We start from the raw sequence: 57,671 nt of genomic DNA, 5'->3' as shown, positions 1-57,671 counted from the left end.
GAGCGGTCGACGCGGCGGTTGTTCTCGAAGAAGAACTCGGTGACATAGGCCGGATAGTCGATGCTGTTGGCCGATATGTACGTTCCGCCCGACCCCGCACCCGCCGGCCAATTGTGCCCCAGGCCGCTGTTCTGGATCACCGACACGCGTGGCCCGTCGCCATCCGCGTACATCGTGCCCGATCCTGACGTGTTGTTGCCGGCGAAGCTGGAGAGGCTGAAGGCCGACGTGTTCGTTGCCCCGTAGATGTCAGCCATGATCTGACCGTTAAGGGTGTTGTATCCGGGCGCGACGGTCGCGTCGTTGCTGCCGTAGACGACCGAAGCCAGCTGACTGTCGAAGGAGTCGGTCGCCGAGCCCGAGAACGTTCGGCACGTCGAGACACCCTGCGCCTTCGACACGGCGACCGACGAAATCTGCCCGGAGCTCGTGCCGACGGTGGGGCCGGCGTTGATGCCGATTCCGGCGAACACGTCGGGGGCGAGGCATCCCATCACCATCGTCTGGCCGCCTCCGGACGAGAGCCCGGAGATGTACACCTGATCGGCGTCGATTCCCAGCGAAGCACGATCGGTGAGAGCGTCCGCGAGCGCGAGGAGGTTGTCATCGTGCCGCGCAGGCATCGTGCGCGAGTGGTTCGCGTCGTAGTAGTCCCAGCATCCGAAGATCACGCCACCGTTCGGCGCATCCGGGAGCGCGACGACCATCCCGTACTCGTCGGCAGCGGCGGCCCAGTTGCCCGCGCTCTGCAGATTCGACGCTGTCTGCGCGCACCCGTGGAGGTTGATCATGAGGGCGCGTCCCGGCGCAAGTGCGGGGTCGGTGTCGGGCGTGTAGAGCTTCACCGACATTCCGGCGATCGTCTCGCTCGACCATTCACCGGATCCCGCATCGTTGCCACCCCCCGAACCCGACCCGTTCGAACATCCGGGGAGCGTCTCGAACCCCGGCGGGCAGACGACCGCGGTGGCGGCAGGCGTGGCGGCAAGCATCGCGGCCACGAGTGCCGCCGCAGCGACACCGGAGCCGAGTATCGATCGAGTGCGTGAAGACATCGTCGTCATCTCCTTCGATGGGTGTCACGCCGACGGCCTCTTCGCACGTCGGCGCCCGACGCGTTCGCGTCGCCGATGGCTCCTGCGGGGGCAAGACCATCGATCGCGACACTAGCTGAAAGGTGATTCAGTTTCCAGGGTTGATGCCGTGAGGCAGCCGGTGCGCCCTGCGGGAATACGGATGCCGCGCCCGGCGTCGATACCGAGGTGACCCCGACTGCGACCTCGACCCCGGCATCCCCCTCCCTCACCGCCCGCTATGCGGCACCGCCCACCGTGCCGGCGGACGTGCTCACGGAGGTGATCGCCCAGCAGTTGCGGCATCATTCCGTGCGTCGCTTCGCGTCGACCGACGTCGGCGAGCACGAGATGACCGCGATCATCGCGGCCGCCCAGTCGGCGTCGACGAGCTCGAACATGCAGTCGTGGTCGGTGATCGAGATCCGCGACCCGCAACGCAAACATGACGCGGCGACACTGTCGGGCGACCAGGACTTCATCCGGCAGGCACCGGTGTTCCTCGTGTTCGTCGCCGACCTCGCCCGCAACCGCGCGGTGGCCGAACGAGCCGGCGGGACGACGACAGCGACCGAATACATGGAATCCACCCTCATCGGTTTCGTCGACGCGGCCCTCGCCGCACAGAACGCGGCCCTCGCGGCCGAGTCGCTCGGGCTCGGAATCACCTTCGTCGGATCGGCGCGCAACAACCCGCATGAACTGGCCGAGCTTCTGGAGTTGCCGCACGGGGTCTTTCCGGTCGCGGGCATGGCGATCGGCCACCCACACGCCGACGAGGCAGCGGGCGTCAAGCCGCGCCTGCCGCAGGCTGTGGTGCGGCACCGCGAGACCTACCGCCCCAGCACCGGAGACGACATCGCGGCGTACGACGCGACGGTCGCGGAGTATCACTCCTCGCAGGGCCGACCGAGTGACTGGGCAGACAAGATTCGCGTGCTCGTCCGGGATGCCGGAAGCCTCCGCGGTCGCGAGACGATCCGCGACGACCTCGCCCGCCGTGGGTTCCCGTCGCGCTGAGGGTCGGGTCACATGAGCTTGGTGGACTGGAGTGTGCGCTCGACCCAGTGGTTGAAGCCGATGAGCGGACGCCGCAACACCAGCCCGAGCACGAGCATCGGCAGCACGAACGCGACGAGCCATCCCATCGCGATCCAGTAGTCGGCCTCGTAGATCCCGGCGAGCGCAGCCCGGAACGCATCGATCGCGTGCGTGGCGGGCAGGAACGGGCTGATGCTCTGGAACCACTCCGGCAAGAGCGCGAGCGGATACGCCCCGCCCGCACCGGCGACCTGGATGACCAGCAGGAACACCGCGAGGGCTTTTCCGGCATCCCCGAACGACACGATGAGCGTGTAGATGATGAACGTGAAGACGAGTGATGTCGTCCAGCCGGTGAGCATGAGCAACAGGGGGTGCACGGGCTCGAGCCCGACGAGCACGATGTTGCCGAGCATCACGAGCGTGCTCTGGGCGAGTCCGAGCAGCGCGAAGATCGCGTAGCGGCCGAAGAACTGCTGGGTGAGTGTGAGCGCGGGACCCTCGGGGATCGCGCGCGAGGGTGCTTCCACACGCAGGGTGACGGCGAGAAGGAGTGCGCCGACCCACAACGACAGCACCGTGTAGAGCGGTGACATGCCGGCGCCGAAGCTCACGACGGGGTAGACCGGGATCCGCTCGACACCGATCGGCTGGGCGATAGCCGCGGCGAGCGCCGACGGGTCGGTGCCGATGATGCGTCCGAGTTCGGTGAGATCGCCCGTGCTGATGGCGGTCGAGAGCGCGTCCGACACCTGGTCGACCTCGTCGGCGGCGGCGGCGAGCGTGTCGGCGAGCTGCTGGTTGTCGGCTGCGGCGGTCTGCAGGACGGGTGCGATGCCATCGGCGGCGTCGGTCGCGGTCGCGACGTCGGCCGAGATCACCGTGAGCGCTGCGCTCACCTCACCGAGGGCCTGCCCCAGCTGCTCCAGCGTCGGTTCGAGGTCGTTCGCGTACACCGTTCCGGCGTCGGCGAACGCGGCCAGCGCCGCGGTGATCCGGTCGTCGATGTCGGTGCGGAATCCCTGCACGTCCGATACCCCCGCCGCGATGCGGTCCGCGGTGTCCTGCAGGCGTGTCTGCAGGGCTTGCTCCTGTGCGATGGCGGTGTCGAGGTCGTCGACGAGCGCGTCGAAGGCGGGGCGGTCCTCGTCCGGAATCGTGGGGGCGACGTCGTCGACGAGGCGATCTCGCAGCGCCTGCTGGTCGGAGATCAGCTCGCCGAGGTCGTCGACGACATCGCCGATCAGCCCCACGCCCGCGGTCACGTCGGTATCGAGCCCGGTGAAGATCTCGTCGATGTCGGTGGCGAACCCCTCGAGCCTCGTGGTGCTCGCGCTGATCGCCGCAGTGAGCGCCTGCGCGGCCTGGTCGATCGATCCTTCCGCCTGTTGCACGGCGCTGAGGCCTTCGCTCACCGTTCCGGTTGCGGTCTCGAACTCGGATGCCGCGGCATCGAGCAGTCCTGAGGCACCGTCGACGAGGGGGATGCTCGATTCGATGAGCGCGGTGAACATGTTCGCCGTGTCGGCTGCACCGCGCAGTTGCGTGGCGACATCGCTCACGTGGGCTTCGACGCGGGCGAGTGCAGCCTGCGACTGGCCGTCACCGAGCGAGGTCGCCAGTGACGAGACAAGACTGAGGGCGATGTTGCTCAGTTCTTTCGTGAACTCGGCGTTGATCTTCGCGGACAACTGATCGGCACCCTCCATCGTGATGAGGGGCGCGAGCGGGTTGGTCTTGTCGTTGGTGTAGTAGTCGATCTCGGTGCGTTGCGATCCGGCGGTGTAGAAGGTCAGCATCCGTTCGCTGAAGTCCGCGGGCAGCACCATGGCGGCGTAGTACTCCCCCGATGTCGTGCCGGCGACGGCATCCTCTTCGGAGGTGATGATCCAGTCGAGTTCGTCGTTGGCGCGCAGTGCCGACTCGACCATGTCGCCGACGTTGACATGGAGGGGAATGAGCGGGCTGGTGTATCCGGTGTCGGCGCTGGCGACGGCGACCTTGAGCTCGTCGGTGTTGTCGAACGGCTGCCAGCTGCCGATGACGTTGAACCACGTGAAGGCCGAGGGGATGACGACGAGGCCACACAGCACGATGAGGGCCATGACGTTGCTGGTCGCACGCCGCAGGTCGTTGCGGAACAGTTCCCACACGCCGGTCATCGCGGGGCCTCGAGACGTGACAGCTGTCGTTGCAGCTCGTCGTCGGACATCTCGCCGACCTCGGTCGACAGGCGCAGGCTGAAGCGCAGGTACTCGAGGGTGACGAGCGCGGCGAAGATGATGATGAGCCAGAGGATCCACGCCCCGACGAAGGCGATCTTGGCGTCGGGGAAGATGGCGCCGAGGGCCGGGAGGGCGAGGAGCCCGACCGCCCCGCTCACGATCAGACCGGTCCGGATCTTGCGGTAGACCCGCGCGAAGCGATGCGCACGGCGGGTGAGGCCGGCCCGATAGCCCGATCGATTCGCGAGGGCGCGCAATACGTGCCCGACGCGGTATCCCGGTCCGGCGGGCTCACCGGTTTCGGTGGTGAACAGCTCGGTCTCGGCCACCTGCTGCGTGAACAGCCGGGTGAGGTTCGCGACGTGGGGGCGGAAGACGAGACCGAGCAGGAACGACAGCGCGACGAAGACGAGCAGGATGCCGATGTACCGCCAGTATGCGAACCCGGCGAACCCGCTGATGACTTCGCGCATGGCGTCGATGCCGTAGGTGAAGGGGAACCAGGGGTAGAGCGACCGGAAGAACTCCGGCATCAGCTGGATGGGGTAGATCCCGGATGCTCCGGGGATCTGAAGGATGACGAGGATGACCGCCAGCCCTTTGCCGATGTAGCCGAACGTCACGGCGAGGACGTAGATGATGCTGAGGTAGCTGAGCCCGAGCAGGATCGACGTGCCGATGAATGCAGCGGGGTTGACGTTCTGGACGCCGATGATGAGGTTGCCGATGCTCAGGGTGATCGCCTGTGCGGCAGAGATCGTCGCGAACAGCAGCCACCGACCGAGGTAGGCCTGGCGCTCGGTGAGCCCGGGTATCCCCTCTTTGTCGACCCCCAGTTTGAAGATGACGACGAGGACGAACGCCCCGATCCACAGCGACAGGTTGATGAACAGCGCGGCCATCTGCGAGCCGTAGGTGGCGGTGGGAAAGATGGTGTGCTGGTCGACGTTCACCGGTGTCGCCATGAACTCCGCGATCTGGGCGGGGTCGAGGGTGGCGAGCGCGTCGAGTTCTTGCCAGAGCGCGGCGCCGCCGAGGGCGCGGACGTCGGCGATGGCCACCCCCATGTCTTCTTCGAGGGCGGCAAGGTCGCCGTCCAGGCTCGCGAGCGCTTGCGCGGTCTGACCGAGTTGCGTGTCGAGCCCGACCAGCAGGGTCTCGGCTTCGCTCAGCAGGTCGCGTTGGGCGTCGAGGGTCGCCGACAGCGAGGTGACCGCGACGCTCACGCGCGAGATGCCGGCGATGATCGTCGCCGCGGCTTCGGCGACCTCGCCGGAGCCGATGACTTCGCCGGTCGTGGACTGTCCGACCAGGCGCGAGAGATCGGATTGTGCGGTTTCGGCCAGCGTGCGCGCGTCGGCGAGCGCGCCGGTGAGGTCGCCGAGAGTGATGTCGACGGTATCGAGGTCGGCGATGTCGGTGGCGAGGTCGCCGCGGATGCCCGCGATGTCGGTCTGGAGATCAGCAAGTTGTGCCCGCGCTGCGGCAATGACCTGCTCGGCCTCGGCGAGGTCGGTGAGGACGGAGTCTTCGGCGGCCAGCAGGTCGTCCTCGGTCGTCGTGCCGCCGTCGCGGATCGCGGTGGCCACCGCATCCGCCAACTGCTGCGTGAACGCATCCGTCATCTGGGTCTGGACCGTTTCGGCGCCGGCGTCGGTGATCTCGGGCGAGACGCCGTTGAGCTTCTCGTTGACGTAGTAGTGCAGCCGCGGCTGCGTGAAGTCGCCCGTGGTCAGGCTCAGCAGGTCTTCGGTGAAGGATGCCGGCACCACGAACGCCGCATAGCTCTCGCCGCTACGCACCGACGCCATGGCTTCGTCCTCGGTGAGGAATTGCCACCCGAGTTCGTCGTTGTCCTTGAGCTGTGCGATCAACTGGTCGCCGACGTTGACCTCGCCGGTGAGCGTGCTGGTGCCGCCTTCGTCGAGGCTCACGACGGCGATGCTGAGGTTCCGGGTGTTGTCGAACGGATTCCAGAAGGCCGCGATGTTGAACCAGGCGTACAGCGACGGGGTGATGAGGGCGCCACCGATGATGATCCACGCAAGCGGCACACGCGCGAAGCGCAGCACATCGCGTCGAAAAACACGCCAGACGTTGCGCATATCGTTGCCCGTGGGCTCCTGTCCTGGTCGCACCTGCCGAGAGTCGGGTCGAGCCGGGGAGCAACGCCCGCCCTCCAGCCTATCCGCGGCCCAGCCGCTACCTTCTTCGCCCCTCCCCTCTGCCGCTCCTCCGCGAGAATTGGATTCCGCTGCGAGAATCGCTTGCGCTAAGCAATTCTCGGGCTCGGAACCACTTCTCGGCCGAGAAGTGGTGCGGCACAGGGCCGAGGGCGCACGGGGTGCGGAAAGGCTGCGAAGCGGGCACGACGAAAACCAGCCGGAGGGATGCGGCAACGCCGCCGGGCGTGTACATCCTGTCGGCATGAAACCGCAGGTGAGAGCAAGAAACGGTGGACCTGAGGGGATTCGAACCCCTGACCTCCTCGATGCGAACGAGGCGCGCTACCAACTGCGCCACAGGCCCGTGAACCTCGGTAACACTATCACGACGCGAGGCGCCGACCGGTACCGCGCAGCCCCGCCGGGGGTCCTACTGGCCGGCCGCGCGGCGGGAGAGCACGTCGCGTACGTGGGCCTCGATCTCGGCGTCGTCGACATACCCCATCCGGGTAAAGGACGACTCCGACACCCGAGCGGTCCGCGCGGTCTCGATCGACGGCGGCGCAGCGGCTTCCGCGGCCTCCCGCATCGACTCCGCGATGGCCGCGCGGCGCAGAGCGTCCCGCGCTTCCCGCGCGTCGAGCACGGCGGCCGCGCGAGATCCGGCCGACGATGCCAGCGGACGAGGAAGTTCCCGCGGCGCCCACGAGCGCTTCGTGGGCTCGAGCGCGACATCTTGCACCACGGTCGCCGGGCGCTCGACGACGGGCGCCGATCGGCGGGCGACGGCGCGGGCACCGACTCGTGACATGCGGTGCAGGGTCGCGAGCGCGAGAACGGCGGCGGCTCCTCCGGCCCAGACGAGCGCTTGCGCCCCGGTCGTGACGAGTTGCCACACACCCCACCCGGCCACGCCGAGCCCGGTGACGAGCAGCAGCATCGACGCGAAACGCACGCGGCGGCGGGCCCGTGCCCGGCGGGCTTCGGGTGTCAGACGAGCGGCCACCCGCTCGTCGCGCGCACGTTGAAGCTCGACGCGTGCTTCTTCGAGTGCGGCCTGTTCACGCTGGGCCATCGCCCGTCGCGCGAGCTTCTGCTGTTGCAGAGCGGTGCGGGCGGTGAGTTCGAGCCGCACCTCCTCGGGAGTCTCACTCGTCTCGGCGAGGACGCGCAACGCCTGGCTGAGTCGCACCGCGTTGCGCTCGGACGCGTCGTACTGACGCCGGCTGTACCAGGACGGCAGCAGGTACACCAGCCAGAGCAACACCGCGACCAGCACGATGACGCCCCCGCCGAGCACCTGCCCACCCATGGGGTACACGCTAAGCGACCGGATGCCGGGTGACCGACATCGGCGCGCGTGTCCTCCAAGCCGGGGTCACGCGCTCATGCGGTCGCCGGGGGGCACGATCGCCGCTTCGTGCGGGGCACGTCCGTCGAGCCATCGGCGCAACACCCCCTCGGGAACCTCTTCGCGCACGAGCGCGAAGGCGTAGTGATCGCGCCAATCACCGTCGATGTGGATGAACCTTCGGCGCAGCCCTTCATAGCGGAACCCGAGCTTCTCGACGACGCGCAGACTCGCGCGGTTCTCGGGACGGATGCAGATCTCCATGCGGTGCAGTCGCAGGTCGGTGAAGCAGATGTCGGTGGCGAGCGCGACCGACACCGGCGTGATGCCGCGCCCGGCGAACCGCTCACTGACCCAGTAGCCGATCGTCGCCGACGAGAGCGAACCGCGCGCGATCCCCCAGACGTTGAGCTGCCCGGCGATCTCGCCGTCGTACTCCATCACGAACGGCACCCCGGCGCCGTCACGGTACTGCTGCAGCAGGCGACGGATACCCGACCGCATGTCGAACGAGATCCCACCGTCGGGGCTGGTCGCCTCCCACGGTTGCAGCCACGCACGATTGGTGAGCAGCTCGTTCTGCAGGGTGCGCGCGTCGCGCTGTTTGATCAGGCGGATCGAGATCGGTCCGTGGCGACGGGGAGTCATGAGGTCCATGGGACTCCCTCGTGCCGAGCGGCGGTCAGTACGACGCCGCGAATTCCTTGAGCCAGGGCCGCAGTTCGGGGCCGAGATCCTCGCGATCTGCCGCGAGCTGCACGATGGCCTTGATGTAGTCCACCCTATCGCCGGTGTCGTAGCGACGCCCGCGGAACACGACGCCGATCACGCCGGGGCCGTCGGGATCAGCGGCGAGCTCCTGCAGGGCATCGGTGAGCTGGATCTCACCGCCCTTGCCCGGTTCGGTGCGCTCGAGGATGTCGAAAACAGAGGGAGCGAGCACGTAGCGGCCGATGATCGCGAGGTTCGAGGGGGCTTCTTCGGCCTTCGGCTTCTCGACGAGGCCCTTCACACGCACGACGCCGTCGGCGTCGGTGGCTTCGACATCGGCCGCGCCGTACATGTGGATGTGATCGGGGTCGACCTCCATGAGCGCGACGACCGCGGCGCCGGTGCGTTCGTGCTCGGCGATCATCGTCGTGAGCAGTTCGTCACGCTCGTCGATGAGGTCATCGCCCAGCATGACGGCGAACGAGGCATCACCGACGTGGGCGCGTGCGCGCAACACGGCGTGGCCGAGGCCCTTGGGCTCACCCTGGCGGACGAAGTGGATGTCGGCGAGGTCGCTGGATTCGATGACCCGCAGCAGTCGCTCGTCGTCGCCCTTGTCGCGCAGCTTGACCTCGAGCTCGGGCACCGAGTCGAAGTGGTTCGAGATCGCGTTCTTGTTGCGCCCGATGATCACGAGGATGTCGTCGATGCCCGCCTGAGCGGCTTCTTCGACGACGTACTGGATGGCCGGCTTGTCGACGACCGGCAGCATCTCTTTGGGCATGGCCTTCGTTGCCGGCAGGAAGCGCGTACCGAGTCCAGCGGCGGGAATGACGGCCTTGAATGACGAGGAAGACATTCCGCCATCTTATCGATCCGCTCTGACACGGCCTGAGAGGCCGCGCGATCTAGAATCGACGCATGCCCGATTCCGTCGCCGACGCCAAGCGCGCCCTCCGCGCCGATCTTCGCGAGCGACGTCAGGTGCGGTCTGACAGAGAACGGGATGCCGCATCCGCCGGCGTCACCGCGCAACTCGATCGGCTGCTCGACGACCTGGGCGCGACGTCGATGTCGTGCTTCCTCTCCACCCCCACCGAACCCGGCACGCATGAGTTCGTCGAGCGGGCGGTGGCCCGCGGCATCCGCGTGCTCCTTCCGATCACGCGCGCCGACGGCCTGCTCGACTGGGCGGTCGCCACCCCGGACGCCGATATCGCCGAGGGACTGTTCGGGCTGCCCGAACCCGTCGCCGATGTCGTGGGCCCGATGGCCGTCGACGAGGTCGACCTGCTGGTGATACCGGCCGCGGCGATCGCCCGCGACGGGACGCGTCTGGGCTGGGGTCGCGGATATTTCGACAAGATGATCGGTTCGATGCAGCACCGCCCGCCGATCTATGCCGTGGTCTTCGACACCGAGGTGTTCGACGAGCTCCCCCACGATGACCTCGATCAGCCCGTCTGCGGCGTCGTGACTCCCACCCAGACCCTCACCCTGTCGCCCGCGCGACACTGACCCCTTCGAGACAGAGACCCATGCCCACCTACGCCTACGCCTGCAAAGACTGCGACCACCGGTTCGACGCGGTGCAGTCCTTCGCCGATCCTTCTCTCACCGAATGCCCGGTCTGTGAGGGTGCGCTGCGCAAGCAGTACGGCTCGATCGGTGTGACCTTCAACGGCTCGGGGTTCTACCGCACCGATTCCCGCGCGTCCGGCGAGAAGTCCGGCAGCACGGGGAGCAAGAGCGGTGAGAAGTCCTCGTCCGACTCATCGGGCAGCAGCGGCGGCAGTGGCGCGTCGTCGTCGACTTCGACATCATCGAAGTCCGAGACCAAGGCGTCGTCCGCTTCGTCGGGCGCCTGACCGGCATCCGTCCCCACACCCCACAGGAGAGCACCCGTGATCAAGGGCTTCAGAGACTTCATCATGCGCGGCAACGTCATCGACCTCGCCGTCGCTGTCGTGATCGGCGCCGCGTTCACCGCAGTCGTCACCGCGATCGTCGACAGCATCATCACGCCGTTCATCCAGATCTTCTGGCAGCCGAACGAAGACGGCGTCGTGGGGTTCCCCGTGCCCGACATCTACGGTGGCACGGTGACGTTCCCGATCGGCGCGCTCATCAACGCGCTGATCAGCTTCCTCGCGGTGGCGATCGTCGTCTACTTCGTGTTCGTCTTCCCGATGAACAAGTGGAAAGAAATCCAGGCCGCCAAGGCGGGCGTCGAAGAAGAGCCCACCGGCCCGACCGACGTCGAGCTGCTCGTCCAGATCCGCGACCTACTCGAGAAGCAGTCCGGCGTGAAGGTGTCGTCGACGCCCGCCGCTGGCGAAGGCGACAAGCCCGCCTCCTGACCCTGTACGCGATCCACCCGCGTCAGTAGTGCGGGGGGACGTCTTGCCGCATGCGTGCGTCGTTGGGTCCGGACTCCGAGGACGATCCGGATGCCGTGGCATCCGCGTCGTCGTCGGCCGATGCCGGTTCGGGGTGCGTCCCGGGTGCGGGCGTGAGGCTCACGCGCCGTCGCCCGGTGCGCACGACCCGCTGACGCGGGACGCGCGGTTCGGCGTCGTCAGCGGACACCCTCAGTCCATATCGAGCGGCTGCGTCTGCGTGTGGGCGCGCGGCACATCCGGCGAGACTCCGAGCAGCGCCGCGATCCGTCCGGCGACCGCGGCCGGATCACTGTAGAGATCGAAGGAGTGCACACGCACGTAGTGCCACCCCAGGCGTCGCAGGATCTGCGGGCGCAGCCGCAACGCTTCGCGCAACGAGTCCCCGATCGTCTCGGGGTCGCTCTCTGCAACCACGGCCTTGCCGCCATACTGGGCGACCAGCGGCAGGAGTCCGCGGTAGTGGACGTCGACGGCGATGCCGAGCGCACGCAGTTCGCGGGCCAGGGCAAGCGTCAGCGGATCGGCCAGATCTTCCAGGCGCGCATCGCGTGAGCGGGCTGCGATGCCGCCGAGGATGCCCATGAGGGTCGCGGCACCGTGCTCGAGGCGTCCGTCGTCGAATGCCGACGGACGGATCGACGAGACGATCACCATCGAACGCCGGGCGCGGGTCATGCCGACGGTCAAGAGTCGTTCGCCGTCGGGCGTGGACAGGTCGCCGAAGTCGCTCAGCACGCGGCCGTGCTTGGTGAGCCCGAATCCGAGCGAGAACACGACACGGTCCCGGCTCTCGGCGACCGACTCTTCGAGGGTGAGCACCGCGAACGGTTCGGCGGTGTCGCGCGAGACGAAGTCGGCGACGTCCGAGCGTCCGGCGAACGCGCGCTCGACGGCGGCGCGCACGCGCTCGGCGTGTTTCGCGCTGGCGGTGACGACCATGAGCGACTCGGTACGGCGATTGACGGCATGCTCGGTGACGAGGGTGACGACGCGGTTGACCTCGGCATCCGGGCTCTCGACCGCGCCGGTGACGGGATCGGGGGCGCCCATGCCGCCCTCGACGTAGTCGACGCTGAGGCTGCCACGACCCAGGTAGGAGCCGGCCCACGGGTACGAGACGATCTCTCCGCCATAGAAGGCGTCGTTGACGAGTTCGGCGAGGTCTTCGCCGCCCGCGCGGTAGCTGCGGGTGAGGGTCTCGACGGGAACGATGTCGGCGAGCCGCTCGAAGACGCTGGTCGTGTCGAACGGCACCTCGTCGTCGTCCTCGTCGTCCCGCGCGGGAGCGGTCGTGGCCGCGACACGGAACGGCATCGGCTTCTGGGTGACCGGGTCTCCGAAGGCGACCACCTGCCGGGCGCGGCGGAGGGCGGGGGCTGCCTCGGCGACGCAGAGAGCCCCCGCATCCGCGATGATCACGACGTCGAACCCGAAGGCGTCGGGGATCGACGGCACCTCGTAGGGCGAGGCCAGCCACACCGGCGCGAGGGTGCGCAGCAGTGTGGGCGCGGCCGAGAACAGTTCGACGGGGGTCGAGCGGCCATCCTTGAGCGCGCGCTTGAGCGCGTCGGCTTCGGTGGCGTGGTCGACGATGCCGATGCGCCACTGCTTGGCGAGTTGGGCGGCGAGCAGGGGTCCGGATGCCGCGGCATGCGCTTCGTCGACGAGACGGAAATCGCGCTCGAGCCGGTCGACGACCGCCGTGTTCGCCCCGAGAAGGGCGCGGTCGCTGCGCAGCACCTGCTCGAGGGCCGACTGCCACCAGGCGAAGTCGAGTTCGGCGCCGACCTGCTCTTCGGGCACATGTCGCACGGACAGTTCGGTCAGAAGCGGCTCGAGGCCGAGGTCGGCGAGTTCGGTGCGCAATGTCGCGCGCTCGACGAGGTTGTCGAACACGTCGGAGTCTGCAGCGAGGCCGGCGAGCGTCCGCACGAGTTCGCGCACGGGCAGCGTTGCGAGGCGGTCCGATCCGGTGCGCCCGAGGATCGCGTCGAGCTCGGCGAGTTCGGCGTCGGCGCGCTGCCAAGCGACCTGCACGTCGGCGAGGCCCAGCGGCACCTCGGGGGCGACGCCGGCGTCGACGAAGCGCTGCCACTCGGTGCGCTGCTGTTGAATGCGCACGAGCGCCTCGTACATGTCGGTGACGTGCACGCCGGGGCGCACGTACTCCTTCGACAAGCGCCGCAGGCGTCGACGGGTGGGTCCGCTCATCGATGCGGAGTCCTTGCGCGGGCCGTGGGCCTGGATGAGCTCGCCCAGCGGTCGCTCGAACACGGTGAGGCTGAAACGGTCGAGCGAGTCGCGGATGCCCTGCAGCAACCGAAGGTATCCCCCGAGTTCGGCGACGGTGTGGAAGGGCCGCATCCGCGTCTGGGCGATGAGTTCGTACCCGCGCTCAAGCAGCCCGGGGATGTCCTGCCGGTGAAGGCGCGCCGCCAGCGTGTGCGCCGCGCGAGCCTGTTCTGTGGTGTCGAATGACACCCCGTACCACGGCGAGTCGTCGGGTCCGAAGCGGAACTCCCCCAGCCGCGCTGCGGCGATGAGCTTGTCGGCGGCTTCGTCGCGGCGGTCGGCGAGGCGCGCCAGGGTCGGTGCATCGAATCGCGCCGAGGTCGCCGGGGGCACGGGCTGTTCGGCCAGGCGCGCAAGGCGGCGCAGGATGTCGAGTGTCGAGACCCCGAGTGAGGCGTGGGGCGCGGTGACGGCGCCGCGATAGTCGCGCAGCACGGTCCGCAGACGCACGAGGGCGTCGTCGATGTCGGAGACCTTCGGCTGCTCGGCCTTCTCGTTGCGACCGATCGCGCGGATGAGGTCGCGCTGCAGGTGGGTCGGTGAGACGGCGAGTCCCGGAAGACCGATACCGGCGAGCCGGTGGCGCACGCCGTCGAGCGTCGAGCGTCGAGCGCTGACGACGAGCACGCGCTTTCCCTCGCGCACGAGTTGGCCGGCGGCGTTGATGACCGTCTGGGTACCGCCGGTTCCGGGCAGGGTGTGGACGACGAGCGACTGGCCGACGGCGATACGGGCGAGCACGCCTTCTTGTTCGGCATCGGCGTCGAGCAGGAGCGTGTCGGATGCCGGGGCCCGGTCATCCGCGTCTCCCATGTCGGGCACGTCGCGCCGCAGCGCGAGCATTTCGCGGTCGTCGGGGTGACCGGCCAGCGCGTTGAGGACGAAGCTGTCGAGGTTGGCCGCATCCGTCGCCATCGAGGCACCGACGTCGCCGAAGCTCGAGACGACGAGCCGTGGCCGCACGCCGAACGTGTCGATGTGGGTGGCGAGGGCCCGCAGGTGGTCGATGACGGGTTGCGGCTTGAAGACGCCGCCGTCGTATGCGAGAGAGGCGAGAGCGGTGGCGTCGAGGTCGATGCCGAAATGGGTGCGCAGCACCCGCGTCAGTTCGGGGTTGACGCGGAAGGTGCCGTGGAGCTTGACCTCGAAGTCCGACTGGTGGCGGCGGATCGCGACGGGTCGTAGCAGCACCGGCGCAGTGCAGGCGAGCCCGCCGATGCGCCACGAGGCGAGGCCGACGGCCAGATGCACGGTGTCCAGGCCCCGGGTCGTGCGCAGTTCGACACTCTTGGCGGTGATGCGCTCGGCGGCCATGCGCGCGGTGCGCAGAGCCACCTCGTCGCGGAAGAGGTTCGACAGCAGGGTGGAGCGTCCCGTGAGGAACTGCGGCAGACTGCCGGGATGCGCGTGGGTCATCTCGATGCCGGCGTCTTCGGCATCGGAGTAGTGCACGAGGGTGGACCGCCCGCCGAGTTGGGCGGCTTCGAGGCGCAGTCGTTCGCGTTCGGGGTCGGCGATGTGCTGCACGACGACCCCCGGCTCCGAGAGCCCCAGGTCACCCGGGTTCACTTCAGCCGCGGGCGTCTCGTCGCCGACTACGACGTTGCCATCTGCTCGCCACACACGAGCCACGATAGGTGCACGTGTGCCGGTCACCTTGCATCCGCGCCGGGTTTCGCGGTATTAGGGCGCGTCGCGTCCTCCCCATACCGCGCCGGGGGCGCGTTCTCCTCAGACGGATGCGGCATCCTCCCGGCATCCGCTCCCTCACGCAGGATGGACCCATGACCCCGCTCTTCACCGTGCACCCCTCCCCGATCGGCGACGTCCTCATCGTCACGCGGGGCGCGTCGGTGGTGACGCTGCGTCCGTTCGATGCCCCGCTCGAGACCGAGATTGAGGCGGTGTCGCTACGGTTGCAAGAGATCGTCGAGCCGGGTGAGTCGGATGCCGCAGCCGCAGCCAGCGCGCAACTCGACGAGTACTTCGACGGCGAGCGCACCGCGTTCGATCTGCCGCTGGAGTGGGCGCCGGTGCAGGGGTTCACGCGACGGGCTCTGGAGGCGGTCTGCGAGATCCCCTACGGCGAGACCGCGAGCTACGGCGAGGTGGCGATCCTCGCGGGCGCCCCGGGAGCGGCCCGCGCCGTCGGCACGGCCTGTCGCCTGACGCCGTTCTCGATCGTCGTGCCGGTGCACCGGGTCATCCGCGCCGACGGGTCGATCGGTGAATACGGCGGGAGACCCGAGATGAAGCGCTTCCTCCTCGACCTCGAGTCCCCCTGATCCGGTGCGGTGACGCATCGCGGGCGCGAAGGCCGCCCGAACACCGACGGTCTCGGGCAGATGGGGGTCTGCCCGAGACCGTCGAAGCGCGCTGCGCTAGTGCTCCGTCGCCTTTTCTGCCCCGAATCCGGTGAGCGATCGCACGTCCATCTCTGCGGCGAGACGGCGATTCTCCTTGCTCCGCGATGTCACAGAGCCGAGCCAGCCGAGCAAGAAGCCCAGCGGGATCGAGACGATTCCCGGATTGTTCAGCGGCCAGATCGCCGTGCCGACGTTGGCGAACACGCTCGTCTCGGTTCCCCAGAACACCGGGGAGAGGAAGATGAGGATGATCGCCGCAGCCAGCCCGCCGTACATGCTCCAGACAGCACCGCGCGTGGTGAAGTTACGCCAGAACAGTGAGTACAGGATGGTCGGCAGATTCGCCGATGCCGCAACGGCGAAGGCGAGCGCCACGAGGAACGCGACGTTTTGTCCTTGCACTCCGATACCGCCGATGATTGCGGCCACACCGATGACGACCACGGTCCGTCGGGCGACCTTGACCTCGCCGTCCGGGGGCACATCCCCCTTCTTCACGACGTTGGCGTAGATGTCGTGGGCGAAGGACGCCGCCGCTGTGATCGTCAGACCGGCGACGACGGCCAGGATCGTCGCGAACGCGACGGCTGAGATGAACCCGAGCAGTAGCGGTCCACCCAGTTCGAGGGCGAGTAGCGGCGCAGCGGCGTTGACGCCTCCGGGTGCGTTGCGGATGGTTTCAGGTCCGACGAGCTGGCCTGCACCGTAGCCCAGCACGAGCGTGAGCAGGTAGAACAACCCGATCAGCCAGATCGCCCACACGACGGAGCGACGTGCTTCCTTGGCCGTCGGCACCGTATAGAAGCGCATGAGTACGTGCGGCAGACCCGCCGTCCCCAGCACGAGCGCGATCGCCAAAGAGATGAAATCGAGCGGGTTGCGCCCGTACTGAAGGCCCGGGTCGAGGATCGCACTGGCGGGCTCGGTGACCGAGGCCTCCACGGCGCCGGCCAGGAGCGCATCGAGGCTGAAACCGTTGATCGCGAGCACCCAGATCGTCATGACGACCGCACCCCCGATGAGGAGGAACGCCTTGACGATCTGCACCCACGTGGTGCCCTTCATTCCACCGATGAGCACGTAGACGATCATCAGCACGCCCACCACGGCGACGACGATCGATTGACCGAGCTGGTCGTTGATGCCCAAGAGCAACGACACCAGACCGCCGGCACCGGCCATCTGGGCGAGCAGGTAGAAGAAGCAGACCGCAAGGGTGGTGATCGCCGCTGCCATCCGGACCGGTCGCTGCTTCAGGCGGAAGGAGAGCACGTCCGCCATCGTGAACTTGCCGGTGTTGCGCATGAGCTCCGCGACCAACAGCAGTGCGACCAGCCAGGCGACGAGGAACCCGATCGAGTAAAGGAACCCGTCGAATCCGTTGACGGCGATGGCGCCGCAGATCCCGAGGAACGACGCTGCCGAAAGGTAGTCGCCCGAGATGGCGAACCCGTTCTGCGGGCCCGTGAACGAGCGCCCGGCGGCATAGTAGTCCGCCGCTGTCTTGCTGTTGCGGCTGGCCCGAATGACGATGAACAGTGTGACCGCGACGAACGCCCCGAAGATCGAGATGTTCAGGATCGGATCGTTCTCCACGGTCTGGACGGCGGCGTGGATCGCGCCGAAGACATCGTTCATGCCGACGCCTCCTGCTTCTCAAGCTGCCCGCGCAGCTCTTCGGCGATGGGGTCGAGTTTGCGATTCGCGTACGCGACGTAGCCCATGGTGATCGCGAACGTGGTGACGAACTGGCCGAGCCCGAGGATCAGACCGAGATTGATGTTGCCCCAGACGGGGATCGCCATGACGTCGGGGGCGAACGACGCCATCAGGACGAACAGGAAGTACCAGACGAGAAAGGCAATCGACATCGGGAACACGAAGCTCCGCTGGCGCCGCTTGAGTTCGCGGAACCGCGGGGAATCCTCGACGGCGATGTAATCGATGCCTCCCGGCGGCGCGGCATCGGTGGATGTGTCGGACATGTGGCCTCCTTGCCTCATGGTGTGCGGCGCGTCCTTGCGTCGAACGGACATTCACAGCCCGGCGGAACAGCCACCGGCGCGGTGATATCGTCGACGCTACAAATTTCGGCGTCGTTGCCGTACCTCCGGAAGTAGGTAGCTCGTGGGCATTCCCACCGCAGCAACAGGACCCCTCAGTGAGAGCGAGAGAAACCTCGTCGCCCGCGCCGTCGCCCAACTGCCGCAGCGCACGAGGTTTCCGGTGGCGTTCGGCGGCATTCTCCACGACGGCGCGGTGCATGTGTCCTCGATCGCCGGTGCTCGCACGCGCATGTTGAACGGCCTCGTCGTCGAACCCGGACGCGGTTTGGGTGGACGCGCCTTGATCGAGAACCGTCCACGTTTGGCACTGGACTATCGGTCGTCCCGCACGATCACGCACGACTACGACGGCGCGGTGCTCGGTGAGGGCATTTCGACGCTGTTCGCCATTCCGATCATGGTGGCGGGCCGCTCGCGCGGGGTCCTGTACTGCGGCTCCTGGTCGGAGCGCCCCGTCGGTGACGTGATGGCGAGTTCGGCTTTCGAGATCGCCTCCGAAATGTCGGCAGAGCTGCGTGTGCACGACGAGGTCGAGCGCCGTCTCGCCGACGGGGCAGAACGTGCCGGCCTGTCCATGTCGGTTCCCACTGCGGTCAGGGAGGAACTGCGTGAGAGCTACGCGGAGCTCCGCGCGATCACGGCGAGTGTGGCCGATGCCGAACTCCGCAGCCGGCTCGAAGCCCTCGAACGACGAATCGCCTCGCTTTCTCGTTCTCGACCTGCGCCGCAGTCCCGCGAAGGCGGCGACGCGCCGCGGCTTTCTCCGCGCGAAGTCGACGTGCTCGCCGGTGTCGCGCTCGGCGCCACCAACGGCGAAATCGCCGCGCGGTTGTCACTCAAAGAGGTGACCGTGAAGTCGTATCTTCAGACGGCGATGGGCAAGCTCGACGCGTCGACCCGCCACGCCGCCGTCGCGGCCGCCCGCAAGGCCGGAATCCTCCCCTGACCCGCGACACGAGACCTCTGCACGGCGTATCGTGCCTCACATGGCCCGCAGAATCGTGCACCAGCTGATCGACGACCTCGACGGAACCGTACTCGATGTCGGAGAGGGCGAGACGGTGCTGTTCTCGCTCGACGGCGTCGCCTACGAGATCGATCTGACGGATGCCAATGCCGCGCGACTGCGCGACGCCCTGGCTCCCTTCGTCACCGCCGGGAGGTCGATTTCGAGCCCGCGCGCGACGGGTGCATCCTCACGCTCCCGCGGAGGTTCCGGCAAAAAGGACCTCACGGCGATTCGCGAGTGGGCGACGCAGAACGGGTACAACGTCTCGGACCGCGGGCGGGTCGCGGCATCCATCGTCGAGGCATACGAAGCCGCCCACTGATTCGCCACGCGCACCCTCGATGCGCACCATCCGACGGTGGCGTCAGCGCGTCAAAACCAGTCGCGTCACCGTCGCGCGCGCAGATCGTGACGCACGCGAGCGATGACGGTGGCGATGACGATGAGCGCGACGGCGACGATCGCGGCGACGCCCGTCTCGGGTGAGTACGGCTCGGCGGTGAACCGGGCGATGGCAACCCACGCGATCCCCCAGCTGAGAGATGCGGCAGGTGCCAGGCGTCCGCCGCTCCAGAAGGCGAGCGCGATTCCGATGAGGGCGGCTGCCCCGAGAACGATCGCCGACCAGATCTCGGGCGCGATCCCGAACCCGTCGAATCCGGTGGCGTAGAGGATCGCGGTCGCATTGGCGACGGTGGCGATGATCACCCACCCGAGGTAGAGCCCGATGGCGCCGTCGGCGACGACGGTCTCGACGATGTTCTTCGGGCGCGTTCGGCGCAGGATGACGAAGATCCGGCACAGCACGACCAAGAGCATGGCGATGACCGGCAAGCTCAGCCACAGCAGGTCGGCTTGCACGACGCCGATCCACGCCGCGTTCAAGATGAGCGATGCGGCGACCCACCATCCGATGCGCTCTTGACGCGCGTCGTGTCGCTGACCCGGCAGCACTTGCCAGATCGCGTACGCGAGCATGCCGGTGTAGATGACGCTCCAGATGCGGAAGGCACCGGTTCCGGGCGCGATGAGCGTGGAGTCGGAGTTCAGGAACCCGCCGGCGGCCTCCTGAATCGGGGTGCCGAAGAAGGCGCCGGACCCGATGAACGCGGCGACGATCGCGAGCACGGAGCTGATCAGGATGATCACCTGCCGCGTGATCGCCTGGGTGCGGGTGCTGTGATCGTTGCTGGTCGTCGTCGACGAGGACACGGGTACCTCCAAGACATCGTGGGCGTGTGTCTGTGTATTCCGACGCTAAGGCGCGTGCGGATGCACCCGCACCGCCTTGCGTGGCGGGCGTTCGTCGGGTATCTCGCGCGAGCCGATCGGCGCGGACGGCGACGCAGCGCTGCGTCGAGGTCGCACCAGTGACGCGTCGCGCGAATTCGCATCCCGCGCAAGCACCGCTCATAGCAACCGCATAGCGGCGGTCGTTCTGATGGTGTCCACACCTTCACGAACGGATGCCACCCATGACCTCCACCAGCCTGCTCCTCGTCGCCGTCGACCTCGTCGCGGCCGTCGTGCTCTCTCTGGGCCTCTACTACCGGCGTCACCAGCGCCGCGATCTCGTCGTCGCCTTCCTCGGCGTCAACGTCGGCGTGCTCGCCGTCGCCGCGATCCTCGGCACCGCCGATGTCGCCCTGGGCCTGGGCCTCGGCCTGTTCGGTGTGCTGTCGATCATCCGCTTGCGCTCATCCGAGATCTCGCAGCACGAGGTCGCCTATTACTTCGCCGCGTTGGCCATCGGTCTGGTCGCCGGCCTCCCGCAGACCGATCCGCTGGCACCCGTCGGGTTCATCGCGTTGATCCTCCTCGTGATGTGGGCCGCCGACCATCCGGCGCTCTTGCGGCGCAGCCGTCACCAGACGGTCAAGCTCGACCGCGCGATCGGCGAAGAGACAGAACTGCGCGCCGCGCTCGTCGACCACCTCGGTGCCGATGTGACGTCGCTCACCGTGCGCCAACTCGACCTCGTCGACGACACGACCCTCGTCGACGTGCGCTACAAGGTCACCCCGGTTCGCACCCCCGTGGAGGCGCGGTCATGAACACCCTCGACCGTTTCGCCCCGATCTCGCTGGACGACCTCGTCGCCGACGCCGCCCTGTTGACCCGGATCGACCGCAAGTATGTGATCGATCGTGGCGACCTCGATGCCATCCTCACCTCGCTGGACCCGGCGACGCGGGTGCTCGAAATCGACGGAGCCCGCACGTTCGCCTACGAGTCCGTGTACTTCGACACCCCCGATCTGCTCAGTTTCCACCTCGCCGCGCGACCCCGCCGGCGTCGGTTCAAGCTGCGCACCCGCACCTATCTCGACGTCGACGCGGCCTATCTCGAGCTGAAGACCCGCGGCGCCCGCGGCACGACGGTCAAGCAGCGCTCCGAATACGACCCGCGACTGCGTGGCGAACTGACGGCGGATGCCCGGGGTGACGCCCGCGAGGCGCTGCAGGTCATCGGCGCCGGTGACCGTGCCGACGACCTCACCCCCGCCCTCACCACCCGCTATCACCGGGCGACCCTGCTGGCGTCGTCGGGCGCAGCCCGGGCGACCGTCGACACCGCGCTGGAGTGGCGGCATCCCGATGGTGACGGGTTCGCGCTCGACGGCCTCGCGATCGTCGAGACCAAGTCGGGATCGGCCGCCTCCGACATCGACCGTCTGTTGTGGCGCGCGGGTCACCGCCCGACGCGCGTCAGCAAGTACGCCACCGGCCTCGCGGCCCTTCGGCCCGACCTTCCGCGCAACCGCTGGTCGCGCCTCCTACGCGAACGCTTCGCGCCCCTGAACCCCTCATCCACCCTTTCCGACCGTTTGGAGTCATCATGCGCCGCTTGATCTATCCCCTCATCCCCCTCAGCCTCACCGCGATGGTGCTCGCCGGATGCGCGTCGACGACCTCGAGCGCGGCAACGTCCGAGACCTCGTCGTCCTTCGCGGCAGAGACCGTGGCGGTGGATTCGGAACTCACCGCCGACGCGGTCCTCGCCGCGAACGAAGATGCCACCGTCACCCGCGACGACGAATGGTCCGAGGCAGATGCCGACGACATCGACCTGTCGTCGGTCGACGGCACGCTCACGATCGACGCAGCCGGGGTGTACCGCCTCACCGGGTCACTCGAGGGGCAGGTGGTCGTCGCGGCGCCCGAGGACGCGGTGGTCGTCTTGCTGCTCGACGGCGTCGACATCGCCAACCCCGACGGCGCCGCGATCGACGTGCAGACCGCCGACGATGTCGCGATCGTCACCGCCGCGGGCACGACGAACACCGTTTCGGATGCCGCGAGTTACGCCGACGACGTCGACGCGAACGCCGCGATCCACAGCACGGTCGACCTGACCCTGTCGGGCTCGGGAACGCTCCAGGTCACCGGCAACGGGAACGATGGCATCGTCACGACCGACGACCTCGTCGTGCTGTCGGGCGAGATCGTGGTCGATGCCGCCGATGACGCCCTCCGCGGCAAGGACGCGCTCGTGATCGAGGGCGGCACGCTCGACCTCACCGCGGGAGGCGACGGTCTCAAGAGCGACCAGGACGATGATGAGACCCGCGGCTACGTATGGATCGACGGCGGTCACCTGACCGTCCAGAGCGGAGATGACGCGATCTCGGCGGCGACCGATGTGGTCGTCACCGACGGCGTGGTCGACCTCACCGCCACGGGTGCAACGACCGAAGACTCGGCGAAGGGCATCGTCGCCGGTGCCGTAGCGGTCGTCGACGGCGGAGACCTGACGATCGACGCGACCGACGACGGCGTCCACTCGGACGGGTCGATCGGATTCGGCGGGGGCGTCGTCACGATCTCGTCCGGAGATGACGGCGTGCACGCTGAGCAGCGGCTCGAGATCCGTGACGGCAGCGTGACCGTGACCGACTCGTTCGAGGGCCTCGAGGCCGTCGACATCGCGGTCTCGGGCGGCGAGGTCGACGTGACGGCGTCCGACGACGGCATCAACGCCGCCAGCGGCGATCCCGCCGGCGACACCGGCCCGGGAACCCCCCAGGCAGACACCGGAGAGTCCATCGTGTTCTCGGGCGGAACCGTCGTCGTCGTCGGTGGCCTCGACGGCATCGACTCGAACGGGTCGCTCACGTTCTCGGGCGGCGAGGTGCGCGTCGCTGGGCTGTTCACCGGCGGCGATGGGGCGCTCGACGCGAACGGTGACATCACCTTCGACGGGGGCACCGTCATCGCGACCGGAGGCATCCACGGCACCCTCGGCGGGAGCCAGTCGTGGATCGCGGCCGCCGCGACCGGGTCGACGGGTTCCGAAGTGACCATCGGCGACGACACCGTCTTGTACACCGCCGACGCAGACTTCGGCGCCGTGTTCTACAGCGACCCGACGCTCACGAGTGGAACCACCTACGAGGTGTTCATCGACGGTTCGTCGGTTGCGACGGCGACGTCGGGCGACGTGGTTGAGAGCCAGGCCGGCCCCGGCGGCCAGGCTCCCGGCGGCGGAGCACCCGGCGGGGGCGGTCAGCGCCCCTGACCTACCCCGGTGACGAAGACCCGGATCAGCTCGCCCGCGACGACCGCAGGGCGAGTCTGGTCCGGGTCTGCGCCGCGCCGAGAGGCCGGCCGCGCGCGACCTCACCGCGCTCGTCGCCAGCGGGCTCGCGCTCGCGCTCGGCGTGGCGATGCTGATCACCGCCCTGGGGTGACCCACGGCGGGTACCGTGCTCGCATGGGAATCTTCCGACGCGAACCCCGAGACATCCGCCTCCCCGACGACGCAGCCGTCGATCTGAAGGCGTCGCGCGCGCCGTGGAGCCTCTGGGCCGACGGGTTCGGCCGCCTCGCCGTGCGCGCGCTGCAGATTCTCCTCGTCGTCGCCGTCGCCGCCGGAATCATCTTCGTGATCCAGCAGCTCACCCTCGTGACGATTCCGCTGGTGCTCGCGTTGATTCTGGCCTCGGCGTTCGCGCCGGTGATGAACTGGATGCGCAGTCACGGCATGCCCTCTCTCGCGGCGACGATACTGACGCTGCTCGCGATCGTCATCATTCTGGGGCTGCTCAGTTGGCTCATCGTCTGGGCCGTGCGCGATCAATGGAACGACCTCTACTCGCAAGCCGAAGAGGGCTTCCAGAGCCTGCTCGCCTGGCTGAACACCCTGCCGTTCGAGGTCTTGTCCCCTGACCAGATCGACGAGTGGGTGGCGACGCTCACCGACTTCGTGACGAGCGCGCAGTTCGGGTCGGGCGCGATCGCCGGGGTGAGCGCCGTGGCGAGCTTCGTCACCGGGCTCGTGCTCATGGTCGTCATCCTGTTCTTCTTCTTGAAGGACGGCCCCCAGATGTGGCAGTTCCTGCTGCGCCCCTTCCGCGGATCGGCCGAGAAGCGCGCGCGCCGCATCGGTGACAAGACGGTCTCGGTGCTCGGGTCGTATGTGCGCGGTACGGCTACCGTCGCGCTCGTGGATGCGATCGGCATCCTCATCGGCCTCCTGATCCTGCAGGTACCGCTGGCCATTCCCCTGGCGGTGCTGGTTTTCCTGCTGGCATTCATCCCGATCGTGGGTGCGACGCTCGCCGGCATTCTCGCTGCGCTGGTCGCGCTCGTCGCGAACGGATGGCTCAACGCGCTGCTGGTCGTCGGTGTCGTCGTGGCGGTGAATCAGCTCGAGGGCAACTTCTTGCAGCCGTTCGTCATGGGCAAGTCGATGAAGCTGCACGCGTTCGTGATCTTGGTCGCGTTGACCGTCGGCACGGCGCTCGGGGGCATCGTCGGAGCGGTGTTGGCGGTGCCGATCACCGCTGCGGTGTGGGGCGTCGTGCAGGTGTGGGATGGCCCGAACACTCCCGCGCGCTGGGCGCGCCCGAAACACCAGCAGATGGCGTAGCCGCTCAGGCCGGCTTGCCGCACATGCCGCAGATGCCCGTTGCCGCCACCTCGACGAAGCAGTCGGTGCACATCGCGCGCGGCTTCTCTTCGGGTACGGTGCGACGCGGGGCGGTGGTTCGCTCGCCCGTCGAGCGCCGTGGCGACGATCGCTTCGACGGGGCGCTGACGACGGGCTCGGGGCGTGTGACGACCGGCACGTGCGGCCGGCAGTAGAACCGCACGAATCCGTCGTGATGGTTCGGATGCCGGTGCTTGAACGCCCACAGTTCGCTGCGGTCCAGCGGCTCGGCCGCGGTGCCGCAGGCGAAGCAGCGGGTCGGCTCGCCGGGGACGACCTCGGCGACGACGACGGCCGTCTCGAACGGGATCCTCTTGCGCCAATCGGCGCTGGATTCGACCTTCATGCCGTGCCTCCCCGGGTGCTTGCTTCAACGGTAACCCGCGCAGAGGCACGCAATGCACGTGATAGCGACCCCCAGCGCTGGGACGCCGGGGGCCGCTCTTCCGTCGAAGCCGCATGACAGCGGCATTGGCGCGACGGGATGGGAAATCGGGACGTCTGGGGAACATCCCTGGATGTCTGGGGAACATCCACCGTTAAGACTAGGAGTAGCGCAAAGTATTGTCTGTCCCCACTTCGGTGGACACGACGAGCGTCCTACAGTGGCGTGCAGACGAGGGTGGAGACGATATGGCGGGCACGCAGAAGAGCGAGTCGAAGACGGATGCCGCGGCCCACGCGGTCGAGCGGCTGCGGGTCGCCGAGGCGCGGCTGGCGCGGCGGCGTCAGTCCGCGTGCGGCCCGAGCGAAACCGCCCGCGCGGCGATGCGGTTCGTGTATGACTGCGCCGACGAGGGGCGCCGGGTCACCCCGACGCAGGTGGCGGAGCATGTGGGGGTGTCGACGGCGTCGATGGCCGGCATCCTGCAACGTCTGAAGTCCGGCGGACTCGTGACCTTCGTGGGCAATCCCGACGACGGGCGGAGCAAGTTCGTCGTGCCGACCGATCGCTCGGCCGACCTGGAGGACATCGATCCGCTGAGTGCGCACATCCGTTCGATGGCCGACACACTGTCGGCCGAAAAAGCTGCCGTGTTGCAGCGATTCTTGGATCAGGTCACAGCGGCAGTGGAACGGGAGTGCCGTTGACCGCGGCGCGGGGCGGCTCAGGTGTGAGGTAGAGCCCTTGGGCGCTGTTGGCCCCGCGCATGAGCTCTTCGATCCACGCGGGGTTGAGCATCGGCGCACGGCTGCCATAGAAGTGCAGCACGAGCGGAACCGATGGGTGGATCCACAGACTCGTCGTGAGGTTGGCGTCGACGTGGTGGTACATGAACGGCTCAGACCGACGGAGCTTGTTCATGATGACGATGCGCAGATGCGCGAGGAGGCGGTCGTCGATATCGAATGATCTGTCACGGCCGCCGTAAAGCAGTTTGCCCACGTGCTGAGAGTAAGCCCGCGGGGGCGCCGCGCTGATTCCGGCTAACCCACCGAGCTATCTCGGCGCGTCTCTACTCGCACGCGAGGCCGTCACCATCGCCGTCGCCGTTGTTGCCCGTGGCGTGGGCGAACCACTCATACACGTCGGCCTCGGCGGGGTCGTCCCGGCGGAACGGGCCCGTCGGGTGTCCGACGTCGTTGCGTTTCAAGCGCCCGCAGGACGGGTACTGCTCCCACCACGCACCGTAGGTCGACGCGGCCGGGATATCGGCGCAGTCGACGGTGACCACGATGCCGTCCGGGCCGAACGTCGCGATCTGGGCGGCGTGGTACGCCTCCTCGCGCGGATGGGCGGGGTAGCCATCGGTGGAGTCGTAGCGGGCGACGGCCATGCCCCGTTCGAGCTGGGCGAGCCCGAGGTCGGTGCCGTCCGGGGCTGTGACGTAGCGGATTAGCCGCCCGTGGGCATCGGCCTCGTTCTGCCCGGGCGGAAGCTCGAGGGTCACCGCATCCCCCTCGCTCACGAGGCTCTCGATGACCGCCGATGCCGCGTCGTAGCCGCACTCACCGCGTTCGGGCGTATCGATACCGATGATGCGGACCGTACCGGCCGAAGTCTCGATCGTGTCGCCGTCGATGACGGCCACGAGCGTGACGTCGCTCGCGTCGGGCGCCGGGGTCGGAACGCACCCGGCGACGACCAGCGTGAGCACGGCGAAGAGCGCGATGATCGCGGTCCTGGTCGCCGTGCGCATCCGCTCCCCTGTCCTGGTGTGTGGGCTGGTGTCCGAGGCTAGCGGTTGGGTGCGACAATCAATGCCCTGGCCGACCATCCTGCGAGGGTCTCCAAGCCACCACAGCGGAAGAGAGTTGCGGGTCACCAACCGAAGAGGGGCCCGAGATCTCCCCATGCAGCGCGCGCCACGAATACAGGTACGCGCCGGCGGTCACGAACGTCCACCGTGTGCGTTCGCGAGCCGGAGCGAGGCTCGCCTGAGGCAGCGTCAACCCACTCCCCTGCAGGCAGGTACACATCAACCGACACCAGGCCCGGGTCCAGCACGGGTGCCACCAGTAGGTCGTCACCCAGGTACCACTGCGTCGGGTAGTCCCATACGCGGACGTCCTCGGGGTGATCGAAATAGAGGGGGCGCATCAACGGTCGAGAGGTCTCGACCGCCTCACGCGCACTCGCGGCGATATAGGGGACCAGCCGCTCGCGGAGCTTCACGAGATCCCGAATGTCGTCGACCAGCGTTGCATCACCTGTACGTTCCGCGATGTTCCAGGGCGTGCGGTCGTTCGACGGCAGGCGATGGTGGTTGAACTCGGAGTGGTACTGCATGATCGGCACGAAGACGCTCGCTGCGGTTGCACGAACGTAGAGTTCGGCATCCGGGATCGGCCCGGAGAATCCTCCGATGTCCCACCCCCAGTACGCGATCCCTGATGCGGCGGCTGACAGACCCGCAAGTATCGACCAGCGGAACGCCTCCCATGTGGAGTTCTCATCGCCGGCCCAGAACGCACCGTGCGCGGGCGAGCCGGTGAACCCCGCGCGACTGAACGTCACCGGAGCCTTTCCGGCCGACTCCAATAGGCGTCCATACGCGGCGGCGTAGGCAACCGGAAAACTGTTGTTGCTGACATCGCCGGTCGTGCCATCGAGGTAGACGAGGTCGCTCCCCCACGCGTGCTCGCCGCCGTCGGTCTTGAACCCATCGATACCAACTTCGTCGACAAGGTAGCGCCGCTTCTCTGTCCACCAGGCTGCGGCGCGGTGGTCGGTGAGGTCCGGCATCAGCGCGAGCGGGAACCACCATCCACGGTTGCGGTATGGACGCAGTTTTCCGTCGGGTGTCCGTTCACGAATCAGTACGTCTTCCGCGATCGCGGCTCTCGCATCGGCGGCCGCTTGTCCCTCGGGATGCGGGCGCATCTTCATCAGCGGAATCTGCCACAGGTGCACCTTGATGTCGTCAGCGTGGAGTTTCTGGACCATCGCTTTCGGATCGGGCCACGCACCATCGGCGGGGAAGGTGAAGTCGCCAAGCGTGTGCGGTGTACCGTCCTCGTTGACCTCGTACTCCGCGTCACGGAACGCGGTAAAGGTGCTCTCATCGCTCCACGCTTCGATGACGACGTTGCGCACCGGAATGTCGTGGTGTTTGTGGAGCGCCATCTGCCGCTCGACTTCTGCTTGCGTGTTCCACTCGTTGCCACTCGCCCATAGGCCGTGCACCCAGTCGGGCAACACCTGCGGGCGTCCCGTCTCAGTGAGGAACCGATCGAGCACCTGCTGCGGCGAGCCCGAGTAAACGCCAACCTCGAGCACAGTGTCTGCATCGCTCGCGGCATCGACGGCCGACTCGATGATGAGCCGGTCGGCACGACTCGCGCCAATGTCGAACCAGACGCGCCGCGAAGTGCGGACGTGAAATCCCCACCCACCGCCACCGACGATGTGAGCGAACGGCATCGGCAAGTATGTGCGGCGTTGGGCGCCCTGGCTCTTGTACTGCTCGAAGACGACCGAATCGAGCACGGTTCCGCGATGGTCGAGCGCGTCATATCTCTCACCGAACCCGGTCACCCGCTCGCCGTCGATCAACGGCAGAGCGAACCTCACCCGGTGGATGCGAATCCCGTCGTCGAGCACCGCCACGGTTCCCGCAACCACCGCGGGGCCGTCGCCATCAAGACAGACGGCGGTGTCACCTGCGGGACGCCACTGGGCCACCCGAGTGGTGAACCACCGAGTGCGCTCAGTCTTGCCATCCGCGTGGTGGGCGGTGAAACGGTAGCCGATCTCGGAGTGCGCGGGAGGGGCAGTGAGGTAGGTCTCCCACCCGCCCGCCCGGCGCGCGTCTCGGGCTGCCGCCGATGCGAGATGGCCGCCGTCGACGGCCTGGCCGCGCGAGGACCGGGCCACGGGGTCGAGTGCCACGGTGCGAAGCCGAATTCCGTCGTCGAACTCGACGTCGACGCTTTCGACGCCGGGCGAGGTGCGTACTCCCAGTCGGAGCGATTCGCCCGCGAGTGGAAGTACCGGTGTGCGCTGCTCGGTGTCATCAGAGTAAGGGTGGCCGGAGCCGCTCGGGCGGTGGCGAATCATGCGGATGCCTGTCCTTCCGTGACGTCGGGGGTGTGCTCGAATTCGTCCAGCTGTGCGGCCAGTCGCAGGACCATCGCGTGACTCCACAGAAGAGGGTTCGCGACGTCCCCCCAGCGTTCGACCCACTCCGCTCGACGGTCGGGAAAGAGCAGATGGCCGTCTACCTGCTCGGGCAGCGTTCCCTCTTCGGAGACGGTGGAGACCGCCCAGTCGAGCAGCTGCCGAGCGCGCTCACGGTCACCGCGCGCGGCGTGCGCGAGGCCGAGGAAGCACGACAGAAGGGGCCATCGCCCACCTCCGTAGAAGGTATCTGCGCGAAATCGGTGGACACCGTCTTGGACGCATAGCTCCCGCTCGACCGCAGCGAGCGTCCGCTCGGTGATGTGCGAATCCGACGCAAAGACTCCGAGCGGGGCGATGACCGCGCTGAGGCTGGCATCCACCGTCTTGGCACCGACCCACTTGACGAGATGGCCGTCGCTCACGCCGCGCGTGAGAATCTCGTCGACGACGGCGTCTGCTGTGGCGCGTGCGTCCGAGGCGCGATCGAGCCCGATGAGCGAACCGTCTGCGGCGGCACGCAAGCCTGCGGCAACACAGCCGAGCGTCGAGATATGGACGTGCTCGTCGTGTTCTTCCCACCAATCGAAGCACGGGCGCTGCCAAGAACTCAGGAGGTAATCCACGGTGAGTTCGGCACCCCGTCGCCACCGTCGCGGATCGAGTCCGTGGCGACGAGCATGCGCATCGGCGGCCCACAGCCACGTCCCGTACCCATCGAGTTGAAAATCCCACCATTCGTCGTGGCCGAGTTCGCCGCTGAAGGTAAACCGTGCGGGGAGCATGGCCTCGTCGGCAAGCGGATCCCCCGCGGCCGCCGCAGCGACGATCTCGCCGATCCGGTCTTCGTATCGGACGATCACACGCTGGCACCAGTCGAAGAATGCCGTCGCCGAGTCAATTGCTCCGACGGCGGACACTCCGTCGGCGATGAACGCCCCATCGCGCAACCAGCAGTATCCGCGATAGGCCGAGAACGAGGGGCTCGCAGGATAGGCACCGTTGGGTTCCTGCAATGTGGTGATCAGCGCTCGCGAGGTGTCGAGCACGTTGCGCAGATCGGTGCGTGGCGTGGCGGCCATGGTTCCTGCCTTCGTCAAGAGCGAGACGGGGGCGGACACTCACCCGCCCCCGTCGTTGGTACTGTTCAGCCCAGAAGTGGGTTGACGCGCGCCTCTGCGTCGGCGAGCGCCTCCTCTACCGTCTTCCGGCCTGCAGCAGCCTCGCCGAGTTCTTCTGTGATGATGTCTTGCATCTCGGCTTGGCCATCTCCGATCGACGGAGCAAGCGCGACCTCTTCGAGCGAGTCGAAGACTGCCTGACGGTTGGCCGGCGGGGTCTGTTCGAGGTAGGCGTCAAGTGCCGCCTCATCGGCGATCGGGGGCAGTTCCCATCCCGCGTCCAAGCGCACGTCCACCGCTGCCTGCGAGCTCGTGAGGAATTCGGCGAATGATGTCGCCGCCTCGATGTTGTCCGCTCCGGCCGACACCGCGACCGCGTTGGAGAACAGCGCGCTTGCATGCCGCACGTCACCAGGCTCGACAGCGATGTCCCACGCGAAGCCGGCATCAGCCATGGCTCCGAACATCCAGATGCCCGTGTGCCACATCGCCAGGTCTCCCCCAGCGAAGAGGCCGCTATCGAAGTCGGGTGTCCCTGCGCCCTGTTCGGCGCTTGGCATCGTGCTTCCGCTCTTGCCGACGAGCCACTCTGCCGCGCGGATGCCTTCGGGCGAGTTGAACGCGACGCTCGTGCCGTCGTCGCTGAGGAACTGACCTCCGGCCTGTGCCACGGTCTTGTAGAACTCGTGATAGCTGATGGGTTGGTAGTCGCCCCACACCCCGGCTCCTTGGTCTGTGAGAGCTTCGGCGGCTTGCTGCTCGTCCGCCCACGTCCAGTCGCTTGTGGGATAGTCCAGGCCGGCGGCGTCGAAGAGGTCGGCGTTGTAGAACAGGACGACGTTCGAGAACGAACTTGGGAGCGCGTACTGGGTACCGTCTGTGGCATAGGCCTCAGCGAGCGACGTCTGATAAACGGAGGTGTCGACATCTTCGATTGGTGCCAGCACCCCACTCTCTTGATACGCGGCGTAGTTGGCGAACTCGATGTCGAACACGTCTGAGACGGTGCCGCCTGCGAGGTCAGTCTGCAGAGCGGTGAAATAGTCGGCATACGGCAGCGTGTTCACTTCGACGCTGATGCCAGGGTTCGCTTCTTCGAATGCGTCCACGATGGTCTGAAGATTCTCTTCGTTTCCGCCAGCGGAGATGAAGTTGGTGTAGCTGATGGTGACTTCGGCGTCTGCGTCGTTGCTCTCTCCAGAACCGCTGTTGCCTCCTCCCGAGCACGCGGTGAGGACGAGCGCGGAGGCGGCGATGATGCCTGCCCCGGCGAGAGATGTGGTGTGCTTCATTGCGGGTATCTCCTTCGATGTGTTGCGGTTCTTATTGGTGGGTGGTGTAGGGGGTCATTTGAGACCACTGCTGGCGACTCCTTGGATCACGTACTTCTGTGCAAAGAGGTAGATGGTGAGCATCGGCAGGATGCTGACGATTGAGCCGGCCATCATGACGTCCCATTGCGTCGTGTACTGACCTTGGAGTCCCGCGAGGGCGAGCGGCAGCGTCTGGAGCGTGTCCGACCGAAGGATGATCAGTGGCCACAAAAAGCTGTTCCAGCTGCTCATGAACGAGAAGACCGCGAGAGTGGCCAATGCAGGACCGACGAGCGGGAGCACCACCTGGCCGAAGATCCGGAAATGGCCCGCGCCGTCGAGGGTGGCTGCCTCGTCGAGCTCGCGGGGGACGGAGTTCATCGCCTGCCGCAAGAGGAACACTCCGAATGCGCTTGCTACGCCGGGCAGCAGCACACCCAGATAGGTGTCGACCAGCCCGAAGTCGCGCATCTGCACGAACAGCGGCACGATCAGCACCTGAATCGGGATCATCATCGTCGCGAGGTAGAGCGCGAAAACGAATCCCCGTCCGGGAAATGGGAGCCGGCTGAACGCGTATGCCGCCAGTGCGCTCGTTGTCAGTTGCAAGAGTGTCGTCGCGATCGCGAGCCCCAGCGAGTTGGCGATGACCCGCGCGAACGGCGTGTTCTCGAACAGCTCGGCGTAGGCGGCGAAAGACGGATCCTCGGGAATCAGCTGGGGCGTCGCACCCAAACCGGCCCCGGGCGAGAGCGAGGTCGAGAGGGTCCACAGGAACGGGAAGAACATGATTCCGGCCCCGAGGATCAGGACCCCGGTGAGGATCGTGCGCTTCGCGCGTTGCGACATGCGGCGACGAGTTGCGATGGTGCGCTCACGCATAGGTCACCCACCGCTTCTGACCGACGATCTGGATGACGGTGACGGCAAGAACGAGAAGGAAGAGCATCCACGACAGCGCGGATGCCTCGCCCGCCGCTCCGTACCGGAACGTGAGATCGTAAATCTGTTGAACGACTACCGTGCTCGCGCCCGCAGGGCCGCCACCGGTCATTGCATAAACCTGGTCGAACACCTGAAACCCGTTGATGAGCGAGATCACCACGACGAAGAACGTCGAGGGCGATAGCAGCGGCAGCGTCACACTGAGGAGTCGCCGCCACGGCCCCGCACCGTCGACCGTCGCGGCTTCGTAGAGCTCCTGCGGAATCGCCTGAAGCCCTGCGAGCAGGATGATCATGACGAAGCCGAGGTCTTTCCAGGCCGAGGCAAGGATGATCGACGGCATCGCCCAGGCAGGGTCGGTCCACCATCCCGGACCGTCGATTCCGAACGCCCCCAGCACGGCGTTGACGACACCGACCGAGGGGTTGAGTAGCCACCGCCATACGAGCGCAACGACGATCCAGCTCGTCACTACCGGAAGAAAATAGACGCCGCGAAGGAGATTGCGCCCTTTGATGCGCTGGTTCAGCGCGAGCGCGAGCGCGAGGCCGCCCACGTAGACGATCGGAAGATAGCCGACCAGATAGTAAAACGTGTTGCCGAACGCGCGTTGAGTGTCGGGATCCTGGACGAGGTGCACGTAGTTGTCGAGCCCGACCCACTCCATCGGTGCGAGCAGGTTCCACTCATGCAGGCTTGTCCATAGCGCGCCGATCATCGGGTAGAGCGTGAACATCGCCAGCGGAATCGCACTCGGTAGAAGAAAAGCGAGCACAGTGAGTGCGTACTTCCAGCGGCCACGGCGACGACGTACCGGGCGCGGCTCAGATTCGGGCGGGAATGCATCGAACTCCGTGGCGTCAGCCAGCGGCTCGCCGCTCGGCCTGGCCGCAACGCTCACGAGGAGGTGTCCTCGTGCGACGGGCGGACCAACGCGAGACGCTCGCGCACCAGCCGACCTTGCTCGCCAGAGGTGCCTTGCGCATCAAATGGTGTGGCCAGCACGAGCGACGCTGCGCCTTGCGCCCACCGGTCGTCCTGCCAGGTTTCCACGGCGACGGGAACCGAGCGGTTGCGGGGGATCAAGCTTGAGCGAAACGCGGGTTCGAAACCGAATGTCCAATGACGCCACGCGCCGACGCCTTCACCGAGAACGATGACGATTTCGGGGTCGATCACGTTGACGACTCCGGCGAGCGCTCGCCCGAGCAGATGCCCCGCGGTCGAGAAGAGCTGCTGCACGCCCGGATCGCCTTCGTCTGCCAGCGCAGTGAGTGCCGCCATCCCCGCGCTCTCGCCGATGAGGCCATTCGCCTTGCCCTGTGCGACAAGGGCGTCTTCGCCGACGAGCGCTTCGAGGCATCCTCGGCCGCCGCACTGGCATGCCGGCCCGTTCTCGACCACCGGCACATGCCCGACCTCGCCAGCACCACCCGCGCGTCCGCGCAGCAAGCGTCCCTCCGAAAGGATGCCGGCTCCGACACCGGTGCCGATCGTGACGACCAGGACGTCCTCGTGACCGCGAGCCTGCCCGTGGAGGGCTTCAGCCATCGTCAGCGCGTTGACGTTGTTCTCGACGAGGACGGGCAGATCGAGTTCTCGACGCAGCATCTCGCCAACGGGAATCTGCGACCAGCCGAGTTGTGTCGAATCGACCGTGCCAACGTGCTGTTCGTCGACGCTGCCGGGCACTCCGACTCCCACCCCAAGAAGGGGCGCGCTTCCACCACCCCCGCTGATGAACGCGCGGAGTCGTTCTGCTAGGTCTGAGATCGCTGTGTCGGCGTGCGCGTCGAACGGCTCTGTCGCGGAGCGGGTGACGGCGCCATCAATCCCCGCCTCGACCATCGCGACATGATCGGCAACGACCTTTACACCGACCGCACGCCCCGAGTCCGCGACGAGACCCAGTAGGCGGGCGGGCCGGCCACCCTGAGAGGGGCTGTACGCGAGCTCCTGCAGAAGCCCATCCGCGATGAGCTGGCGCGTGTGTTGCGTGATGAGGGCGGGCGAGACCCCCAGCTCACGGGCAAGGTCAGCTCGCGAGGTCGCCCCGTGGGCGCCGATGTGGGCGAGAACAGCCGAGCGCGTCACGTCGGTGCGACCGCCAGATTTCGACATCTCAACCTCTTTGTTCATGTCTTAATTAAGATCTGAAGAAAGAATAGGGCGGAGTCGCATGGACGTCAAGCACGTCACCGAGAGAGCCTCAACCATGCGCCGCAGGCGTGCACTGGAGCGGCCATCGCTAGCCTGGGCATGTGACATCAGCAGGCGCCCGCACGCCCGTCTCGTGGGCTTCCTACCGGGAGTCGATCGGCGACCGGTCATCGCTGTTCGCGGCCGTCGCCGCCGCGCGGAATATCGAGCGCGCGCTGTACGCCGGCAGCTACGTGGACCTGTCGCCGTCCACGGCGATCCCGCACGTGACGTACGTCGACACCGACCGCCGCGCCGCCAGGTACTTCGCCGATCGCCCGCTCGTCACATCCGAGGTCGGGGACGCCGATGTGCGGTTCATCGCGGGCGACTACACGCATCCGCTTGCCGTCGACGATCACTCGTTCGACCTGCTGATCTCGCTCTATGCCGGACCGGTATGGGACCACTGCGCGCGCTACCTGCGCCCGGGCGGATTCCTGCTCGCGAACACCAGCCACGGCGACGCGTGTGTTGCCGCTCTCGACCCCCGGCTCGACCTGGTCGCGGCCGTGCAGCACCGCGGCGATCGGTACCGTCTCGACACCGATGCGCTGGACGAGTATCTGGTTCCGAAGAAGCCCGAGGCGGCGGATGCCGACGCCATCCGGCAGAGCGGCCGCGGCATCGCCTACACGCGCGCCGCGTTCGCGTATGTGTTCCGGATGCGGTGAGCTACCGGTCGCCCGAGAAGCGCACCGCGGCGCGCACCTGCGCGGCGATGCTCGCGCCGAGGCCGAGCGGCCAGCGCTGCATCGTGTAGGCCGCGGCATCGTCGACAGTGAGTTGGCGGGTGGAGTTGCCGGTGCGCACCCACATCTCGGGCGGCGCGTTCTTGCCGCGGCGCAGGTAGACCGCCGAGGGCGACGCGCTCATCTGCACGCGGCAGACGGTGCGCGCGGTGTCCTGACCGACGTCGGCGAAGTCGACGGTGACGAGCGAGGCGGCGGTCGTGCCGAGGCTCGTGGTGATGAGGTCGCGCAACCACAGTTCGTAGCGGTCGAGGTCGGGCGCCTTGAGGGTCGCGAGGTCACGGTCGAGCCCGAGGGGTGTGCCCTCGTCGTCGACGCCGATGAGCAGCACCCCGCCGTCGGAATTGAGGAACGCAGCCACCGTCTTGGCGATGACGTGTTCCATCCGCTCGTCCTTCTCGCCGGTGCGCAGGTTCACCCGGGCGGTGGACTTGAATTCGACGTTGCCCGACTCCCCCGCCGCGAGCAGGTCGGCGACGGTGGAGCGCACGGGCCGCTGGATGTAGGCCGCGGCCGTGCCGTATCCGGCGATGAACAGGATCGATACCCCGAGGGGCAACAGCAACGCGATGAGGCTGTTCAAGTGCGGATCGGGCATCACGAGGTCGGCCAGCAGCAACCCCACCACGATGCCGACGGTGGAGAGCACGATCGCCGTCGACCACCGCAGCCGCGCGCGCCTGCGCAGAATCAGCCGCGCCGCGCCCGAGAACGCCCACGCCAGCAACAGGGCCGCCAGGATCGCGACAGCCACCACCCACAACGGCACTCGGCCGAAGACGTCCACGTTCATCACGACGAGCGGATGCCGGGGGTCGGGCGGAGGGACATCGTTCCACTGTAGAGGGTGGAGTGAGCGTGCCGTTGCGCAGGGATTGATAGAAGTACGCCCGGGTTAGATCGCCGCGCATCGTTCCACGTAGTGCGACCGCGTGACCGATATCGGCGCATTCGACTAGTAGGTCATCTCATAGCCGTCCGGTTTCTGGATCAAGTGCCCGGCCTCAACGAGGCTCACGGGATCGATGAGCAGATCCATGCTCACGGGCACGCCGCGCGTCTTGCCTCGCCGCACGGCAAGGATCGAGTAACGGTCGCCCGCGCCCCGCTCGTGCAGCGCAGATGCCCGCTTCCACTCGGTCGCGGTGAGGTGGAAGCCGTTGTCTCCGGTGCTCTTCACCTCGAGGCAGGTGGCTCGAAGTCCATCCCCGTGCGCGTCGGGCAGCCATCCGATGAGATCGAATCCGAACTGGTCGCTGTAGCGGGCAACATGCAATAGCGCGCCAAGCTCTTCGATCAGTTCCTCTTCGTCGATGTCGCGCAGCTGCACGAGCGAAGCGTGCGAGAGAGCCTCGTCGACCGGGGCTCCCGAGAAGCCGGCAAGCAGCGCTCTGACATCCTCAACTGCGCGGTCTCGCATTTCCGGCGCCGCCTCAAGGAACTGGCCCACAACCGCGGCGAGCGCCCACTGCTCCCCCTCGTCGCCAAGCTCGCGCTTCTTCTGATCCATCCCCGGGTCGACCTTGATGGCGCGAACTGGCAAAGGTGCGTGGCCGTCGCTCCCGTCACCCTTGCGCGACAGTTCGCGCCGATCGGAAGCCGGCTGGGGCGAAGACTGCCGCGTCGTCCGGGGTGGTGTCGGGCGAACCCCGCCGGACGCAAGCTGGGCGGCCTTGTTCCTCACCGTTCGCGCCCGTTCAAGTCGCGGTCGGTCCAGTGATTTCTCGAGCAGTGTCAAACGTGGGGCCGTGACATCGATCCCAGCGCTCTCAGCCTGGCGCACGACTTCGGCGCGATCGGGACTCGGCGAGGCGAAGTCCGCTCCGCGCAGGCTCTCGGTCACCCAATCAGCCATCGCAGGCGATGACACAAGCAGCTCACCTGCCACGGTCACGAGCTCTTCGGGAGTCGCCGCGTCATCGGATAGGGCTTGCGCGACGTGGTCGTCAAGTGCACGAACGGAGGATCGAGATTCACCCGGACCCATCGCCGCCAGGACCCCGATGAAGCGGAGCTCCTTCTTCCACGACGCCGCAAGGTTCCGCAGCAGGCGAGCACGCTCTTCGGGGCTGGTGAGAGCGGCCGCGTGAGTCGCAAGATCTTCCATCGTCGAGAATCCACCGAGGCGCGCGAGCGTCTCTGCTGGATCGACGGCTAGATCGTCTGACGTCACGTTGAGGCCGCTCGCGATCATGAGCTCCGCGATCGGCTCGACGACTCCTCCCAGATCGGGATCAAGGTCGAATCGAAGCCGAGCCGGCGGAGCGAGCTGGTCGAGGCGCTTCTTCAGCGCTTCGGGCTCCCCCCCAGTCGCCTTCGCCAGGCATGCAATCACGCGACTGCCGTAGACGTTGATCCAGCGACGAAGGGCGCGCCGCGCGACGTCGACGGTGATCCCCGACTCGTCGCCCCCGTCCCGCAGTTCTCTGTCCAGCGCCCCGAGGTCGACCCCCACACTCGCAAGGGCCCGCAGGACGCCGTATTCGCCGACATCACGGCGGACCGATTCATCGACCCCGGCCTCGATCAGTCGCGTCGCTGTTGCATCGGGGATCGACGCGGCGACGAGCGCCTGGTGGAGCGCCCCGAGATCGACAACGTCAGCCGTGTCGTCACCGTCAGCCACGGCAAGGATGGATCGGAACCAGCGTTCGTGGCGAGTCTGCTCCTCGGCGCTGACGACGCCGAGATGCTTTCGGACGATATCGACCTCGTCGTGCGAGATCCCGAGTTCGAGCAAGAAGTCCTCGCGCTCCGCGTCCGATTGGGCTTGGAGAAAGAGCGCAAGGGTGTGCGTGTATGCGACGTTTTCGAGCAGCGTCGCCAGGTGCGGTGCGAGCTTGCGGCGCAGGCGATCCTGCCAACCGTCGCCCGCGAAGTCATGGAACAGCGTCGGCGAGTTGGTCGCGCCACCGTCGAGGAAGACATCCTGGTCGGCCCCCTCACCGAGAGTCGCTGAATGCCCTGTGCCTTCGACGCGCGCTTCGACAACGAGGTCGGAGAGGCGCTTGATACGCAGCTCCGCAAGCCGTCGTGCGCGGCGCTCGAATTCCTGGCTGCCCAACGTGAGCGTCTGGGTGCCAAGGCTGTGATGGACCAGGATTGCCAGCATCTCTGCCTGCCGATCGGCGAGAAGAGCATGCAGTTGATCCGTGACATCCTCTCCCTCTTCGCTCCCACGGCGAGCGAGCTCGATCCTGAGAACCTCGATTCCCAATGCATCGCGAACTCGTGCAGGAGCGTCGCGCGGCAGCGCGGCGAACGCGACCTGCCCGTGGAAGTGACGCAAGTACGGTGCGTAGGTCCCGTCGTCATGGCGAACCGATTCGCGGGGCATGTGCGTGAGCCGGTCGCCTTGCTCCGCGAGCACTCCGACTTCGTCGAGGACCTCAACCGCACCGGGATCATCGAGCTCGGCGAGCCGCTCGTACGCAAGTGTGTGAAGGCGAATGAATGCTAGTCTGCCTGTCCCCGAGGTCAGCGGGTCGACGGGCAGTGTGCCCTCATCGAACCGCTCGCGGAGGCCGGAGAGAAGACCGCGAAGCGACTCGACCCCCGCATCATCGATGACGTTCACACCAGCGAGGACGCGCAACTCGCGTGTGATCCCGCCAAGCTGAGGGCCACAGATCGGGACGAGACGCCAGGGGCTCTGCATCCGACCACCGCCGCTGGGCGGACGCTCGAGCCACCACGTCGATTTCGCGTCCGCGGGATCGGAGTTGACGTTCCCGTCGATAGCGGTCGAGATCCATCGGGCATGCTGAAGCTCTACGGCGAGCAGACTCGGGAACAAGTTCGCTGAGCTGCTCGAGTATCGCGATGTATGCCACGTGCCCGACGTGCACTGGTTGCAGGCGACAAGCATCGTCGTTCGGGCGCGGTAGAGGTCGAGACCGCGCTGGAGGCTACGAGCAAGCGCGGAACCGTCTCGACGCGCGCACTCCTCAAGCGGCCATGAGAATCGGTAGTCCTCCGTGACGAACGCGTTCTTGTGCGCACCTCCGGTCCAGCTCCCGAAAGTCCAGCCACCTCGGGCGTCGACTTTTGCCTTTCGGGTGTCAACGATCGCACCCGTCCACGGGAATCGATCCCTCCCGCGCGAGTCCCCGCTCGCTAGCGCCTCGACCGGAGGTACCTCCCAGACACCCAGCCTGAGGAGGAACGCATGCCGCTCGAGGTCGGGCCACTCAACCCCGAGCCCCTCGCCCTCGGATGCGTCCTCCTCCTCGTTCTCGAGGTCGAACATGCCGTCGCGATCGAGTCCTGTGAGCAGCCCCAGCACCTCGTGCGGCGGCGCAAGGAGTCTCTCGGGCCCGGGGCTCAGGCTCTCAAGATCTCGGTAGGCGCTCTGACGAGCCTCGATCGTTGAAGCAGGAAGGCTGCCTTCCAGGCTTGAAAGCCACTCGGCCCAGTCAGCTCCGAAAGCGAGCGATCCGGCCGGCTGCCAACTGCCGCTCCGGGAGGGCAGCTTGACTTCGCTCAAGAAACGGAGTCGCTGTTGCTGAAGCCGAGAGGTCTCGTCTCGTTGCGCTCTGCCGGGCTGGCACCAGAACCAGGCAGATGGATCGAAGGCGGCGGCCTCCGCGGCCGACCTACGAGTGCCGTATCCTGAACGCCGCTCACGGCTGAGCAGTCCCCAGGCGAACTTCAGCAACTCTAGTGAGTTCGATGATTCTCCGACTCCACCGAAGCGGTCCAGGACGTTGTCGACGGTGTAGGGACGGATGCCGAGCAGACGCGCACGATCTACCTCGCTCTCGCTACCCAGGAGCCCATCGGGGAGGAACGCGAGGTCTAGTTCCGCGGGCGGTACGAGCGAGCCACCGAGCGAACCACGAATGCGCGCCATGATGAGCGTGCTCCGGCTTCCGGCAACTCCCTCCCGCGGATCGGGGAGCGGAAGCAGGCGCCGGGCCCCCATTTGGTCGACGACAGCGAGGATGCGGCTGTCGGCATCACCGCGAAGCGAAGCAAGAAGCAGCTGCGTCTGGGCCTGATCCTCTCCGCCAAGCGCGCCGAACAAGTCCACGACCCCAAGAAGCCGACGGTCGACATCGTCGGAGTCTGACAAGTCCCAGACATCGACGTCGCCCGGACGAGCGAGCTGGCCGACGATGTCCCACGGAGAGTCAGGCTCAAGCCTCCGCCGGCGGATCATCTCCAGGGCACGATCGGTGAGACCCGCATCGGGAAGCGCTCGATCGGTGCGATGCCGCACGTACTCAGCGGGGAACACACCCCGGATCAGCTCGTTGAGCGGTTCGGACAGCGCAAGCGCGGACGGCGGATCGCAACGCGGGCCGTGCTCCGTCGGAATCCACTCGACCTCGTCGAGCCGCCTGAGGACTTCACTTCGGAACTCGAGTGCGAGTTCATCGCTCGGTTCATCGCACGCTGCCACGACGTTGACCAGCGAAGCCATGTGCACCGATTCGTCCGCCGTCAGGTCGCGGATCCCCCGAACGACGAGGTCTGCGAGCGCGGAGAGGATGAGTTGGTTGCCCGAGCGGAAGCCACGATAGAACCCGGTCCGGGCTGCGTCCACGGTGAAGTAGCCGTGCAGAAGGAAGGGCAGCCCGGACGGTATTCGCGTCGGGAAGAAGAGATGAAACGGTGCCGAATCGCTGTCCGCCATCGCGGGCAGAATTCTCGTCTCGCCCTGCACTGCGGATACGCGCATGCCCAGCGCGACCGCACCGCCGAGTTCGTCATCACTGGGCAGGGAGTCGCGCGCCAGCAACCACTCGCTCGAGATCTCTTCGTTGCGCAGCACCTCGACGCGTTCCCACATCGAGTCGGTTTCGGGCGTCGTGTCCCATCGCGGTTCGATGACGACCGATTCGCCGGCGAGTCGATCCTCGACAGCAATCTCGCCGAAGGTTCCGAGGAGCACCAGGATCTGATCGGTCACATCCTCAAGTCCGGCGCGGACGACCTCCAGCCATTCGGCCTCGCTCAAGCGGTGACGCGCTCCAGCGGCGAATGGAAGTCGAACCACCGTGTCGAACCCGCGAGCGTTGAGCTCCTCGACCTCGCGAGGCATCTCGTCGACCCACTGGGGAAAGCGAAGCGTCGGGATCGCGGCAAACTCGTCGTCCGCGTCGACGGACTGCACCCCGGCGACCATCTGATCCCAGTCAGGGCTGTTCGCCGGGTCCGTGATCTGCGCCTTCGCAAGAGCGGGATCGAATCGGATCGACACCGCCCCCGTCTTCGCTTGCAGGCCCGAGTAGATCTCCGGAGTGTCGGTGACTTCGAGAACCGACTTGAATCCGATCCCCTTGTGGCCGATCGCTTGGCCTTCGGCCTTTGTCGAGGCGCCGATGTGTCCAAGCGACTCAACCACGACCTGCGCAGACAGAGGCTGGCCCTGGTTGGCCACCAGGAGCGCCGGCCCCTCGCCGACCACGATGGCCACCTTTGAGTGCGCCTCGTCGCGCCGGCTTCCGTTGCGCCACGCGTCGGCCGCGTTCTGGAGCAACTCGATCAGGAAGCGGCCGTGGTACTCCCGGCCGAGCAGGCGCTCGGCTCGAGCGAACGAACACGTGATGCGCACGTCCTCGGCAGTCGCGTGTCGCGCTCGCCGGCGCACCTCCTCCTCAAGGTAGATACGGCTGTCTTGGCTCGGCGGACTCGCAGACATCAGCTCCCCAACAGCTCCGATGGGCTCCCCGCCCAGGTGACCACCAACTCATCCCGCGCGCGGGACGCCGCCACGTATAGAAGCGACCGCTCGCGCAGCATGGCATCCTCGAGATCGCTCCCGGCGAGCCCCTGCAGCGCGAGCGGGAGCGGCATCGACCCCGCCGATACATCGAATAGGACGACGCGCGAGAACTCGAGGCCCTTGGCGCTGTGCATCGTCACCAGCTGCGGAATTCCGGGCTTCGCGGCCTCGCCATACAAGGCAGTCGCGATTCCGCGATCGTCCAACTGTCGCTGGAGTCGTTTGAGCGAGAGCGTGGTCCGCCCTAGGATCGCGATAGATTCTCCGACGCCAGCCGACTCCCAGTCCGCGATGGTTCGAGCAACGGCATCCGTCTGCTCCCAGACATGATTGCTCGGGAGCACACAGGGAACCGGGCCCCGGCGCGCCGACCGATAGCCGTGGTTAGCCTCCGTCTTCTCGGCGGTGTCGATGTACTGAGCGTCTTCGAGTACCCCCAGCGCGTACAGCAGGTTCTCCTGAGTGGTCCGATAATTCAGCGTGAGTCGGCGCGACCGGCCCACCACCTTGATGCCATACCGCGCGAGCACAATGCGATGTCCGTAGATGCGCTGGTGCACGTCCTCTGCGATGAAGATGTCGTTGAATGCCGCAGGCGCGAGCGCACGCACCAGCTGCCAGTGCAGCGGGCTCAGATCCTGCCCTTCATCAACCAACACGTGATCCGCAGGTCTCAGCTCGTCGCGAGCCTCGAGGAAAGCAGAAGCCATCGCCGACAACTCGGCCCATGTCAGACGTCGCGCGCTTGCAGCGCTTGCACGGTAGGCCTCGACCGCCGCCCACACGGCGGCCCGGCGCCGACGGTCGAGTGCCACGCCGCGACCGGGGCGTCGGGCCGCGAGGTACTCCGCGAGACTCCGCACTCGCTGCGGCAGAATCACCTGCAGGTACTCGGCCTCGAGGAACGAGGGGTTGGAGATCTCGATCGGCGCCGACCCGAGCACGGACGCCGCGGCATCCCACCCCTGACTGTTCGAGACCATCGAGACGCGCTCGCGAGCGGGAGCGCCGAAGACAGCATCGCCGGCGACCGACCAGAACTCGTCTCCGCCTCGGTCCCGAACGGATGCCGCGAGCGCGTCGATCCCGGTCACATGAACCCCCGGCTCGCCAAGCGTGGACACCTGGGCAATGGTGCTGTCGAGCCGACCCAGGTCGCGCTTCAGCATCCCCGCGAGAGCCTTCGTGAAGGTGGTGAGGATGATGCGGGCCTGGGTATCCGCGTGCGCGAGGCGGCGAGTGCGGTGCAGCAGAACGACAGTCTTTCCCGTCCCCGCGCCGCCGGTGAGTCGGAACGGACCGTTGTAGTCGCGTTCGACGTACTGCGCCTGCTCAGGATGCAGGAAGACGCGCCACGCGCCGAAGTCTCCTTCATCGAGGATGCGGCGCAGTTCTTCGTCGTCGTTCACCAGAGCGAACTGTATCCGGCTTGCCGGGCGCCTAAGCGCGTCGATCAGGGCGGCGTCGTCATCGCCGACAGTCGTCTGGTGTTCATTCGTCTTGTCATCGTCCCGCTCGGGCTCCAGCTCGTCGAATCCGAGGTCGGCCCGGATCGCGGGGATCGTGTCCCCGACAGCCATGCCCAGGATCGCCAGACGCTGCCACTCGTTCTCGAAGCCGTCCGCGAGATCGGCCAGCGCCTCCTCGGACTCAGCTGCGTAGAGGCGCGCAGCATCCGCCTTCTCAAAGCCGAGCCCGTCGATGAGATCAGAGATCGGGTACCCGTGATCGCCCAGGTACGTCAGCTTCTTGGGCGCGGGAGGAATGTACGCGGGTATCGACGTCGAGGCGACCTCGGGCGTCGTCGCGTCGATGATCTCGGCGACGTGCGTGACCGGATTCGTTCGCAGGACGCGGGTTCGCGCTCGTTCGATCGCCTCGTCGTGCTCGTAGGTTCCTGCATAGACGTAAGTGCGCTCGCCTGCGTGGTCAAGGCAGAAAAGCACCGCACGCCAGGAGCCATCGACTCGCCCCGTGCGCGCTCGGGGATCCTTCTGCTGCTCGAGCTTCTTGATGCGCAGACCGTAGGCGCTGTCGTCCTCGCGAAGCTTCATCAGGAATGCAAGCACCTTCGCCTGCACGCTCTTGTCGAGCTTGTTGTCGTCCGTCTTGGAGAGTGTGACTTCGGGCACTTCGTCGGCTGTCCTTGATGATGCGATCGGGCTCAGGAAATGTAGTCGTCCCAGAGTTTGCGAAGTCGCGCGTTGGCGTCAGCGGCGACCCGATTGCCCGACTGGAACTGGTACCGCCACGCAACCTCGGGAATCGCGCGCTCGAGCGCGTCGCGGCTGAGGATGTCTTCCTCGTCTAGGAGCACATCGAACTCGACGTCGACATACCGCGAAGTCTCGCCGTGCCTCGCGAAGTGAGCATCTTCGAAGGGTTCTGACGTCACGACCCCGTGTCCGAGGATGCCGTAGGGACCGCCCTGGCGGAGAAGCCAGGCCTCCGTGCCGGGGGCCAGGTCGCGCCGACTACCAACGGACCATCGGGTCTTGTACGTCGCGCCGGCCATCAACATGTTGACGACGCCCTCGTAGGTCTCCTCCCAACCATCCCAGAGAGACCTGTTCCAGCCCAGGATGACGCCCTCGCGTACGGACTCTTGACCTCGCGGCGCCGCCAGAGGAACTGATTCACCGGTTGCGACTCGCTTTCCCAGGTCAGTGAGAATCCACACGCCTCGCTTCGGGTCCGGGCCTTCTTTCGCTGGGAAGAGAAGACCGCGTTCGACCAGCTTGAGGCGCGCGAAACGAACCTTACTCTCCCACCGGAGCTCACCCGTGGGAACCCGGGACTCGCGGTCATCGGGTGCCAATTCCGCGAATGCATCTGCGAGCGGCTCGTACGACTGGGGGCCATGGATGCGACCGCCGGGCTGCCGAGCGATGTACTTCAGCAGCTCCTCAGCGATGCGGTCATCATGCGGGAACGCCATAGGCAGTCCTTTCAGTGATGGCCTCAAACGGCATCGACGCCCAGTCGACGGCGCGCCCGATGGACGCGAGCATCTCAGCCGGAGAGAGCGACAGGTCGAGCGGCCACTCTCGGATCGTCACCGAAGAGTTGGCTACGCGACGATCCAGCGGGCGACCGCCCTGCGCATAGACGAGGACGGCTCGATCGAGCCCCACCGTCGTGCAGTAGGCGAGCATCTGATAGAAATCCGCGTTCGGGTAGCGCCCATCGCCGGACGCCGCCTTGTACTTCGCGTCGTAGACCATCAGCGGGCCGGCGTCACCGTACTCGAGCAGGTCGATGGCCATGGGAACGCGATTCACGCGGTCAGCGCGAGGCTCATCGAACCACCACCGCTTCTGAGTCACCGCCCGACGCCCTCGCTCAGCGATCGCCTCGCGCAGTGCGGACGTGACGAAGTCCTCGAACACCTTCCACATCGAGACGACGAATGCCGCAATCTCGACGCCGTCCTCCCCCACTTGTGCGGATGTGCTGCGGATGACGAGCTCCGCGAGCCGCAGTGCGGGAACATACCGCGCGTTGAGGCGTGTCGGCCGCCAGCTGGGAAGCGGGGCGCCGCGACGAAGTACCGCGACGCCGTCCAATCGGTTGTCGAGATGCGAGAGGCGAGCGGATGCCCCGGGCCTCAGGCGCGGGACCGCGCGCATTCGCCGGAGTGCCGTCCGCAGGATCTGGTTCTCCGCGATGTCGGTCATGTACTCGTCGTACGTGATCTCGGTGGGGTAGATCCGGCCCGGGCGGCGTCGGAGCTGATCGGGAACCCGGATTCGTCCACGCACCACGTTCGACGACTCTTCGAGGGACCGATACCCCTGCAGGACCCCGCCGAGCAGGGCCCGCTCTACGAGCCGCGCAAGCGATTCGGCCAGGGCGGGCCACAGGTCGTCATACGCATCTGCGTCGATCGCCTCCGGGCGATATCCCGGATCTGCCGCGTATCCGAGCATGAAGAGAAGGTGCGCGAGCTTCACCTTCTCCTTGGGCCACACCTCGACCTGCAAGTCTCCGACCCTCACAGCGCCGACGCGCCCGCTCGGCGCCAGCGCAACGCTCCCACCAACGGTCGGAACAACGTTGACGAGACGACTCGCGTGCAGCGTGCGCCACTGAGCGTCCGAGAGGCGGCAGCCGAAGGGCTCGAACGACTCGGTCAACTGCAGTCGACGCAGGTCTGTCACGATTCCTGAGGCTCCGCCTCGTCGGGGTTCGCGACGTCGAGGACGACCTCGCCGGGGAGCACAGCATCCACCGGTCCGACAGACGTTCCGCCGATCTTCGCAAGCAGCGCCGCGAGCCCGAACTGCGCGCGGATCTGTTCGGGCGTCCGCGCCCCATAGAAGTGATCGTCGAGCAGCGGCAGGATGTCGTACTTCCAGATGCGCTCGAGTCCCGACTCATCGCTCGCTGAAGCCTTCATAAGATACGACGGTCCGATCTGCAGATCACGCTCGTCAATGCCGGCGTTTAAGGCGGCGAGGAGGCGCGCCCGCAGCCCATCGGCGCGCTGCGCTTCGAGATACGCAGCGAGCACATCGGACACTGGTGCCACTGACGGATGCAGCTCGACGAACGGAAAGCGGCGACGGATCGCAGCGTCAACCATGGAGATGGATCGATCGAGCGTGTTCATCGTGCCGACGATGTAGAGGTTCTTCGGCAGCCGGAAGTCGTTGTCGCCGCTGTACTGCAGGCTTATCGACTGGTCGCGGTACTCCAGCAGATAGTACAGCTCGCCGAAGACCTTGGCCAGGTTCGCGCGGTTCATTTCATCGATGACCAGCACGTACGGGCGAGATTCGTTGCCCGGCGTGGTCGCCTCGGCGACCAACGTCCGGAGCGGACCGGGCACGACCTTGTATGTGACGTTGCCGTTCTCGACGACCGGCCGAAGTCCCTCGAAGAAGTCCTCGTACGCGTATGACGGGTGAAACTGCACCGTTCGAAGATGGTTGGTGTCACTCCCGACGATGTGCCGGCCGAGCGTCTCAGCGACGAACGTCTTGCCCGTCCCCGGCGGACCGTAGAAGACGAGCTGCCGGCGATCGGCGAGCACATCGAGCCATTCCTGGAGCACGTCTTGCGGCATGTGAAGTTCGGCCGCGAGCGCGTCAGAGACGGGAGGAATGGCGACGGATGCCGGCACTCGCGGTGTCGTCTGCTCTTCCTCGATGCGCTCTTCCTCGACCGTATCCGTCAGCTTCTCAGCGAGCGTAGTGAGCGCATCGAGCGCGTGGGTCAGGTCCACGACGTCGCCCTGCTTGTCGAGCATCCCCGGGACTGGTTCGGGAAGCTCAGACTTCGCCACCGATTCTGGAATCCAGTCCACGGTCCGCCGAAGTCGAGCGCCCGGCTCCTCTGCCCACTTGGGCGCGCCCGACACAACGCCCAAACGCGCCGTTTCCTCCGACACCACGAGCACCAGATCGTCGATGCCCATTCGCAGGATGAAGGCCTGATCGGCCTGCGTCAGTTGCAGACGCTGGGCGTAGTCGAGATGGGCGTAGCCCGCCTCGACCGCATCGCGCACGGACTGGTCCGTCGGGGCTGCCAGGTCAAGCGACAGGTTCGTCGCTGGCACGGAAACGAAGCCTTCCTTGCGCCATTGCTCCACGAGCTGCTGACCGCCTTGGCCCGGTCGTACCAGCCAAGCCCGTCGCCCCTTGTTCACCGTTTCGGAGTGCCACTGCTCCGCATAGGGCGGCAGGTACCAGTCGAATCGAGGTTTATCGGGCGCCTGGATCTTGGTCCTGATCGCCCACAGGTCCTTGTCGATGTCGGCCGTCGGGTCGCCCGGCGTCGCGCCGAGCTCGTGCGCAAAGGCGTCTCGGATTCTGCGCCGGTGATCGTCCTTGACGACGCTGTCGAAGTACCCGGGCCACACGAGAGCAAGGAGCGACATGCGCATCGCCGGCTCCCAGCCACCTTGCACCCTATCGACCAGGTCGCGGAACACCCACGGATCCGCGAGGGCCCGCTCCCGCTCATCAGCCGACGCTCCCCACCATTCCTCAATGAAATCGGTGAGCCAGATGAGTTGCTGCCAGATGCGGATGTTGAACCCTGCTCCGCCGTGGAAGGTCCCGCCCGCTTCAAGTCCGTGCCGAAGGGCCGGTGGCAGAGTGATGCCCGCCCGCGTCCATGACAGCACGGTCTCAATCCGCTGGCTCTTGGTCTCAGACTGCAGGTTGACGAGCGGGATGCCGTGAACGTATAGCATCTCGGCGGCGAGCACGATGACGCTATCGTCGAGGCCGCTCAGCTGATCGTGGAGCTTGTCCAGGAACGACCTGGCGCCCATATCGGCGTTGTCGCCACTGATCGCTTCGCGGATCTGTCGCGCATTGGACGCGGACCAGGTGTGGGTCTCCGGCAGCATCGGCGACGAGGACCCTGTGAGTGCGGGCTCGAGGACGAGCCACGCAGCAGCTTCCACCACCGGATTCGCGCCAACCCCCCGCTCGACGCCCGCGCGCGAGTCGCTCTCACTCATCGATAGTCCTTTCCGAGTGCCTCGCGCCGAAGCCGGGAGCGGGCTCCAAGGTGGACACGAAGTCAGCGCTGTTGTCGATGCACTCCTGCATCTTGTCGTAGTTCTCAAGGATCAACCTCTTGGTGCGGTACTCGCCGAAGTCGGATTCGTCCTTGCGCTTCACGATCGGGAAGGAATCCAGTATGTGTTCGACTTCGGGACGGACCACCCCATAAAGGTGGAAGAAGGCTGCGTCGAGCTCGGCCTTGAGCAATGCTCGCCGCGCCTCGCTCCAGATGAACGGTGCGCGTTCAGAATCGCGTTGCCTACCCACAGAGGTTAGGTCGGTTGCGGTGCAGTCGAGCTCGTTGACGCGGACATCAACCCAGGCACGAGCATCGTCGACGATCTGGCTCAGTTTCGAGTAGTCGACTGGCACCGGGATTTGCTCGACGATGAAGAAGTTCATCGTCGCGGACCCAAGCTTCTGTCTGACGACATAGTCGAACGCGAAGCTTGAAAGGGCGCCCTGAATAGCCGGGAGATCATCCGCGCGGGCGGGCATCAGCACGGGCGCGCTGTTTCCAACCCCTCCGAACGGGACGACCGTCCCGATGTGACTTCTTACATCCGTTGATCGGCCGATGTTTCGAAACGCGTAGACGGGGCCAGGATCACGGCCCTGCTTCGAGAAGCGCTCATGCACCTCCGCCGAGTCGACCCAGTACTGCGGAACGACCAGCGACCGTTCGTTTGTGGGATCGATGGAGGGTCCCTCCGTGTCGGCTCGGTGATTGTAGTGCTGAATGAATCGCCCCTGATACAAGGGCAGCATTCGCTCCGGGCCACGTTCGAAGACGTTGCCTCTCAAGCCCCACCCATCGGCCTCGAGCTCGTCGCGCGTGTGGAACAGGTGCGAGTCGTTCGACATATCGAACATGCGCATGAAAGAGACGCCCCAGGGGTTGCCGTTGATGGGGTCACTCTCGTTGATCAGCACCGGAACACGACGATAAATGCCGAGGGTGATCTCCGCGTCGCGACGGGTGCGGAAAATCGGTACCGTTCCGGTGTTCGGGTTGAGGAGTGTGATCTCCTCCGGCGTCAGCGTGAAGCGGGACGCCTCGATCTGCAGCGGGTCGTTGAGGAAGAAGGCGAAGTGCGCCGAGCGCGTGTCGACCGCACGCCCACTTGTGCTGAGAATGCAGAACTTCGTCCGCGAGTCAACATCCGCAAACAACTTCTTCGTGTTCTCAAAGTCGTAGAGAGCCTCAAGCGAACCGGTGCTGACGAGGTCTTTGAAGAAGTACTGCGTGGTCGCGTCCGTAGCGATACCGGTCGGAACGATCACTCCTGATCGACCGGTTGGGGCGGTCATGCTCCGGAAGAGTTCCGCGAACACGGTATAGGTGTTCACGTCGCCACGACCGTTGAGGGGATACCTGCCCGACAACCGGAGGTACGCACTCACGCCCTCAGCGCGCCTCCGCTCGGCGATGAATTGCTCGTACAGTCGCACATCTGCGTCGCTCCCCTGACGAAGCTTCTCGATGAGTCGCTTGCGTGCGGCTGCGTTCGGGGCCTTCGCGATGTCTTCGTCACGCGCAGCGAAGAACTCCTGTTCCTGGAGCTTCACTCGCTCCCAAGGAGGATTGCCGAGCATACATGTGAAGCCGCCCGCCCAGCCCTCGGGTCCGAGGCCTTCGCCGCTTGTCCGACCGAAGATCTCGGGGAACTCCAGATGCCAGTGGAAGAACCGGTACTCGCCAGCGAGCCGTTCCACGCTATCCACGGTGTCGGGGTACTGCACGGCGACATCGTCGTCGAGCATGGCGTGTACGACAGCGGTGGTGGGGGGCAGTGGGGTGCCGTCGCGCAGGGGCCAGACGAAGGCGGCGGCCCAGGCATCCGCTTGCCGTTTGAGGGTCTGGCGGACGTTGGACGTGAGATAGGCGTCCCACGCTTCACCCCGGGCGCGGATGTCGTTGACGTCGTCGCCCGGGGCGAGCAGCAATGCGCGTTCGCGGCGGTTTGCGGCAGTTAGCGCATCGGAGTCGGCCCACGACAGCAGTCCCTGACCTGTCGCCTCGCTCTTGTTGCGCTTGCGCACCTCGGCAGCAGATGCCTTGCTGTCGCCCTCGATCTCTTTGAATGCCGAATCGGGCACGCCCCCCGCGATGAGCGCGGGCGTCGTCCCGAACAGGCTGTTGCCGACCCGGATGCGAGCGTCGAGGAATCCGAGAGGCTTTCCCGGCTCTAGCGCCTCCAGCCAGAGCGACACCTTGGCGAGCTCGGCGGCGAGGTCGTTCATATCGACGCCATAGATACAGCGAGCGACCACGTCGTGAAGCGCATGCTGAACTGCTTCGGGGGTAGGTTCGTCTTCGTCTGAGCGCACCTGCGCGAGGCGGCGCGCGATGCGGCGGGCAGCGGCGACAAGGAACCCACCAGACCCACTCGCAGGATCACACACCGTCACGGCCAGGAGCCTTGCCTCGCGATCCTCCGCGGTGCGACCAAGGCTGACCGCCTCATCGAGCACCGGGTTCAGAGAAGCATCAAGGAGAGCGGATACGAGTGAGGGCGGGGTGTAGTACGAACCCGTCGTCTTGCGCTCGTTGCCGGACAAGTGCACGAGGTCGAACTGGCGGGTGGCGAGGTCCACTCTCGGCACCAGTTCGAGCAGTGACTCATAGACGCCACCCAACTCTTCCGCGCCAAGGTGCCGGTAGTCAATCGGCTGCGCCCGCTGGCCCGGGATCAGGATCCATGAGAGTTGGCGGATCGCGGCGAGCATGTCCTTGTTCGTGAGTTCGGCACCCAATAGAAGGTCGCGACGCGGAGCGTCAGCGATGTGCGGCGCTCGCCTATCAGCGTCGAACAGTCCACCAAGCGCGGGAACGCCGAGTTGTGGCAACCCCTGATCGCCGAGCGCAGAGAGAATCATGCGCTCCCCCCGCCAGAGGTCGGGATGCGTCCCGCCGCTACGCTGTCGGGACAATCGCCGGAGCCTCGCGGTTGAGAAGTATTGGTCGTACTTCTCCCGGGTATCGCGAGGGGCAGTGGGGTCGAGCAGCGCGCCACGGTCCTCTGCCACAAAAAGGAACAGCAACCGGTAGATCAGGCGGAGCAGTGCCTTGTGGAACTCGCGGTCCGGGAGCGTCCCTTTCTGCAGCGCCGCGCGGAGCCAATCGTTCTTTGCATGAGAGAGGAACCCCGTGCCGAAGATCTTGAGCGCAGCCTCGACTCCGTCCCGAAGTCTGTTCAGCGCGCGTGTGCCGGCATCAGCGGCTTCTGCGCGCCACTCCTCGAGCCAGCAGTCGCCCGGCGGAGCATCGACGCCACCGCGCTTTTCAACACGCGAAACATGACACAGCAGCCACAGCAGCTGGAACTCGGCGTAGAGCTCGCCTTCGAAGATCGCCTCGAGATCGAACTCGACATAGGCGGATCCGGCGAATGCCGTCGAGTCACGCAGCAGACGCAGGCGCAAGCCGTTGCTGAGGAGTCCCCACAGGTCGTCATCGGTGCGGTTGAGGTACTCCTGGAGCATCGCCTGCGGCGCACGTGCAGCTCCGGGTACGCCCGGGTTGCGCTTGTCGAGGTCGATCCCCGGACCGAGTAGGTGGATCGGCACGTGATACCAGCGATGTGAGATGGGGTACTCGACTCCGTCGATCACCTCGGCTTGCCGAGTGGCCGGCAAGCGACCGTAGCCAAGCTCACCGAGGAGCACGAGCAACCACTTCTCTCGCGCCGCCCCGGTCCCAGGAAGCCCGGGTTCCTTCGCGGCCACGTCCCGCCAAGCTGTCCACGCGCCGCGCAGGTACGACCACGCACGCGCGGCCGCGTCCTTCGGCTTTTCGTTGCCCGCGAGGTGATACGACGCACCAGACAGGCCCTGCGCGTTCGTCAACTCGTTTGACTGAACGCGACCCAACAGTGCCGCGGGCAGCACCCCTCCAACGAGACGGATACCCTGCAGATCCCCGTTCATGCGGCGCCTCCCGGACGGTAAATGTACACACCGAGAACGTCAGGCGGCAGTTGCGCACGAACCTCGAGTCCTCGCACCGAGAGCGCTCCCGCACGGCTCCCCCGAGCGGCAACGCGCACCGAGACGTGGTCATCTTCGAGTTGAGAAGCGAGCTCTTCTGCTCGGGTTGACAGGTTCGCCTGGATCGCTGTGATGCCACCTGTGACCGCGGAGAGGAGCCCCTCCGCAACATCGTGAGGAGTGTTGGCGGAGGGCTCGGCTCGAAGGAGTCCAGCGACCTCGTCTCGCGTGAGCCACTCGGGATTCGAAGGTCTACCCCGGAAGGCTACAACCCGTGCTTCTTCGGCGAGCGTGGTGCGTAATCCATCATTGGTGGGGAGCACCAGGTGAGTCCGGAAGCGAATGATGAGCGCGGTGGTGACTTGGGACACGGCATTCGTGGTGACCACTCCGGCGCGCTTCGCGGGCCGTTCGCCCTCGGGCAGATCAGGATCAAGAGCACTGTTCAAGACGTAGTTCGCGATCGCGCCGACTGTGGGATCAGTGCGCTGCAGGACTGCTACGTGACGGGGCGCGGGAAGGTCATCGTAGAACTCATCGACGGCTCGTCCGTCTGGCCGCTTCATCGCATCATGGAGCGCCATTGGTATCTGAGTGAGGTCCACGTGGAAACCTGTTCGCGTCGACGTAACCAACCCACCAAGCTTCGTCAACGCATCGGCGACGAAGGTGCGGACGTCGCCAGGTTCGCCGAGGCTGCGTCGAGCGGCATCTATGGCCTCTTGCACCTCGTCCGGGCGGATCGTCCGCTGCGCGAACATCGTTTGGCTCTGCTTCTCTTTCTCGGCGCTCGACTCCCACTCGGCGTCGAGGTCTCTTGCGGCGGGCTCATCCGTATCGAAGTCGAAGGCGAGCTGCTGATAGCCACTTCCACGCAGGACCGCTCCTTCGAGCAGAGCACTCAGAACCTCATCGCTCTGTGCTGGGACGGGAACGCTGATGCCGAGGTCCCGGCGGATCTTCTCGTGTTTGCGGATCAGCACATCCAGCACGATGCCGTCGATGCCGTTGTCGGCGCCATAGATCGTCTGCGCGCGAACGATGTCGCGCGCCTGGCCAAAGCGGTCGACGCGCCCCTCGCGCTGCTCGTGGCGCGTAGGATTCCAGGCGAGGTCGTAGTGGATGACGGCTTGGAAGTCGTCCTGAAGGTTGACTCCCTCAGAGAGACAGTCAGTGGCGACGAGAACCCTCGTCGAGCTCTCGGAGCGGCCCGCGAGCGCCGCGATACGAGCGGCTCGCTCCTCAGAAGGAAACTCCCCCGTTACCACCTCAACTTCGACGTTGCGCAGCGCGCCATCCAGGTGCGCGTGCACGTACTTGGCCGTCTGGATGAATCGGCAAAACACGATCGGGCTGAAGCCGTCCTTCAGCAGAGCTTTCACCTGCTTCGTGAGGAGGCTGAGCTTCGCGTCGTCACCGGGTCTGGACGCGAGGGCGTCGGCCCGCCCTGCGTACGTGCGCAACAGGGCAGACTCGGACGACTCATGCTCCGCGCCGGGCACGACATCTGCCGCGTCCGCGCTCTCGTCTTCAAACTGATCGAGCACTTCGGCCGCACCTACGACATCGGCCTCGGTCTCGGATTGCGCCTCCGTCGTTGCGGCTCGGGTCCGGAGTGTCATCGCGGCAGCGGCCGGTGATGACGCCATTGCCCGCAGAAGTGCGAGCGCCGACCACCACCGCACACGCTGCTCCAGCTTCGTCCCGGAGCGATCCTGCACCTGGCCGCGGATATACGCGAGAACGTCATCGAAGAAGACCTTGTGGGAGGGGCTCAGCTCATAGGGCACCTCGCTCGTCTGCCGATCCTTCGGGAACTTCGTCGCTGCGCCGAGATAGGCACGGATATCGGCGCGACGCCGCTGGACCATGTGCTGCGCGAGCAGCCGTCGCCCGTCTTCGGATGCCAGGTCTACGGTCTTGAGTCGGTCGTCGAGCAGACCGATCAGGTTGCGGAACGCTGCGTCGTTGCCGCTGTGAGGCGTCGCCGTTGTGAGAATCAGGTGTCGCTCGGGATCGTCTGCCAACGACCGGATGAGGTTGTACCGCTGTGTGCGCCCGCTTGACCCCTTGCCCGTGTCGTCGGCCGCGACGGTGTGGGCCTCGTCAACGACGATGAGCTCCGGCGCCGTGCGCTCGAATTCGTACCGATGGCGCTCGGACTTGATGAAGTCCAACGACACGATCGTGACCGGGTACCGCTCGAAGAGCGACTCGTTCACTGCGAGCGATCGCTCCAGCCGGGTGACTGTCGATGGAAGAACAAGCTGCGCCTCAAGCCCGAACTTCTCGGCCAACTCAGCGCGCCACTGCTCGGCGAGGCTGGGCGGGCACAGCACCGCTAGACGCTGGACTGTACCCTGAGCGAGCAACTCGCTCGCGACAAGCCCCGACTCGACCGTCTTTCCAATACCGACATCATCCGCGATCAGTAGTCGAACAGTCTCTTGACGGAGCCCAAGAAGCAGTGGCACGAGCTGGTACGGGCGCGGGTCGACGTTCAGACTCGCGAGCGAACGGAAGGGGCCCCCTGACGAGCGGAACCCGATGCGCAGAGCGTCGCGCAGCATCCGCCCACTTCGGTCGTCGCCGCGATCAGCGGGCGATGGCGGCGGGAACGTCGCCGAGGTCACTTCTTCGGCTGCGGGGATAAGCCCGGTGGTCTCGGCGTCCGAGCCGCCGAGCGGCTTGGCGACGAGAAAGTCAGGGTCGGACTCGGGGAGCACGACCCAGTCGCGCCCCCGCGCCGTCACGAGGGAACCGATCGCGAAGTCGGTTGTGGTCACTGCACTGCCTCTCCGAACACGCTGGGGTGCTCACGGATAACGTCGTCGAAGTCGCTGTCGCGGCCGACTGTCACGACCTGGTATCCGTCGAACGCAAGGTCACTCGCGTCTACTTGGACGATGTCATCGTGGACGACGACGACCGCCAGCGGAGTGCCGTAGACGAAGTCGACGAGCATTCCGCCCACTTCATCCTCGCCCCTCGACGGGAGCCGCACGCCGCGGCGCTTGAGATGGCTGAGGAACGCGGCGGCGCGCTCGGCCTCAGGAACCGCGACCTCGGTGGCACTCGCGGACGGGTCGCTACCCGGCGGCGCGGCGGGTGGGACGACGGGCGTGGCGTCGTCAGGCCGAACCGAGGCGCGGGAGAGCTCAAGAAGCAGCGGGATGACGACACGCCGGTCGATTCGCTCGTGATCCATCTGGTTCGAGTACGACAGGAGGCATCGATAGCACCCAGCCCCGCACGCACCATCAATGTCCGCGCCCGTGTCGGGGTCGACATGGATGATTCGCAGCGACTCCCTCGCGGCGTCCGACAGCGCCGTCGCGTCGGACTGCAACCGGCGGAGCACTCCGGCGCCGCCCTCCGCCGCTTCGGTCAGCAGAAGGCGGCCGCGTTCTTCTGCATCCGGCAGCTGCTCACTCATCAGTTCCGAGTCCTCGAGCTGGAACCGCGCCTCGATACCTCGCTCAAGCGCGTAGCGAGCGGTCACGGCCTGCGCCTCGTCGACCGGCGCCGCCCAACGGAGCACGGCGATGTTGCGGCGGTCCTCGACGTAGGGCGTGACGAACGCCTTGGTCTTGACGTCGTCGGGGAGCGGCGCGTCGTCGTCGGTCTCTTCGGTCTGGGCATCCGTCTGGGCGGCGTCCTTCTCGCTGAGCCAACGCCCCTTCACCGTGTCGAGCCAGAAGCCGTGACGATCGGCATCCTTCCGAGTGCGGCGGCCGAGATTCGTGATGCGCACGTCAGCCGAGTCACCGTAGATGACGTCGAGGACGTCGTCGTCGGCATCCGTTGCGGCCGTCGCCGTCGCCTTGCCGGGGTGACCGGCGCGCGGAACGAAGCGGTAGGTCGTGCGGAGCTCATAACCGACCCGGTTGCGTTCTTCCTCATCGGCGCTGATGCGCTCACGGCGCCGAGTCAGCACCGTCTGCAGCTGAAGAAGGTTCTTCCACTCGGCCGGAAGCGGAGTCTTGCAGCTCACACAGACATCGACGTTCTGAGTGTCGAGGTGGTGGGTGCCACAGGACTCGCAGATCTTGGCGGTCGTGAGGGTCACATCACCGCCGGCTTCGCCGCCTTCCCGGGGAAGGCTGATGCGGGTGACCTGGTAGCGGGCGCCCTCGTGATAGATCAGCGACTGAGGACCGAACTCCGAGATCGCGAGGAAGCGCGGGCGCTGGAGCCAGCTGCTCGGTCGGTTTCCCCAGCCGGGGATGAAGGCCGCCAGCGGGAGCCGGGGGAAGGAGTACCCGGGAAGGAACCCCTCGGAGGCCAGGTATCGGTACGTGTAGAAGTCGGACTGGTTGTACCCGGCGTCCCCCGCGTCGTTCAGCAGCAGGTCGATACGCTGACGCGCTTCTCGCTGTCGGCGCTCGGCGTCATCGCGGTCGCGCTTGGTCGCTGAGATGTTCTTGGTCTGCTCGAACGCAGCCTGCTGCTCGGCGCGGGCCGAGGCGTAGAGGTCGCGCCACCGATCGCACGCTCTGTCGAACGCACTGGCTGCGCCGCTGACGACCGAGGTGATCCACCCGTCGGACCACCAGTTTGCCGTTTGAAGTATGTCGCGCAGGGGCTCCAGAACATTCGATGCCGATCGGGTAGCGCGCGTCGCAGCGCCGCCGTCCTCGAGCTTGGAGCGGAGCGACGGCGCGACCGGGTAACGATGCTCGACGTCGTCGAGCACGAGCACATCCTTCATGCTGCTGCCGAGTCCCGTGGCGCTAACGGCCAACACCTCTGAGAGCCAGATCGCCTGTACGTGCGAGCGCACAAGGTCCTCGTTGGCCAGGTCGAGACGCGGAGGCATCACTTGCCCTGCCACCATTAGGTCGGACCGCTCGAAGTAGTAGGTGTCGTGCGCGTTCCCGGTCGCGCAGTAGGTCATGACGATTGCCGGT

General features: G+C 66.5%; 42 protein-coding genes and 1 tRNA gene (2 of these 43 only partly in view). 13 read left to right on the top strand and 30 right to left on the bottom strand.

Annotation, left to right across the window (positions count from 1 at the left end):
• Nucleotides 1-1,055: the 5' portion of an extracellular catalytic domain type 1 short-chain-length polyhydroxyalkanoate depolymerase gene (locus ACFQZV_RS06540; RefSeq protein ID WP_378752136.1), read on the bottom strand. It extends 298 nt beyond the left edge of the window; only the first 1,055 of its 1,353 coding nucleotides appear in the window; it begins with the start codon at nucleotides 1,053-1,055; its stop codon lies off the left edge, out of view.
• 207 nt (nucleotides 1,056-1,262) lie between these two features.
• On the opposite strand from ACFQZV_RS06540, the gene ACFQZV_RS06535 reads away from it, so the two are divergent.
• Nucleotides 1,263-2,093, top strand: a complete 831-nt coding sequence (locus tag ACFQZV_RS06535; protein WP_378752138.1) for a nitroreductase family protein — start codon at nucleotides 1,263-1,265, stop codon at nucleotides 2,091-2,093.
• Nucleotides 2,094-2,101: 8 nt separating this feature from the next.
• Here ACFQZV_RS06535 and ACFQZV_RS06530 read toward each other — a convergent pair whose 3' ends face one another.
• From ACFQZV_RS06530 to galU, 6 genes are all read right to left on the bottom strand, one after another.
• Nucleotides 2,102-4,276 carry a YhgE/Pip domain-containing protein gene (locus ACFQZV_RS06530; RefSeq protein ID WP_378752140.1) on the bottom strand — a complete coding sequence of 725 codons (2,175 nt, stop codon included), beginning with the start codon at nucleotides 4,274-4,276 and terminating at the stop codon, nucleotides 2,102-2,104.
• Nucleotides 4,273-6,477, bottom strand: coding sequence for a YhgE/Pip family protein (locus ACFQZV_RS06525; RefSeq protein ID WP_378752142.1), 2,205 nt, complete (start codon nucleotides 6,475-6,477; stop codon nucleotides 4,273-4,275). Before ACFQZV_RS06525 ends, ACFQZV_RS06530 begins: the two co-directional genes overlap by 4 nt.
• Nucleotides 6,478-6,795: 318 nt before the next feature.
• Nucleotides 6,796-6,868, bottom strand: a tRNA-Ala gene (locus ACFQZV_RS06520).
• 66 nt (nucleotides 6,869-6,934) lie between these two features.
• Nucleotides 6,935-7,816, bottom strand: a complete 882-nt coding sequence (locus ACFQZV_RS06515) for a large exoprotein (protein ID WP_378752144.1) — start codon at nucleotides 7,814-7,816, stop codon at nucleotides 6,935-6,937.
• Between the two features lie 66 nt (nucleotides 7,817-7,882).
• Nucleotides 7,883-8,512, bottom strand: coding sequence for a GNAT family N-acetyltransferase (locus ACFQZV_RS06510; protein ID WP_378752146.1), 630 nt, complete (start codon nucleotides 8,510-8,512; stop codon nucleotides 7,883-7,885).
• 25 nt (nucleotides 8,513-8,537) lie between these two features.
• Nucleotides 8,538-9,425 (bottom strand): UTP--glucose-1-phosphate uridylyltransferase GalU, encoded by an 888-nt coding sequence (galU, locus tag ACFQZV_RS06505; RefSeq protein WP_378752148.1) that lies wholly within the window; start codon nucleotides 9,423-9,425, stop codon nucleotides 8,538-8,540.
• Nucleotides 9,426-9,487: 62 nt separating this feature from the next.
• Here galU and ACFQZV_RS06500 point away from each other — a divergent pair, with 62 nt between their 5' ends.
• Genes ACFQZV_RS06500 through mscL form a run of 3 tightly spaced genes read left to right on the top strand, consistent with a single transcriptional unit; the run spans nucleotide 9,488 to nucleotide 10,926 of the window.
• Complete coding sequence (locus tag ACFQZV_RS06500) at nucleotides 9,488-10,084, top strand: 5-formyltetrahydrofolate cyclo-ligase (protein WP_378752150.1); 597 nt, start codon at nucleotides 9,488-9,490, stop codon at nucleotides 10,082-10,084.
• 20 nt (nucleotides 10,085-10,104) lie between these two features.
• Entirely contained in the window at nucleotides 10,105-10,434 is a 330-nt protein-coding gene (locus ACFQZV_RS06495) for an FmdB family zinc ribbon protein (RefSeq protein ID WP_378752152.1), read from the top strand.
• Between the two features lie 36 nt (nucleotides 10,435-10,470).
• A complete protein-coding gene (gene mscL / locus ACFQZV_RS06490; RefSeq protein ID WP_378752154.1) occupies nucleotides 10,471-10,926 on the top strand; it encodes a large conductance mechanosensitive channel protein MscL in 456 nt (151 codons plus the stop codon).
• Nucleotides 10,927-10,948: 22 nt separating this feature from the next.
• Here the strand turns inward: mscL and ACFQZV_RS06485 are convergent, their stop codons facing one another.
• Both ACFQZV_RS06485 and ACFQZV_RS06480 read right to left on the bottom strand, forming a co-directional pair.
• Entirely contained in the window at nucleotides 10,949-11,155 is a 207-nt protein-coding gene (locus ACFQZV_RS06485) for a hypothetical protein (RefSeq protein ID WP_378752156.1), read from the bottom strand.
• A gap of 2 nt (nucleotides 11,156-11,157) precedes the next feature.
• Nucleotides 11,158-14,883, bottom strand: a complete 3,726-nt coding sequence (locus ACFQZV_RS06480) for an AAA family ATPase (RefSeq protein ID WP_378752158.1) — start codon at nucleotides 14,881-14,883, stop codon at nucleotides 11,158-11,160.
• Nucleotides 14,884-15,044: 161 nt separating this feature from the next.
• On the opposite strand from ACFQZV_RS06480, the gene ACFQZV_RS06475 reads away from it, so the two are divergent.
• Nucleotides 15,045-15,545 (top strand): methylated-DNA--[protein]-cysteine S-methyltransferase, encoded by a 501-nt coding sequence (locus tag ACFQZV_RS06475; RefSeq protein WP_378752160.1) that lies wholly within the window; start codon nucleotides 15,045-15,047, stop codon nucleotides 15,543-15,545.
• A 96-nt stretch (nucleotides 15,546-15,641) separates the two neighbouring features.
• Here ACFQZV_RS06475 and ACFQZV_RS06470 read toward each other — a convergent pair whose 3' ends face one another.
• Nucleotides 15,642-17,264, bottom strand: coding sequence for a solute symporter family protein (locus tag ACFQZV_RS06470; RefSeq protein ID WP_378752162.1), 1,623 nt, complete (start codon nucleotides 17,262-17,264; stop codon nucleotides 15,642-15,644).
• Complete coding sequence (locus ACFQZV_RS06465; protein WP_378752164.1) at nucleotides 17,261-17,611, bottom strand: DUF485 domain-containing protein; 351 nt, start codon at nucleotides 17,609-17,611, stop codon at nucleotides 17,261-17,263. The genes ACFQZV_RS06470 and ACFQZV_RS06465 overlap by 4 nt, the downstream gene beginning before the upstream one ends.
• A gap of 142 nt (nucleotides 17,612-17,753) precedes the next feature.
• Here ACFQZV_RS06465 and ACFQZV_RS06460 point away from each other — a divergent pair, with 142 nt between their 5' ends.
• Together ACFQZV_RS06460 and ACFQZV_RS06455 are read left to right on the top strand one after the other, a co-directional pair.
• On the top strand, nucleotides 17,754-18,638 hold the full coding sequence (locus ACFQZV_RS06460; RefSeq protein ID WP_378752166.1) for a LuxR C-terminal-related transcriptional regulator: 885 nt from the start codon (nucleotides 17,754-17,756) through the stop codon (nucleotides 18,636-18,638).
• Nucleotides 18,639-18,678: 40 nt separating this feature from the next.
• The gene (locus ACFQZV_RS06455) at nucleotides 18,679-19,023 is read left to right on the top strand and encodes a histone-like nucleoid-structuring protein Lsr2 (protein WP_378752168.1); all 345 of its coding nucleotides are present in this window, start codon (nucleotides 18,679-18,681) and stop codon (nucleotides 19,021-19,023) included.
• A 65-nt stretch (nucleotides 19,024-19,088) separates the two neighbouring features.
• On the opposite strand, the gene ACFQZV_RS06450 is transcribed toward ACFQZV_RS06455, so the two are convergent.
• Nucleotides 19,089-19,913, bottom strand: a complete 825-nt coding sequence (locus ACFQZV_RS06450) for a TspO/MBR family protein (protein ID WP_378752170.1) — start codon at nucleotides 19,911-19,913, stop codon at nucleotides 19,089-19,091.
• 263 nt (nucleotides 19,914-20,176) lie between these two features.
• Here ACFQZV_RS06450 and ACFQZV_RS06445 point away from each other — a divergent pair, with 263 nt between their 5' ends.
• From ACFQZV_RS06445 to ACFQZV_RS06430, 4 genes are all read left to right on the top strand, one after another.
• Nucleotides 20,177-20,755, top strand: a complete 579-nt coding sequence (locus tag ACFQZV_RS06445; protein ID WP_378752172.1) for a DUF4956 domain-containing protein — start codon at nucleotides 20,177-20,179, stop codon at nucleotides 20,753-20,755.
• Nucleotides 20,752-21,552, top strand: coding sequence for a polyphosphate polymerase domain-containing protein (locus ACFQZV_RS06440; protein ID WP_378752174.1), 801 nt, complete (start codon nucleotides 20,752-20,754; stop codon nucleotides 21,550-21,552). Before ACFQZV_RS06445 ends, ACFQZV_RS06440 begins: the two co-directional genes overlap by 4 nt.
• Entirely contained in the window at nucleotides 21,540-23,219 is a 1,680-nt protein-coding gene (locus tag ACFQZV_RS06435; RefSeq protein ID WP_378752176.1) for a carbohydrate-binding domain-containing protein, read from the top strand. The genes ACFQZV_RS06440 and ACFQZV_RS06435 overlap by 13 nt, the downstream gene beginning before the upstream one ends.
• 195 nt (nucleotides 23,220-23,414) lie before the next feature.
• Nucleotides 23,415-24,572, top strand: coding sequence for an AI-2E family transporter (locus ACFQZV_RS06430; RefSeq protein WP_378752178.1), 1,158 nt, complete (start codon nucleotides 23,415-23,417; stop codon nucleotides 24,570-24,572).
• Between the two features lie 4 nt (nucleotides 24,573-24,576).
• Here the strand turns inward: ACFQZV_RS06430 and ACFQZV_RS06425 are convergent, their stop codons facing one another.
• Nucleotides 24,577-24,978 carry a glucose-6-phosphate dehydrogenase gene (locus ACFQZV_RS06425; protein WP_378752180.1) on the bottom strand — a complete coding sequence of 134 codons (402 nt, stop codon included), beginning with the start codon at nucleotides 24,976-24,978 and terminating at the stop codon, nucleotides 24,577-24,579.
• A 287-nt stretch (nucleotides 24,979-25,265) separates the two neighbouring features.
• Between ACFQZV_RS06425 and ACFQZV_RS06420 the strand changes: the two genes are divergently transcribed.
• Nucleotides 25,266-25,724 (top strand): MarR family winged helix-turn-helix transcriptional regulator, encoded by a 459-nt coding sequence (locus ACFQZV_RS06420; RefSeq protein WP_378752182.1) that lies wholly within the window; start codon nucleotides 25,266-25,268, stop codon nucleotides 25,722-25,724.
• Here ACFQZV_RS06420 and ACFQZV_RS06415 read toward each other — a convergent pair.
• From ACFQZV_RS06415 to ACFQZV_RS06380, 8 genes are all read right to left on the bottom strand, one after another.
• On the bottom strand, nucleotides 25,693-26,019 hold the full coding sequence (locus ACFQZV_RS06415; RefSeq protein ID WP_378752184.1) for a DUF7882 family protein: 327 nt from the start codon (nucleotides 26,017-26,019) through the stop codon (nucleotides 25,693-25,695). The genes ACFQZV_RS06420 and ACFQZV_RS06415 overlap by 32 nt on opposite strands.
• Before the next feature lie 70 nt (nucleotides 26,020-26,089).
• On the bottom strand, nucleotides 26,090-26,773 hold the full coding sequence (locus ACFQZV_RS06410; RefSeq protein ID WP_378752186.1) for a thermonuclease family protein: 684 nt from the start codon (nucleotides 26,771-26,773) through the stop codon (nucleotides 26,090-26,092).
• A gap of 122 nt (nucleotides 26,774-26,895) precedes the next feature.
• Nucleotides 26,896-29,133: a glycoside hydrolase family 31 protein gene (locus tag ACFQZV_RS06405; RefSeq protein WP_378752188.1), complete on the bottom strand. Its 2,238-nt coding sequence runs from the start codon at nucleotides 29,131-29,133 to the stop codon at nucleotides 26,896-26,898.
• Nucleotides 29,130-30,275 (bottom strand): glycoside hydrolase family 15 protein, encoded by a 1,146-nt coding sequence (locus ACFQZV_RS06400; protein WP_378752190.1) that lies wholly within the window; start codon nucleotides 30,273-30,275, stop codon nucleotides 29,130-29,132. The genes ACFQZV_RS06405 and ACFQZV_RS06400 overlap by 4 nt, the downstream gene beginning before the upstream one ends.
• 65 nt (nucleotides 30,276-30,340) lie before the next feature.
• On the bottom strand, nucleotides 30,341-31,606 hold the full coding sequence (locus ACFQZV_RS06395; RefSeq protein WP_378752192.1) for an ABC transporter substrate-binding protein: 1,266 nt from the start codon (nucleotides 31,604-31,606) through the stop codon (nucleotides 30,341-30,343).
• A 54-nt stretch (nucleotides 31,607-31,660) separates the two neighbouring features.
• Nucleotides 31,661-32,509: a carbohydrate ABC transporter permease gene (locus ACFQZV_RS06390; protein WP_378752194.1), complete on the bottom strand. Its 849-nt coding sequence runs from the start codon at nucleotides 32,507-32,509 to the stop codon at nucleotides 31,661-31,663.
• Nucleotides 32,502-33,347: a carbohydrate ABC transporter permease gene (locus ACFQZV_RS06385; RefSeq protein ID WP_378752196.1), complete on the bottom strand. Its 846-nt coding sequence runs from the start codon at nucleotides 33,345-33,347 to the stop codon at nucleotides 32,502-32,504. The genes ACFQZV_RS06390 and ACFQZV_RS06385 overlap by 8 nt, the downstream gene beginning before the upstream one ends.
• A gap of 122 nt (nucleotides 33,348-33,469) precedes the next feature.
• Complete coding sequence (locus ACFQZV_RS06380) at nucleotides 33,470-34,693, bottom strand: ROK family protein (protein ID WP_378752198.1); 1,224 nt, start codon at nucleotides 34,691-34,693, stop codon at nucleotides 33,470-33,472.
• 140 nt (nucleotides 34,694-34,833) lie between these two features.
• Between ACFQZV_RS06380 and ACFQZV_RS06375 the strand changes: the two genes are divergently transcribed.
• Nucleotides 34,834-35,445 (top strand): hypothetical protein, encoded by a 612-nt coding sequence (locus ACFQZV_RS06375; protein WP_378752200.1) that lies wholly within the window; start codon nucleotides 34,834-34,836, stop codon nucleotides 35,443-35,445.
• 1 nt (nucleotide 35,446) lies between these two features.
• On the opposite strand, the gene ACFQZV_RS06370 is transcribed toward ACFQZV_RS06375, so the two are convergent.
• The 9 genes from ACFQZV_RS06370 to ACFQZV_RS06330 form a co-directional block, all read right to left on the bottom strand.
• Complete coding sequence (locus ACFQZV_RS06370; protein WP_378752202.1) at nucleotides 35,447-36,316, bottom strand: AlbA family DNA-binding domain-containing protein; 870 nt, start codon at nucleotides 36,314-36,316, stop codon at nucleotides 35,447-35,449.
• 162 nt (nucleotides 36,317-36,478) lie between these two features.
• Complete coding sequence (locus ACFQZV_RS06365; RefSeq protein ID WP_378752204.1) at nucleotides 36,479-42,169, bottom strand: sacsin N-terminal ATP-binding-like domain-containing protein; 5,691 nt, start codon at nucleotides 42,167-42,169, stop codon at nucleotides 36,479-36,481.
• Nucleotides 42,169-44,385 (bottom strand): UvrD-helicase domain-containing protein, encoded by a 2,217-nt coding sequence (locus ACFQZV_RS06360; protein ID WP_378752206.1) that lies wholly within the window; start codon nucleotides 44,383-44,385, stop codon nucleotides 42,169-42,171. The genes ACFQZV_RS06365 and ACFQZV_RS06360 overlap by 1 nt, the downstream gene beginning before the upstream one ends.
• Before the next feature lie 32 nt (nucleotides 44,386-44,417).
• Nucleotides 44,418-45,191 carry a winged helix-turn-helix domain-containing protein gene (locus ACFQZV_RS06355; RefSeq protein ID WP_378752208.1) on the bottom strand — a complete coding sequence of 258 codons (774 nt, stop codon included), beginning with the start codon at nucleotides 45,189-45,191 and terminating at the stop codon, nucleotides 44,418-44,420.
• Nucleotides 45,175-46,413, bottom strand: coding sequence for an McrC family protein (locus tag ACFQZV_RS06350; RefSeq protein WP_378752210.1), 1,239 nt, complete (start codon nucleotides 46,411-46,413; stop codon nucleotides 45,175-45,177). The genes ACFQZV_RS06355 and ACFQZV_RS06350 overlap by 17 nt, the downstream gene beginning before the upstream one ends.
• The gene (locus ACFQZV_RS06345; protein WP_378752212.1) at nucleotides 46,410-48,725 is read right to left on the bottom strand and encodes an McrB family protein; all 2,316 of its coding nucleotides are present in this window, start codon (nucleotides 48,723-48,725) and stop codon (nucleotides 46,410-46,412) included. Before ACFQZV_RS06345 ends, ACFQZV_RS06350 begins: the two co-directional genes overlap by 4 nt.
• Entirely contained in the window at nucleotides 48,718-52,701 is a 3,984-nt protein-coding gene (locus tag ACFQZV_RS06340; RefSeq protein ID WP_378752214.1) for an Eco57I restriction-modification methylase domain-containing protein, read from the bottom strand. Before ACFQZV_RS06340 ends, ACFQZV_RS06345 begins: the two co-directional genes overlap by 8 nt.
• The gene (locus ACFQZV_RS06335) at nucleotides 52,698-55,547 is read right to left on the bottom strand and encodes a helicase-related protein (protein WP_378752216.1); all 2,850 of its coding nucleotides are present in this window, start codon (nucleotides 55,545-55,547) and stop codon (nucleotides 52,698-52,700) included. Before ACFQZV_RS06335 ends, ACFQZV_RS06340 begins: the two co-directional genes overlap by 4 nt.
• Nucleotides 55,544-57,671, bottom strand: partial view of a DEAD/DEAH box helicase gene (locus tag ACFQZV_RS06330; RefSeq protein WP_378752218.1) — the final stretch only. Its footprint extends 3,059 nt past the window's final position; the window shows 2,128 of its 5,187 coding nt (coding positions 3,060-5,187); its start codon lies off the right edge, out of view — the gene reads right to left on this strand; its stop codon occupies nucleotides 55,544-55,546. Before ACFQZV_RS06330 ends, ACFQZV_RS06335 begins: the two co-directional genes overlap by 4 nt.

This window comes from Microbacterium koreense (genome assembly GCF_042677105.1).
Classification (GTDB): domain Bacteria; phylum Actinomycetota; class Actinomycetes; order Actinomycetales; family Microbacteriaceae; genus Microbacterium; species Microbacterium koreense.
Note: the sequence above shows the minus strand (reverse complement) of the source record. Positions and strands in the feature narration are given on the sequence as shown.

Bases quoted from the DNA above. Each gene is read 5' to 3' on its own strand.
- ACFQZV_RS06530 (WP_378752140.1), bottom strand. From the start codon at position 4,276: ATGACCGGCGTGTGGGAACTGTTCCGCAACGACCTGCGGCGTGCGACC.
- ACFQZV_RS06515 (WP_378752144.1), bottom strand. From the start codon at position 7,816: ATGGGTGGGCAGGTGCTCGGCGGGGGCGTCATCGTGCTGGTCGCGGTG.
- ACFQZV_RS06510 (WP_378752146.1), bottom strand. From the start codon at position 8,512: ATGGACCTCATGACTCCCCGTCGCCACGGACCGATCTCGATCCGCCTG.
- galU (WP_378752148.1), bottom strand. From the start codon at position 9,425: ATGTCTTCCTCGTCATTCAAGGCCGTCATTCCCGCCGCTGGACTCGGT.
- ACFQZV_RS06500 (WP_378752150.1), top strand. From the start codon at position 9,488: ATGCCCGATTCCGTCGCCGACGCCAAGCGCGCCCTCCGCGCCGATCTT.
- ACFQZV_RS06495 (WP_378752152.1), top strand. From the start codon at position 10,105: ATGCCCACCTACGCCTACGCCTGCAAAGACTGCGACCACCGGTTCGAC.
- ACFQZV_RS06475 (WP_378752160.1), top strand. From the start codon at position 15,045: ATGACCCCGCTCTTCACCGTGCACCCCTCCCCGATCGGCGACGTCCTC.
- ACFQZV_RS06470 (WP_378752162.1), bottom strand. From the start codon at position 17,264: ATGAACGATGTCTTCGGCGCGATCCACGCCGCCGTCCAGACCGTGGAG.
- ACFQZV_RS06465 (WP_378752164.1), bottom strand. From the start codon at position 17,611: ATGTCCGACACATCCACCGATGCCGCGCCGCCGGGAGGCATCGATTAC.
- ACFQZV_RS06455 (WP_378752168.1), top strand. From the start codon at position 18,679: ATGGCCCGCAGAATCGTGCACCAGCTGATCGACGACCTCGACGGAACC.
- ACFQZV_RS06445 (WP_378752172.1), top strand. From the start codon at position 20,177: ATGACCTCCACCAGCCTGCTCCTCGTCGCCGTCGACCTCGTCGCGGCC.
- ACFQZV_RS06440 (WP_378752174.1), top strand. From the start codon at position 20,752: ATGAACACCCTCGACCGTTTCGCCCCGATCTCGCTGGACGACCTCGTC.
- ACFQZV_RS06435 (WP_378752176.1), top strand. From the start codon at position 21,540: ATGCGCCGCTTGATCTATCCCCTCATCCCCCTCAGCCTCACCGCGATG.
- ACFQZV_RS06430 (WP_378752178.1), top strand. From the start codon at position 23,415: ATGGGAATCTTCCGACGCGAACCCCGAGACATCCGCCTCCCCGACGAC.
- ACFQZV_RS06425 (WP_378752180.1), bottom strand. From the start codon at position 24,978: ATGAAGGTCGAATCCAGCGCCGATTGGCGCAAGAGGATCCCGTTCGAG.
- ACFQZV_RS06420 (WP_378752182.1), top strand. From the start codon at position 25,266: ATGGCGGGCACGCAGAAGAGCGAGTCGAAGACGGATGCCGCGGCCCAC.
- ACFQZV_RS06410 (WP_378752186.1), bottom strand. From the start codon at position 26,773: ATGCGCACGGCGACCAGGACCGCGATCATCGCGCTCTTCGCCGTGCTC.
- ACFQZV_RS06405 (WP_378752188.1), bottom strand. From the start codon at position 29,133: ATGATTCGCCACCGCCCGAGCGGCTCCGGCCACCCTTACTCTGATGAC.
- ACFQZV_RS06400 (WP_378752190.1), bottom strand. From the start codon at position 30,275: ATGGCCGCCACGCCACGCACCGATCTGCGCAACGTGCTCGACACCTCG.
- ACFQZV_RS06395 (WP_378752192.1), bottom strand. From the start codon at position 31,606: ATGAAGCACACCACATCTCTCGCCGGGGCAGGCATCATCGCCGCCTCC.
- ACFQZV_RS06390 (WP_378752194.1), bottom strand. From the start codon at position 32,509: ATGCGTGAGCGCACCATCGCAACTCGTCGCCGCATGTCGCAACGCGCG.
- ACFQZV_RS06380 (WP_378752198.1), bottom strand. From the start codon at position 34,693: ATGTCGAAATCTGGCGGTCGCACCGACGTGACGCGCTCGGCTGTTCTC.
- ACFQZV_RS06370 (WP_378752202.1), bottom strand. From the start codon at position 36,316: ATGAACGTGGACGTCTTCGGCCGAGTGCCGTTGTGGGTGGTGGCTGTC.
- ACFQZV_RS06365 (WP_378752204.1), bottom strand. From the start codon at position 42,169: ATGTCTGCGAGTCCGCCGAGCCAAGACAGCCGTATCTACCTTGAGGAG.
- ACFQZV_RS06355 (WP_378752208.1), bottom strand. From the start codon at position 45,191: ATGGCGTTCCCGCATGATGACCGCATCGCTGAGGAGCTGCTGAAGTAC.
- ACFQZV_RS06345 (WP_378752212.1), bottom strand. From the start codon at position 48,725: ATGAGTGAGAGCGACTCGCGCGCGGGCGTCGAGCGGGGGGTTGGCGCG.
- ACFQZV_RS06340 (WP_378752214.1), bottom strand. From the start codon at position 52,701: ATGAACGGGGATCTGCAGGGTATCCGTCTCGTTGGAGGGGTGCTGCCC.